Origin of the sequence: Lachnoanaerobaculum sp. ICM7, assembly GCF_000287675.1 — a bacterium.
Taxonomy (GTDB): Bacteria; Bacillota; Clostridia; order Lachnospirales; family Lachnospiraceae; genus Lachnoanaerobaculum.
On sequence record NZ_ALJL01000024.1, the window covers coordinates 57672 to 115342 of the forward strand.

The 57671-nt window shown below is 35.7% G+C and carries 58 protein-coding genes, 6 tRNA genes and 1 riboswitch (2 of these 65 cut by a window edge); of the genes, 8 read left to right on the forward strand and 56 right to left on the reverse strand.

Annotation, left to right across the window (positions count from 1 at the left end; translation table 11 throughout):
- The 10 genes from HMPREF1140_RS08575 to ung form a co-directional block, all read right to left on the reverse strand.
- A protein-coding gene (locus tag HMPREF1140_RS08575) for an SseB family protein (protein ID WP_009663446.1) crosses the window boundary here: on the reverse strand, window positions 1-208 show its beginning. Its footprint begins 587 nt before the window's first position; 208 of the gene's 795 nt are visible here — the first part of the coding sequence; the start codon lies at window positions 206-208; its stop codon lies beyond the left edge, outside the window.
- Window positions 209-294: 86 nt separating this feature from the next.
- Complete coding sequence (locus tag HMPREF1140_RS08580) at window positions 295-1362, reverse strand: FAD:protein FMN transferase (protein WP_009663466.1); 1068 nt, start codon at window positions 1360-1362, stop codon at window positions 295-297.
- Between the two features lie 12 nt (window positions 1363-1374).
- Window positions 1375-2973, reverse strand: coding sequence for an MBL fold metallo-hydrolase RNA specificity domain-containing protein (locus tag HMPREF1140_RS08585; protein ID WP_009663535.1), 1599 nt, complete (start codon window positions 2971-2973; stop codon window positions 1375-1377).
- Between the two features lie 39 nt (window positions 2974-3012).
- Complete coding sequence (locus HMPREF1140_RS08590) at window positions 3013-4074, reverse strand: ribonuclease E/G (RefSeq protein ID WP_009663474.1); 1062 nt, start codon at window positions 4072-4074, stop codon at window positions 3013-3015.
- Window positions 4049-4783, reverse strand: a complete 735-nt coding sequence (locus HMPREF1140_RS08595) for a TIGR03936 family radical SAM-associated protein (RefSeq protein ID WP_035620217.1) — start codon at window positions 4781-4783, stop codon at window positions 4049-4051. The genes HMPREF1140_RS08590 and HMPREF1140_RS08595 overlap by 26 nt, the downstream gene beginning before the upstream one ends.
- Window positions 4758-6623 (reverse strand): TIGR03960 family B12-binding radical SAM protein, encoded by a 1866-nt coding sequence (locus HMPREF1140_RS08600; RefSeq protein WP_009663443.1) that lies wholly within the window; start codon window positions 6621-6623, stop codon window positions 4758-4760. The genes HMPREF1140_RS08595 and HMPREF1140_RS08600 overlap by 26 nt, the downstream gene beginning before the upstream one ends.
- An 18-nt stretch (window positions 6624-6641) precedes the next feature.
- Entirely contained in the window at window positions 6642-8372 is a 1731-nt protein-coding gene (locus tag HMPREF1140_RS08605) for an ABC transporter ATP-binding protein (protein ID WP_009663515.1), read from the reverse strand.
- Window position 8373: 1 nt separating this feature from the next.
- Window positions 8374-10098, reverse strand: coding sequence for an ABC transporter ATP-binding protein (locus tag HMPREF1140_RS08610; protein WP_009663440.1), 1725 nt, complete (start codon window positions 10096-10098; stop codon window positions 8374-8376).
- A 115-nt stretch (window positions 10099-10213) separates the two neighbouring features.
- A complete protein-coding gene (locus tag HMPREF1140_RS08615; protein ID WP_009663523.1) occupies window positions 10214-11047 on the reverse strand; it encodes an undecaprenyl-diphosphate phosphatase in 834 nt (277 codons plus the stop codon).
- Window positions 11048-11071: 24 nt separating this feature from the next.
- Window positions 11072-11749, reverse strand: coding sequence for a uracil-DNA glycosylase (gene ung / locus HMPREF1140_RS08620; RefSeq protein WP_009663492.1), 678 nt, complete (start codon window positions 11747-11749; stop codon window positions 11072-11074).
- 245 nt (window positions 11750-11994) lie between these two features.
- Here ung and HMPREF1140_RS08625 point away from each other — a divergent pair, with 245 nt between their 5' ends.
- Window positions 11995-12840, forward strand: a complete 846-nt coding sequence (locus tag HMPREF1140_RS08625) for a Rossmann-like domain-containing protein (RefSeq protein ID WP_009663497.1) — start codon at window positions 11995-11997, stop codon at window positions 12838-12840.
- A gap of 52 nt (window positions 12841-12892) precedes the next feature.
- Here the strand turns inward: HMPREF1140_RS08625 and HMPREF1140_RS08630 are convergent, their stop codons facing one another.
- Genes HMPREF1140_RS08630 through HMPREF1140_RS08645 form a run of 4 tightly spaced genes read right to left on the reverse strand, consistent with a single transcriptional unit; the run spans window position 12893 to window position 15682 of the window.
- Window positions 12893-13654 (reverse strand): ABC transporter ATP-binding protein, encoded by a 762-nt coding sequence (locus tag HMPREF1140_RS08630; RefSeq protein ID WP_009663499.1) that lies wholly within the window; start codon window positions 13652-13654, stop codon window positions 12893-12895.
- A complete protein-coding gene (locus tag HMPREF1140_RS08635; protein ID WP_009663473.1) occupies window positions 13635-14639 on the reverse strand; it encodes an ABC transporter substrate-binding protein in 1005 nt (334 codons plus the stop codon). The genes HMPREF1140_RS08630 and HMPREF1140_RS08635 overlap by 20 nt, the downstream gene beginning before the upstream one ends.
- Window positions 14623-15387 carry an ABC transporter permease gene (locus tag HMPREF1140_RS08640; protein WP_035620194.1) on the reverse strand — a complete coding sequence of 255 codons (765 nt, stop codon included), beginning with the start codon at window positions 15385-15387 and terminating at the stop codon, window positions 14623-14625. The genes HMPREF1140_RS08635 and HMPREF1140_RS08640 overlap by 17 nt, the downstream gene beginning before the upstream one ends.
- Window positions 15377-15682 carry a thiamine-binding protein gene (locus HMPREF1140_RS08645; RefSeq protein WP_009663519.1) on the reverse strand — a complete coding sequence of 102 codons (306 nt, stop codon included), beginning with the start codon at window positions 15680-15682 and terminating at the stop codon, window positions 15377-15379. Before HMPREF1140_RS08645 ends, HMPREF1140_RS08640 begins: the two co-directional genes overlap by 11 nt.
- A gap of 26 nt (window positions 15683-15708) precedes the next feature.
- Window positions 15709-15808: riboswitch (TPP riboswitch) on the reverse strand.
- Between the two features lie 114 nt (window positions 15809-15922).
- On the opposite strand from HMPREF1140_RS08645, the gene HMPREF1140_RS08650 reads away from it, so the two are divergent.
- The 5 genes from HMPREF1140_RS08650 to HMPREF1140_RS08670 all read left to right on the forward strand — a co-directional run bounded on the left by HMPREF1140_RS08650 (window position 15923) and on the right by HMPREF1140_RS08670 (window position 16367).
- Window positions 15923-15993: transfer RNA gene (locus HMPREF1140_RS08650), tRNA-Trp, on the forward strand.
- Window positions 15994-16003: 10 nt separating this feature from the next.
- Window positions 16004-16077 (forward strand) — tRNA-Pro (locus tag HMPREF1140_RS08655).
- 9 nt (window positions 16078-16086) lie between these two features.
- Window positions 16087-16158, forward strand: a tRNA-Glu gene (locus HMPREF1140_RS08660).
- Window positions 16159-16183: 25 nt separating this feature from the next.
- A tRNA-Glu gene (locus tag HMPREF1140_RS08665) sits at window positions 16184-16255 on the forward strand.
- A gap of 39 nt (window positions 16256-16294) precedes the next feature.
- A tRNA-Thr gene (locus HMPREF1140_RS08670) sits at window positions 16295-16367 on the forward strand.
- Window positions 16368-16394: 27 nt separating this feature from the next.
- Here the strand turns inward: HMPREF1140_RS08670 and rsfS are convergent.
- From rsfS to HMPREF1140_RS08715, 9 genes are all read right to left on the reverse strand, one after another.
- Window positions 16395-16733 (reverse strand): ribosome silencing factor, encoded by a 339-nt coding sequence (gene rsfS / locus HMPREF1140_RS08675; protein WP_007592288.1) that lies wholly within the window; start codon window positions 16731-16733, stop codon window positions 16395-16397.
- Window positions 16734-17327 carry a bis(5'-nucleosyl)-tetraphosphatase (symmetrical) YqeK gene (gene yqeK / locus HMPREF1140_RS08680; RefSeq protein ID WP_009663437.1) on the reverse strand — a complete coding sequence of 198 codons (594 nt, stop codon included), beginning with the start codon at window positions 17325-17327 and terminating at the stop codon, window positions 16734-16736. It lies immediately after the preceding gene.
- Window positions 17320-17928: a nicotinate-nucleotide adenylyltransferase gene (gene nadD, locus HMPREF1140_RS08685; protein ID WP_009663477.1), complete on the reverse strand. Its 609-nt coding sequence runs from the start codon at window positions 17926-17928 to the stop codon at window positions 17320-17322. The genes yqeK and nadD overlap by 8 nt, the downstream gene beginning before the upstream one ends.
- Window position 17929: 1 nt before the next feature.
- Window positions 17930-18226, reverse strand: a complete 297-nt coding sequence (gene yhbY / locus HMPREF1140_RS08690; RefSeq protein WP_009663480.1) for a ribosome assembly RNA-binding protein YhbY — start codon at window positions 18224-18226, stop codon at window positions 17930-17932.
- Window positions 18227-18237: 11 nt separating this feature from the next.
- Entirely contained in the window at window positions 18238-19515 is a 1278-nt protein-coding gene (obgE, locus tag HMPREF1140_RS08695; protein WP_009663503.1) for a GTPase ObgE, read from the reverse strand.
- A 61-nt stretch (window positions 19516-19576) separates the two neighbouring features.
- Window positions 19577-19867: a 50S ribosomal protein L27 gene (rpmA, locus tag HMPREF1140_RS08700; RefSeq protein ID WP_007592297.1), complete on the reverse strand. Its 291-nt coding sequence runs from the start codon at window positions 19865-19867 to the stop codon at window positions 19577-19579.
- Window positions 19868-20185: a ribosomal-processing cysteine protease Prp gene (locus tag HMPREF1140_RS08705; protein ID WP_009663463.1), complete on the reverse strand. Its 318-nt coding sequence runs from the start codon at window positions 20183-20185 to the stop codon at window positions 19868-19870.
- Window positions 20186-20190: 5 nt separating this feature from the next.
- A complete protein-coding gene (rplU, locus tag HMPREF1140_RS08710) occupies window positions 20191-20499 on the reverse strand; it encodes a 50S ribosomal protein L21 (RefSeq protein ID WP_007592302.1) in 309 nt (102 codons plus the stop codon).
- Between the two features lie 108 nt (window positions 20500-20607).
- The gene (locus HMPREF1140_RS08715) at window positions 20608-21015 is read right to left on the reverse strand and encodes a GerW family sporulation protein (protein ID WP_035620219.1); all 408 of its coding nucleotides are present in this window, start codon (window positions 21013-21015) and stop codon (window positions 20608-20610) included.
- Between the two features lie 246 nt (window positions 21016-21261).
- Here HMPREF1140_RS08715 and HMPREF1140_RS08720 point away from each other — a divergent pair, with 246 nt between their 5' ends.
- Complete coding sequence (locus tag HMPREF1140_RS08720) at window positions 21262-21729, forward strand: RrF2 family transcriptional regulator (RefSeq protein WP_009663486.1); 468 nt, start codon at window positions 21262-21264, stop codon at window positions 21727-21729.
- A 111-nt stretch (window positions 21730-21840) separates the two neighbouring features.
- Here HMPREF1140_RS08720 and HMPREF1140_RS08725 read toward each other — a convergent pair whose 3' ends face one another.
- Window positions 21841-22107 (reverse strand): hypothetical protein, encoded by a 267-nt coding sequence (locus HMPREF1140_RS08725; protein WP_009663520.1) that lies wholly within the window; start codon window positions 22105-22107, stop codon window positions 21841-21843.
- A 717-nt stretch (window positions 22108-22824) separates the two neighbouring features.
- Here HMPREF1140_RS08725 and ymfI point away from each other — a divergent pair.
- Window positions 22825-23544: an elongation factor P 5-aminopentanone reductase gene (ymfI, locus tag HMPREF1140_RS08730; RefSeq protein ID WP_009663524.1), complete on the forward strand. Its 720-nt coding sequence runs from the start codon at window positions 22825-22827 to the stop codon at window positions 23542-23544.
- Between the two features lie 440 nt (window positions 23545-23984).
- Here ymfI and HMPREF1140_RS08735 read toward each other — a convergent pair whose 3' ends face one another.
- The 32 genes from HMPREF1140_RS08735 to HMPREF1140_RS08890 form a co-directional block, all read right to left on the reverse strand.
- A complete protein-coding gene (locus tag HMPREF1140_RS08735; RefSeq protein ID WP_035620198.1) occupies window positions 23985-25166 on the reverse strand; it encodes an electron transfer flavoprotein subunit alpha in 1182 nt (393 codons plus the stop codon).
- Between the two features lie 10 nt (window positions 25167-25176).
- The gene (gene etfB / locus HMPREF1140_RS08740) at window positions 25177-25965 is read right to left on the reverse strand and encodes an electron transfer flavoprotein subunit beta (RefSeq protein WP_009663490.1); all 789 of its coding nucleotides are present in this window, start codon (window positions 25963-25965) and stop codon (window positions 25177-25179) included.
- A gap of 12 nt (window positions 25966-25977) precedes the next feature.
- Window positions 25978-27126 carry an acyl-CoA dehydrogenase family protein gene (locus HMPREF1140_RS08745; RefSeq protein WP_009663489.1) on the reverse strand — a complete coding sequence of 383 codons (1149 nt, stop codon included), beginning with the start codon at window positions 27124-27126 and terminating at the stop codon, window positions 25978-25980.
- Window positions 27090-28637, reverse strand: a complete 1548-nt coding sequence (locus HMPREF1140_RS08750; RefSeq protein ID WP_009663427.1) for a class I adenylate-forming enzyme family protein — start codon at window positions 28635-28637, stop codon at window positions 27090-27092. The genes HMPREF1140_RS08745 and HMPREF1140_RS08750 overlap by 37 nt, the downstream gene beginning before the upstream one ends.
- A gap of 83 nt (window positions 28638-28720) precedes the next feature.
- The gene (locus tag HMPREF1140_RS08755; protein WP_009663439.1) at window positions 28721-29953 is read right to left on the reverse strand and encodes a CaiB/BaiF CoA transferase family protein; all 1233 of its coding nucleotides are present in this window, start codon (window positions 29951-29953) and stop codon (window positions 28721-28723) included.
- Window positions 29954-29973: 20 nt separating this feature from the next.
- Window positions 29974-31128: a YkvI family membrane protein gene (locus HMPREF1140_RS08760; RefSeq protein ID WP_009663472.1), complete on the reverse strand. Its 1155-nt coding sequence runs from the start codon at window positions 31126-31128 to the stop codon at window positions 29974-29976.
- Between the two features lie 10 nt (window positions 31129-31138).
- Entirely contained in the window at window positions 31139-32245 is a 1107-nt protein-coding gene (locus tag HMPREF1140_RS08765) for a 2-hydroxyacyl-CoA dehydratase subunit D (protein ID WP_009663502.1), read from the reverse strand.
- Between the two features lie 10 nt (window positions 32246-32255).
- Window positions 32256-33485 carry a 2-hydroxyacyl-CoA dehydratase subunit D gene (locus HMPREF1140_RS08770; RefSeq protein WP_009663420.1) on the reverse strand — a complete coding sequence of 410 codons (1230 nt, stop codon included), beginning with the start codon at window positions 33483-33485 and terminating at the stop codon, window positions 32256-32258.
- A 30-nt stretch (window positions 33486-33515) separates the two neighbouring features.
- Window positions 33516-34286, reverse strand: a complete 771-nt coding sequence (locus tag HMPREF1140_RS08775) for an acyl-CoA dehydratase activase (RefSeq protein WP_009663496.1) — start codon at window positions 34284-34286, stop codon at window positions 33516-33518.
- Window positions 34287-34604: 318 nt separating this feature from the next.
- Complete coding sequence (locus HMPREF1140_RS08780) at window positions 34605-35291, reverse strand: GntR family transcriptional regulator (RefSeq protein WP_009663453.1); 687 nt, start codon at window positions 35289-35291, stop codon at window positions 34605-34607.
- A 136-nt stretch (window positions 35292-35427) separates the two neighbouring features.
- The gene (locus HMPREF1140_RS08785) at window positions 35428-36570 is read right to left on the reverse strand and encodes a YkvI family membrane protein (RefSeq protein WP_009663442.1); all 1143 of its coding nucleotides are present in this window, start codon (window positions 36568-36570) and stop codon (window positions 35428-35430) included.
- 11 nt (window positions 36571-36581) lie between these two features.
- Window positions 36582-37619, reverse strand: coding sequence for an electron transfer flavoprotein subunit alpha/FixB family protein (locus HMPREF1140_RS08790; RefSeq protein ID WP_009663525.1), 1038 nt, complete (start codon window positions 37617-37619; stop codon window positions 36582-36584).
- A 12-nt stretch (window positions 37620-37631) separates the two neighbouring features.
- Complete coding sequence (gene etfB, locus HMPREF1140_RS08795; RefSeq protein WP_009663447.1) at window positions 37632-38420, reverse strand: electron transfer flavoprotein subunit beta; 789 nt, start codon at window positions 38418-38420, stop codon at window positions 37632-37634.
- Between the two features lie 48 nt (window positions 38421-38468).
- Window positions 38469-39605: a putative isocaproyl-CoA dehydrogenase AcdB gene (gene acdB / locus HMPREF1140_RS08800; protein ID WP_009445643.1), complete on the reverse strand. Its 1137-nt coding sequence runs from the start codon at window positions 39603-39605 to the stop codon at window positions 38469-38471.
- Between the two features lie 15 nt (window positions 39606-39620).
- Window positions 39621-40751, reverse strand: coding sequence for a 2-hydroxyacyl-CoA dehydratase subunit D (locus tag HMPREF1140_RS08805; RefSeq protein ID WP_009663428.1), 1131 nt, complete (start codon window positions 40749-40751; stop codon window positions 39621-39623).
- Entirely contained in the window at window positions 40738-41979 is a 1242-nt protein-coding gene (locus tag HMPREF1140_RS08810; RefSeq protein ID WP_009663532.1) for a 2-hydroxyacyl-CoA dehydratase subunit D, read from the reverse strand. The genes HMPREF1140_RS08805 and HMPREF1140_RS08810 overlap by 14 nt, the downstream gene beginning before the upstream one ends.
- 20 nt (window positions 41980-41999) lie before the next feature.
- Window positions 42000-42776, reverse strand: coding sequence for an acyl-CoA dehydratase activase (locus HMPREF1140_RS08815; protein ID WP_009663507.1), 777 nt, complete (start codon window positions 42774-42776; stop codon window positions 42000-42002).
- Window positions 42777-42798: 22 nt separating this feature from the next.
- Window positions 42799-44007 carry a CaiB/BaiF CoA transferase family protein gene (locus HMPREF1140_RS08820; protein WP_009445639.1) on the reverse strand — a complete coding sequence of 403 codons (1209 nt, stop codon included), beginning with the start codon at window positions 44005-44007 and terminating at the stop codon, window positions 42799-42801.
- Between the two features lie 351 nt (window positions 44008-44358).
- Window positions 44359-44811 (reverse strand): DUF5684 domain-containing protein, encoded by a 453-nt coding sequence (locus HMPREF1140_RS08825; protein ID WP_009663534.1) that lies wholly within the window; start codon window positions 44809-44811, stop codon window positions 44359-44361.
- A gap of 179 nt (window positions 44812-44990) precedes the next feature.
- Window positions 44991-45920, reverse strand: a complete 930-nt coding sequence (locus HMPREF1140_RS08830) for a tRNA dihydrouridine synthase (protein WP_009663436.1) — start codon at window positions 45918-45920, stop codon at window positions 44991-44993.
- An 83-nt stretch (window positions 45921-46003) separates the two neighbouring features.
- The gene (locus HMPREF1140_RS08835) at window positions 46004-47560 is read right to left on the reverse strand and encodes a carbohydrate-binding domain-containing protein (protein WP_009663417.1); all 1557 of its coding nucleotides are present in this window, start codon (window positions 47558-47560) and stop codon (window positions 46004-46006) included.
- Window positions 47561-47757: 197 nt separating this feature from the next.
- A complete protein-coding gene (locus tag HMPREF1140_RS08840; RefSeq protein WP_007592344.1) occupies window positions 47758-48336 on the reverse strand; it encodes a cell wall-binding protein in 579 nt (192 codons plus the stop codon).
- A gap of 243 nt (window positions 48337-48579) precedes the next feature.
- Window positions 48580-49647, reverse strand: a complete 1068-nt coding sequence (gene uxuA, locus HMPREF1140_RS08845) for a mannonate dehydratase (protein WP_009663461.1) — start codon at window positions 49645-49647, stop codon at window positions 48580-48582.
- 53 nt (window positions 49648-49700) lie between these two features.
- On the reverse strand, window positions 49701-51311 hold the full coding sequence (locus tag HMPREF1140_RS08850; protein WP_009663501.1) for a mannitol dehydrogenase family protein: 1611 nt from the start codon (window positions 51309-51311) through the stop codon (window positions 49701-49703).
- Between the two features lie 199 nt (window positions 51312-51510).
- Window positions 51511-53121, reverse strand: coding sequence for an FAD-dependent oxidoreductase (locus tag HMPREF1140_RS08855; protein WP_009663438.1), 1611 nt, complete (start codon window positions 53119-53121; stop codon window positions 51511-51513).
- A 14-nt stretch (window positions 53122-53135) separates the two neighbouring features.
- Window positions 53136-53699 carry an alkyl hydroperoxide reductase subunit C gene (gene ahpC / locus HMPREF1140_RS08860; RefSeq protein WP_009663512.1) on the reverse strand — a complete coding sequence of 188 codons (564 nt, stop codon included), beginning with the start codon at window positions 53697-53699 and terminating at the stop codon, window positions 53136-53138.
- Between the two features lie 412 nt (window positions 53700-54111).
- Window positions 54112-54849, reverse strand: a complete 738-nt coding sequence (gene truA / locus HMPREF1140_RS08865; RefSeq protein ID WP_009663488.1) for a tRNA pseudouridine(38-40) synthase TruA — start codon at window positions 54847-54849, stop codon at window positions 54112-54114.
- 4 nt (window positions 54850-54853) lie between these two features.
- Complete coding sequence (locus HMPREF1140_RS08870) at window positions 54854-55660, reverse strand: energy-coupling factor transporter transmembrane component T family protein (RefSeq protein ID WP_009663464.1); 807 nt, start codon at window positions 55658-55660, stop codon at window positions 54854-54856.
- Entirely contained in the window at window positions 55653-56528 is an 876-nt protein-coding gene (locus tag HMPREF1140_RS08875; protein WP_009663445.1) for an energy-coupling factor transporter ATPase, read from the reverse strand. The genes HMPREF1140_RS08870 and HMPREF1140_RS08875 overlap by 8 nt, the downstream gene beginning before the upstream one ends.
- 18 nt (window positions 56529-56546) lie before the next feature.
- A complete protein-coding gene (locus HMPREF1140_RS08880; protein ID WP_009663469.1) occupies window positions 56547-57401 on the reverse strand; it encodes an energy-coupling factor transporter ATPase in 855 nt (284 codons plus the stop codon).
- 63 nt (window positions 57402-57464) lie between these two features.
- Window positions 57465-57538, reverse strand: a tRNA-Arg gene (locus tag HMPREF1140_RS08885).
- Window positions 57539-57586: 48 nt separating this feature from the next.
- Window positions 57587-57671 carry the 3' end of a TraX family protein gene (locus HMPREF1140_RS08890; protein ID WP_009663516.1) on the reverse strand. The gene runs 620 nt beyond the window's last position, so the window shows 85 of its 705 coding nt (coding positions 621-705); its start codon lies beyond the right edge, outside the window; it ends in the stop codon at window positions 57587-57589.

Below are 57671 nucleotides of genomic sequence, written 5' to 3' on the forward strand. Positions count from 1 at the left end.
GATTAAGTTCCAATACAGTATTCTTCTGCTTATTGGCTGCCAACTCTGCCGATTTTTTCAAAGCATTTTCTTTTTCATCAAATAAAAACGCCACATCATCAAAACTCTCATCATCACAATAAACAAATGGCAGTCTGGTAAAGTCCGACTGAATTAAATATAGATTTACTGCCTTTGGAATACTTGCAAGTACTTCTCTTCTCTCCATTTTTATCTCCAAAAATTTTATTTGTTTTGAAACTACTATATACTCTTTGACTATCAAAGTCAAATTAATAATATCTTTACAAAAATTTATGGTTGAACAAGCTGCTCTTTTGCACCCTCTGAATAAACTATAGAGTAATCTGAAAGTATAAAATAACCATAGGTATCAGATATACTGTTAAGAAGCTTTACACCATCTTCGACTCCCAGTGAAAAGCATGTAGTTGAAAGTGCATCCGCTTCTGTTGATGATTTTGTAAGTATGCTTACTTCCACAAGCCCGTTATCATACGGATAACCTGTTTTCGGGTCCAGAATATGATGATAGTTTTTACCGTCTATAACAAAATGTCTCTCATAAACACCTGATGAAACAACCGATTCATCATCTACTGTAAGTAAAGCGACCGTTTCATTTCTGTCTGCATAAGGTTTTTGAAGACCTATTGTAAAGTTGTCACCATTTGGCTTTTTACCCACACATAAAACATTTCCACCCAGATTTATAATAGCACTGTCAACTCCTTTACTCAAAAGATATTCCTTTGTCTTATCAGCTATATATCCCTTTGCAATCGAACCGAGATCTATTCTTGTATCATCTGAAGTAAACTTTACTGTATTTCCATCCACACTTACTCTTGTATAGTCCACTTTAGGAAGTGCCTCTTTAATACTTTCCTCACTTGGAAGCTCAGGCTCCTCTGCATTAAAATCCCATAATTCCTTCAAAGGTTCTGTGGTAATATCAAATGCACCATTTGATATTTTACTGTAATACAATGCCTTATCTATAAGATAAGCAAGTTCATCACTTACCTCCACACTCATTGTACCCTTTTCCCTGTGGTTTAATTTATACAACTCTGCATATTCGCTTGTTGCGGAAAATATGCTCTCATAGTTTCTTATAAACTGCATTGACTCTTTTAATACATTCTCATCTCCTCCATTATATATGGATACAGTGATAAATGTATCAAGTGCAAATGTAGTATCTGTCAAAGGCTCGTCACCTTTGTTCTTATCTATTGAAAAGTCAAAATTATTGGCTATAGACTTAGAATTTGTACGTTTCCCTAAAATTGCAATTATCAGTAGCACAAAAACAACTACAGCAATAGCTATTATATTTTTTTTATTAAATTGTTTCAAAATATACTCCTACTAAATTTCCCATTTTTTTGCCAAATCATTTATCTGATCTGCAAACTTAGCCAGATCCTTGTTGGCTCCATGTTTATTTTCTTTTATGATTTTTAAGAGTCTCTCTCCTGCACCGAGGAGTCTTAAATAAACGCTGCTTTCCGGCTCCTTTACTTCCTTAACCGCAACAGCAACTCCCTTAGTCTGCTTTATCCACTCTCCTCTTATAAGATCAAAAACAGATCCCGAAAAAGGTGCGAATGAATTTATTCCGTATTTACTTTTCAGTTCATTTGAAAAGTTTTCGCATACTTTATCATCACCATGCACTATAAATACTACCTTCGGCTTTTCTTCAAAAGCTGTTACCCATTTTATAAGTCCGTTTTTATCGGCATGTGAACTTATACTCTTTAAAGTTTCAATATGTGCGTTTACGGAAATATTTTCTCCAAACAATCTCACCTCTGAAACATTATCCTGAAGAGTTCTTCCCAAAGTTCCAAAAGCCTGATATCCGGCAAATACCACGCTGCATTCACTTCTCCATAAATTATGCTTTAGATGATGTCTGATTCTTCCTGCATCACACATACCTGAAGCTGATATTATAACCTTTGGTGATTTATCAATATTTATGGCCATTGACTCATCACTGCTTACAGTCATTTTCAGATTTGGGAAAGCTATCGGGTTTATACCGTTTTCAACAAGCACCTTAGTTTCCTCATCATAACATTCAAGTAAGTTGTCTTTAAATACATTGGTTGCCTCTATTGCAAGAGGACTGTCTACATATACAGGGAAGTTTGGAAAATTCTTCACAAGATTGTTCTGCTTTATCTGTCTCATAAAATAAAGCAACTCCTGTGTTCTTCCGACTGCAAATGCAGGTATTACCACATTTCCGCCTCTTTCAAATGTTTCCTCCAGAATTCTTGCCAGATCCGACACATGATCCGCGCCTTCCTCATGATATCTGTCACCATAGGTTGATTCCATCAAAACGTAGTCGGCATCCTTTATATACTCCGGATCTCTGATTAAAGGCTTATTGAAATTACCGATATCACCTGAAAATACTATTTTTCTGCTTTCATTTCCTTCTTTAAGCCAAACTTCTATTGATGCAGAACCCAGAATATGTCCTGCATCTATAAATCTGATACTTATATTTTCATCGATGTCTATTTTTTTATTATATTCAACGCCTCTAAAGAGTTTAATACTTGCTTCAACATCGGAAAGTTCATATAATGCTGCTTCCTTTTGTCTGCCTGCTCTTTCAGCTTTCCTGTTTTTCCACTTTAACTCTTCAGCCTGTATATGCGCACAGTCTCGAAGCATTATGGTACAAAGTTCCATTGTGGCATTTGATGAGTATATCTCTCCCTTAAATCCTCTTGCTACAAGCTGTGGAATCATGCCTGTATGATCGATATGAGCATGTGTCACAAAAAGATAGTCAATTTCTGCAGGCGAAACAGGCAACGGTGCATTTTCATACACATTTATTCCCTGCTCCATACCATAATCTACTAAAAACTTTTTCTCCCCGACTTCAACATAATGACAGCTTCCTGTAACCTCGTGATCTGCACCTATAAATTCCAGTTTCATATTTTTCCCCTTTAATTAAACAACTGAGCATGTGAGTTATCAGAGCCTAACTCTATTATAACTATACAAAATATTTTTCGTCAACTTAAAATTATTATATATAACCTCTTCAAGACTTGGCTTTCTTTTTCTTCTGGTTATCTCAAACAGACATAATTTTGTGATATCTATTGCTACCGTATTTAATCTGTCCTCTTTAAGATGTTCTTTCATCGTATGATATATCAAATCTATTTCGGATTTATCCGTGGTATTTATTAAATCTATAATTATAATACCCGAAATATTTCTAAGTCTTAGCTGCCTTGCAGTCTCTTTTATTGCTTCAAGGTTTGTATTTAATTTGATTATTTCGGCTTCTTTTTTTCGTACATTTTTTCCGGTATTTACATCAACCACTGTAAGAGCTTCCGTGGATTCTATATAAAGATAGCCTCCATCCTTTAACCATACCTTTTTGCTTAATGAATCACTAAAAAGAGTATCTATGGAATAAAGCTTATTTAAACTTATCATATTATCTTCATAGAATCTGACTCTGCCAAGCATATCTTCGCGCTCTTCTTTAAAAAATTCAACTATTCCTTCGTATATATCCTTGATATCCGTTACTATATCAAACTCAGCATATTTTAATCTGTCTTTAACAATATCTATATAGTCTTTAGAGCCTGCATAAAGCATTGCAGGTGCCTTTATATAGTTTTTCTTTGCAAGAATTTGATCAAGCACTTCACAATCAGAAATATTTGCAATCGCACCCGGCAGTTTATTTTTAATAGGAAGCTTTGAAATCTTTATTACAATATCATCACCCTCGTGTAGAACCGTATGCTCTTTTTCATCGGCAAATATAAGATGCTTAAGTTCAGCCATATCCAAATATACAATTTGACGTTTTGAATTATACTCAATCTCTACAAAGGCGGCATTTATATTTTGAGCGATTTTTTTCACCTTACCTATATGAATGCTGCCAAGTAAAGAAGTATCCTCGATATACTCTATCTCGTTTGCCCTATTCTCATCATATGATATTGCAAAATTTTTATTCTTATAGCTTGTGATAAGAAGCTTAGATAATTTCACAGCCGTATTCATCAAGGGCCTTCCCTTCATCCGTATACATATCTAATCTATATAAATAATATTCATTCTTTTTAGCTGCCGATAATCCTTCTTCATATAAAAATTCCATAACTGCGGCAGGCTTTATATTATTTGTACTTCCCTGTGATAGATGCATGTATACACCGTTTTTTATAGCTTCAAGCTTATATATAAAAGGCTTTATATCTACAACTGAAGTTGTTTCCACCTCTACAAACTTTCCAAACTGATTTTTCTTTTTCTTTTTTGATACCTTGGTCAGTAATATAGACTCTTTTGACATAAGCTTTTCTATAGCGGCATTAATGTCTGTTTCTTTTACTTCGGTTTTAAATTCCGCCTTGAAATCGGCTGTATCCATCAAAGCCATAGCCGGTTTGGAATTATCGGGAATCTGTAAAAACTTGGTAACCTTCATTCCGGTGCACATCATCTCATTGAGCCTTCTTATTGCTTCTTGAGATGAAATATGACTATCTTCCTTTAACTCTATATCCATATATTCACCAAGTCCCGATACACCCATACTAAGGGGAGCACCAAATGACATTATCTGATGAGGTGAAAATCCTTCACTGTATTTTATAGGAATGTCCGCCCTTCTCATAGCTTTTTGAAAATATCTCATTATATCCAAATGGCCTATAAAACGCATTTGCTCGGTTTTTTCAAACTTAATTCTTACCTTCAAAGCAAACACCTCCATTATATTTTCTTGCACCGCAACCTAAACACTGCTGTCTGCAGTTTGGTGAGATCTTATCTTCATGTGCTGTTTTCCACTCTCTGATAAGGAATTCCTTTGTAACTCCTGAATCTATAAAATCCCAAGGGAACAGCTCATCAAGATCTCTTTCTCTTAATGTATAAAAGCTTGGATCTATACCGCTTTGCTCGTATGCTTTAAGCCAATATTCCATATTAAACTGATCCGACCATGAATCATACATTGCACCGTTTTTATAAGCATTAACTATGACATCCGCAATTTTTCTGTCACCTCTTGCCATAAGTCCCTCAAGAAGTGTTACCTCGGCATCATGGTACTGATACTTCATACTCTTTTGGTTTAACTGCTCTCTGAAAGTATCCTTTACAAGATGTGCTCTTCTAAGGTACTCCTCCTCAGTTTCCATCTTCGCCCACTGGAAAGGTGTAAAAGGCTTCGGCACAAAGAAAGATGAACTTGCGGTAATAGATACCTTACCTATTCTTTGATCCTTTGGAATAGAGTAATAATTTTCAGCTATTTTTTCACAAAGCAAAGGTATTCCTTTAATATCCTCATCAGTTTCTGTAGGAAGTCCAAGCATAAAATAAAGCTTTACTTTATTCCATCCTCCTTTAAATGCCTCCATAGAACCGCTTAATATATCTTCCTCTGTAATTCCCTTATTTATAACATCTCTCAGTCTTTGTGTTCCGGCCTCAGGCGCAAATGTCAAAGAACTCTTTTTTACATCCTGAACCTTACTCATTACATCCAGTGAAAATGCATCAATTCGCAAAGAAGGCAAAGATATATTGATTCCTCTATCCTTTGTATATTCCAAAAGGAAATCAAGAAGTTTATCAAGCTGACTGTAATCACTTGAGCTGAGTGAACTGAGTGAAATTTCTTCCGCTCCTGTAATATCAAGCATTGTTTTTGCATAATTTATAAGGTAATCAAGGGAATGTTCTCTTTGCGGTCTGTATACATTTCCCGCCTGACAGAATCTGCATCCTCTGATACATCCTCTCATTATCTCAAGTACCACTCTGTCTTGTGTGACCTTAATAAAAGGAACTACAGGCTTTGAAAGATATGATACTGTATCCATATTTTGGACAACAACTCGATGTACAACACTTGGAACATCCTCATATTTAGGTGTAAATGAAGCTATAGTACCGTCTTCTTTATAACTCACATCATAGAACTCAGGTACATACATACCTTCAAGTTTTGCCGCTTTTCTTAAAAACTCATGCTTTGAAAGATTTTCACTTTTGCACTCCTTATAAAGGTCAAGCAACTTGTCATAAACCACTTCACCCTCACCTATATAGAATATATCAAAGAAAGGTGCCAAAGACTCCGGATTATAAGAGCATGGTCCGCCACCTATCACTATAGGATATTCCTCTCCTCTATCTTTTGAATACATCGGAATCTGTGAAAGCTCTAAAATCTGTAAAATATTTGTATAGCACATCTCATACTGTAAGGTAATACCTAAAATATCGGCATCCTTTACATTTTCCTGACTCTCCAGAGAAAACAGCGGGATATTCTTTTCTCTGAGTATCTTATCAAGGTCTACCCATGGTGAAAATAATCTCTCACAGAATGTGTCTTCTCTTTTATTTAACATGTCATATAAAATCTGCATTCCTATATGACTCATTCCTATCTCATAGACATCAGGAAAACACATAATAAATCTGATATCTACATCCTCTAATCTTTTATCTCTTGAATTTAACTCACCGCCGATATATCTTGCCGGCTTGTCTACGCTAAGCAGTATATCATCGCTTAGTGCCAATTTTCTCATATATTCCTCTTTCTAATTTTAAACTGCATTATTTAATTCATAATAGAAGCCCTTCATCTCCATAAGCTCATTATGATTTCCCTGTTCTATTATATGACCGTCTTTAAGTACCAAAATCACATCTGCATTTTTTATGGTTGAAAGTCTGTGAGCAACTACAAAACTTGTTCTACCTGTCATCATCTTATCAAATGCCTTACTTATTCTTGCTTCAGTCATTGTATCTATACTTGAGGTAGCCTCATCAAGTATAAGCATAGGTGGAAGTACAAGCATAATTCTTGCAATACATAGAAGCTGCCTTTGTCCGGCCGAAAGGTTTTCACCACCTTCGGTTACTATTGTATCATATCCGTCAGGTAATCTTTTTATAAAGCTGTCTGCATACGCTTCCTTGGCTGCCGCCTCTATCTCTTCAAATGTAGCATCAGGTTTTCCGAATGCAATATTATCCCTTATTGAAGCATTCTTTAACCATGTCTCCTGCAAAACCATACCGAAGTTTTCTCTGATCGATTTTCTTGTAATATCATTGATATTCTTGCCCTCTATCTTAACAGAGCCGCTGTCTATATCATAAAAACGCATCAAAAGATTTATAATAGTGGATTTTCCGCTTCCTGTAGGTCCCACTATTGCAATTCTCTGTCCGGCTTTTACATCAAGGTTAAGATCCTCGATAAGTTTCTTTGATTTATCATACGAAAAGTAAACATGTGATATTTCCACATTTCCGTCTACATTTTCAATCTTATTATTTACATCCTTATCAGGAAGTATCTCTTCTTCATCTATAAGTGCAAATACCCTTGCGGCACAGGCAAATGAATTTTGAAGTTCAGTAACAACTCCAGATATTTCATTAAAAGGCTTTGTATATTGAGTAGCATAACTGAGTACCGAAGTAAGCTGTCCAACACTCATTTTTCCTGTAATTGCAAGCAATGCTCCTGAAATTGCAACACCTGCATACACTAAAGAGTTTACAAATCTTGTAGCAGGAAATGCTATAGCCGAAATAAATATAGCATTTTGACTTGCAACCCTGAGCGCCTCATCGGATTCTCTAAACTCGTTTTCTATCTTCTTCTCCATGTTGAAGTTTTTCACAGTTCCAAGTCCTGCAATCATTTCATCCACTATACCGGTCATCCTTGCTCTTCTTTCCGATTGTGACTTGAAATGCTTGTAAGTATTCTTTGCAATAAGCCCTGCAACCAACATTGCAAGCGGTGTAACAAGAAGAACTACCAATGTAACATATACATTTATTTTAAACAATATGATAATAGTCAGTATAATAGTCAGTATTCCTGTAAAAAACTGAGCAAATCCCATCAGAAGTCCTTCGGAAAACTGATCCACATCATTTATAACTCTGTTTATTATCTCTCCATGACTTGTAGAATCCACATATGATATAGGCAGTTTCATTATCTTGGCAAATGCCTGATTTCTGATATCTCTTACCATATGATATGCAACTCCGTTATTTATAGCGGTCATACACCACTGAGCTACAGCTGTAATACACATTATAATTATCATTGTAAAAATAATTTTTATAAGCTTTTCAAAGTCTACATTTCCCTTTGAAACAATTGTATCCACAGCTCTACCTGTAAGTATCGGAAGATATAGAGTTGTAAGCACGATGACCACAGCAAGTATCAGACTGACAAACATCCTGAATCTGTACGGATGCAGCAGGTTTAAAATTCTTTTTAAAGTATTTTTATTTTTCTTCATTTTAATCCTCCTCCGTCATTATCTGTGAACTGTATATTTCCTTGTAGATAGGATTATTCTCCAAAAGTTCTTCATGAGTACCGATACCCACAATTTTTCCGTCATCCAGTACTATTATTCTGTCGGCACTTTTTATTGAAACTATTCTTTGGCTGACTATAAAAGTTGTAATATTTTTTATCTCCTTAATTGCCCTTCTGAGTCTTGAATCAGTGGCATAGTCAAGTGCTGAAGATGAATCGTCAAGTATAAGTATTCCCGCTCTTTTCACAAGACTTCTTGCAATGGAAAGCCTCTGTTTTTGACCTCCGGAAAAATTATTTCCATACATTGCAACTTCAGAATCAAGCTTGCCTTCTTTGGAATTGATTACATCCGTAGCCTGAGCGATATCTGCGGCTTTATACAATTCTTCATCAGTTGCACTCTCATCTCCCCAAAGCAGATTGTTTCTTATATTTCCTCTAAAAAGTCTTGACTTTTGCTCAACCAAAGCCACATTTTTTCTTAGAGAATCTAAAGTGTATTCCTTTATATCTTTACCCGCAATTTTTATACTGCCTCTGCTTATATCATAAAATCTTGGAATTAAATTTATAAGAGAGCTCTTTCCTGAACCCGTACCTCCGATTATTCCTATGGTTTCTCCCTTTCTTACAGAGAATGTTATATCTGAAATCGCCTCCTCCTTTGATTTAGGATATGCAAATCCCACGTTTTCAAAAGTTATTATATCTCCGTCAAAACCATTTAAGACAAGCTCTCTGTTACCGCCATTTATCGAAGATTTAATATCAAATATTTCATTTATTCTCTTTGCGCATGCACTTGCCTTTGCTAAAAGTATTATGAGATTTGCAAACTTCACAAGCTCAACAAGAATTTGTGACATGTAATTTATAAGAGCAACTACCTGACCGGTAGTGAGATTACCTATATTTACCTGTATACCTCCTGCCTGAAGTATGGCTACTATACCTAAGTTAACTACAACATAAGTAAGAGGATTTAAAAGTGCGGATATATTTCCCACCCTTACCTGATCTTTGTAGAGATCCTCTGTCGCAATATCATATTCACCGACTTCACTTCTTTCTTTTGAAAAGGCGCGAATCACTCTGATACCTGTAAGATTTTCTCCTGTTTTTCCAAGTACCTTATCAAGCTTTATTTGTACATTTCTATAGAGTCCTATACTCTTGGACATTATGAGTGAAACTATTATTGATAATATTAATATTACAATAAATGCAATCAGTGACATTTTAGCATCTATATTAAAAGACATTATAAATGCACCTGCAACTATAAATGGCGACCTCAAAACCAATCTGAAAAATCTGTTTACACCGTTTTGTACCTGGTCACTGTCATTTGTTATTCTGGTTACCAAAGTTTCTCTTCCAAGTATATCAGTTTCCGCATGTGAAAACTGTAAAATATGGGCAAACAAATCATCTCTAAGTTTTGTTCCAAAACCGGTTGCAGCCTTTGCACTGAAATACTGTGCAACTATAGCTGATGTAAGCCCTATTACAGCTAATGTTACAAGCAGGATTCCCATCTTTATAATATAATTTGAATCTTTATTTCCTATTCCGATATCAATAATCTTTGCTATAACAAGCGGTACCAAAAGTTCAAATGCCGCCTCCAAAAATTTAAATAATGGTGCAAGAACAGACTCAACTTTATAATCTTTTAAATATCTAACCAGTCTAAGCATAATCCTCCTATCTGTTTGCATACAATTTCTTTATGATAATGCTTTTTTAATAGATTGTCAAAGTAAAAGGCATATATTTATAATGTGTTTTTCATTATAAATATATGCCTGAAATTTATCCCATCAAAGATGATACAAAATACCATACAAGCACTATAAGTCCAAGACCGATTCTGTAGTAACCGAAGAATTTAAAATCATTTTTCTTTATCCAGTTCAATAAGAAACTTATAGAGAAAACAGATACCACAAATGCAACTATCATTCCAAGTAAAAGATATACAACTTCCGCTGCAGTATAGTGAAAACCGAATTTAACCAGTTTCAAAAGGCTTGCACCGAACATTATCGGTATACTTAAGAAAAAAGAAAACTCAGCCGATACGGCTCTTGAAGCTCCTAAAATCATGCCGCCTATAATAGTCGCCCCTGACCTTGATGTTCCCGGTATAAGTGCAAGCACCTGAAAGAATCCTATAAATAAAGCGGTCTGATAATCTATTGCATGAACGCTTCTGATACTGTCAATCCTCTTTTTATTGGAATTTTCTATCATAATAAATAAAATACCATATATAATCAGTGCCATAGATACCACAAATCCGTTATAGAGATGTGCATCCAGCCAGTCATCAATTAAAAACCCAAGCATAGCAGCCGGCAAACATGCAATAATAATCTTCTTCCACAATTCAATGGTAAGTCTTCTCATCTTTGAACTTTTACCCCTGCTGAACGGATTCAGCTTTTTAAAATATAAAACCACAACAGCCAAAATGGCACCAAGCTGTATAACCACCATAAACATTGATTTAAATTCTGTGCTTGCATTAAGTCTGATAAGCTCATCAATCAAAATCATATGACCTGTGGAACTTATAGGCAACCATTCTGTTATACCCTCTACAATACCGATAATTATGACCTTGAGTATCTCCAGTATATTCATACTAATCCTTTCCATATTTATCTTCTAAATATTCTCTATCTGCCAATCAATCGGCGATATATTATTCTTTATCAAAAATTCATTTGCTTTTGAAAAATGTTTACATCCGAAAAAACCTCTATATGCGGAAAGCGGACTTGGATGCACAGTCTTTAATACCAAATGCTTAGGGTTATTCAGCATCTTAGCTTTTGATATTGCGGCACTTCCCCATAACATAAACACAATAGGTCTGTCCGTATCATTTATAATATTTATTATCGCATCTGTAAAATTCTCCCAGCCCTTTCCCTGATGTGAAAAGGCTTTATGAGCTCTTACTGTCAGTATGGTATTAAGTAAAAGCACGCCCTGATTAGTCCATTTTAACAAATTTCCGTTATTAGGTATATATGTACCTACATCATCATGAAGTTCTTTATATATATTTACAAGAGATGGCGGAATTTTCTTTTGAGACTTAGGTACTGAAAAAGATAAACCATGTGCCTGATTTTCTCCATGATAAGGGTCCTGTCCCAAAATCACTACTTTAATATTTGATAAAGGTGTAAGGTGTAATGCCTCAAATATCTTATCTGCCGGTGGAAATACAGTATGTGTACTGTACTCCTCTTTTACAAATTCATACAAACTTCTGTAGTATGGTTTTTTAAACTCTCCGCTAAGTACTTCCTTCCACTCTCCGGTCAATTCACTCATATAGAATACCCCGATTACTTCGTTTTTTAAAGTATATAGTTTATTCTATCATAGCTAATTGTCCTATACAAGGTTTTAAATAATGTCAATTATGCTAATTTAATGTTAAACAAATAAAATTTATTAACTTCTATGAAGTTAGTCTTACCTATTTACAAGCAATATACTTTGCTTTATAATTATTTTGCAGCAGTAAATTGTATGCATTTTAATATTAATGTATTTACTTTCAATAAAGGAGAATTATGAAGGATATTAAAAGAATACTGGAGCTTAATCTTGCTCTGTATAAAAAATATGATATTCCCATAGCCAATTTGGAAGAATTTGTTTTTGGATTCAAATGGGCAATGGCTATTGATAATAATAAAAAAATAAGTTTTGCACTTAGGATAGGAAAAGAAAAGCCTATAGCTGAATATGAGTCTATCATAAGAGAGCTTATAGGCAAGCCTTTAGATCAATGTATTGTTGAACTTTTACTTAAGGAAGATGAGACACTTCGTACTATACTTGTAGTGCTAAGCAATTTGATGAGCAAACCTTTAAACACCGTCGAGCTTCTAAAAGACAGAGGTATTGAACGTAGCGAAGGTCTTAATTTTAAATATGATGTAAAGGATATGAAGGTAGGGCTTATAGGATATGGTGTTTATATCAGATTTTTCCTTAACAAATGTAAGGAATTTCACGCCTTTGATCTACTGCCTGAAAAGCAGATTTTAAGCTATCATATATCAAAGGACAGTACGGAAGTCTATCCGAAAAATATTTATTTCCATCTTGGTGAAGATGCTCTAAAGCACACAGATGTACTTAAAGATCTGGATGTAATTATTATGTCAGGTTCTACACTTGTAAATAACTCCTATCTTGATATATTAAATGCCTGCACCAAAGCAAAAATAAAAGGAATATACGGTCCAAGCAGTGAACTGTCACCGGACTATCTGTTTGAATCAGGTTTCAATTATATTTTCAGTATGAACGCGAAAGACTCTAAGACATATCTTGACTGTTCATTTGCCGCCATTCCAAACTTTGAGACATTTGAAGTTATGGATCTTTATGAATTAAAAAAGGTAAATTAAACCCGAAAACACCCCGGATAACTTAATATTCGGGGTGTTTTTATATCCGGTTTTATGTATTACCGCTTTCAAGACAGCCTATTACAGACTTTTTATAGTCCAAAAACTCTTTTGTAAGCTTAAAAGAATTATCTCTTACTGAGGTTTCTATTTTTATCTCCGTTTTTATACCTCCGTCTCCAAGAATATAAATTCTGTCCGACAGAAGTATCGCTTCATCCACATCATGAGTTATAAATATAGTGGAAGTATTATATTTTCTTCTCATATTCATATACCAGTCATGCATCTCATCCTTTGTAATGGCATCCAGTGCAGAAAAAGGCTCATCGAGTAAAGAAACATCTTTTGAAAAAAGGTGTGTCCTTATAAGTGCAATCCTTTGCCTCATACCTCCTGAGAGTTCTTTAGGATATTTCTTTGCATAGGCATCCAGCTTAAACTCTTTTAACATTTCATTTGCCTTTACCAATGCATTCGATTTCTTTTGTTTTTTTATAAAAAGAGGAAGTGCCACATTCTCTTCTATCGTCATATAAGGCAGCAAAAGGTCTTTTTGAAATGAATAGCTTATAATACCTGATTTACCTGTGATATCCTCTCCTCTATATATTACCTTTCCTACATCCGGCTTTAATAGGCCTGCTATTATATTAAATAAAGTGCTCTTTCCGCTTCCGCTTACTCCAAGAAGCGAAACCAGTTCATTATCCCTCAGCTCAAGATTTATATTTGAAATAATTTCCCTTTCATCATATCCGAAGCTTACATTTCTTACTTCTAAAATAACCTCACTATTTTGTGATGAATTCATTATCAAGTCCCGCTCCCTCATCTATAGGGTTTTCTAAAAGATTGTTCTCATTAAGCCATTTGTAAAATTCTCCCCATCTGTCTGCATCAATATATCCCCATGGTGTACCTTCGTCGATGTATTGAGCCGACAAATACTCCTGAGATGCCATTGCAAGATTTTTATCTATCTCCGGTGCATACTTTAAGAGTATTTCCACAGACTCCTTCGGATTTCCTGCAGCAAACTCGTATCCTTTTTTTGTAGCCTCAAGAAAGCTCTTAACTGTATCCTTATCATTTTTTATCATATCATCATTTGTGAAAATTACAGGTGTATAATAGTCAAATGTAGGATTTATATCTTTGAAAGCAAAATAATCAAATTCAAAGCCCTTGACATTGGCTGCGATACCTGCCCATCCATAATATACCCAGATAGCATCTACCTGTTTACTGCTTAGTGCAGATACCTCATCAGTAACTGTTGAGGGTATGAGATTTACCTTACTGAAATCTCCCCCGTCCTTTTCAACTACATTTTTTAACATAGCTTTTTCTATCGGCATATCCCATGTCGCATAATTTTTACCTTCAAGTCCCTTAGGTGATGTAATACCGTCATTCTTTCTTGACATTATTCCTGAAGTATTATGCTGTGTTATAGCTGCAACCGCCTTTATAGGAAGAGCATTATCTCCGGAAAGCGCTCCTGCCATAGTATCTTGAAATGATACTCCAAAGTTTGCCTTTCCGCTTGCAACAAGTACTTCCGCACCGTCCTCAGGTGGCTGAACTATTTCAAGCTCAATTCCTGCATCCTTATAGTATCCCTTTTCCATTGCAACATAAAATCCTGTATGATTGGTATTCGGCGTCCAATCAAGTACCAAAGTCAGCTTTTTACTGTCTGTTTCCGTAGATTTTTTACTACCACAGGCAGTACTTCCCAAAGCCAAAGCACCTACGCTTAATGCAACAAACAAATTCTTAATTACTTTTTTCATGTTTCTCCTCCCATGGCATGGAGATTTTCTGTAATAAATCCACTGCCTTTAATAATAATAAACTAAGTATAGATATAATAATTATCACTGCAAACATCTTGTCAAAGGCATATGCCTTTCTTACCCTTGTCATATATACGCCAAGGCCTCTAAATCCACCAAGCCATTCCGATATCACGCCTCCTACTACCGAGTATGATGCCGAAATTCTCAAGGCCGCAAAAAACTTTCCCATAGATGAAGGCAGCTTTATAAATTTATAAATATCAAATTCACTTGCACCCATGGACTTTAATAGGTTTATCTCATCTTTGTCAGTACTTTTAAAGCCTTCAAGTACACCTATCGTAATAGGAAAAAAGGTTACAAGTACTATCAGTATAATTTTAGGCAAAAGATCATATCCGAACCATAATACCAAAAGCGGTGCTATGGCTATTGTAGGAATTGTTTGACTGATTATAATAATCGGATAAAATGTTTTATAAAGTTTTGAAAATCTGTCCATCAACAATGCAAATAATAACCCCAGCATCACTCCTACTGTCAGTCCAAGCATACTTTCAAGCAATGTATATAAAAGATGATACATAAGCAATGAAAAATCTCCTGTCAATGCCCTTACTATCTGCATCGGTGAAGGCATAAGATATGACGGTATTACTTGTAGGCTGCAAAGCATCTGCCAGATTAACAAGAATAAAATACCAAATCCGATCGGGTATATACTGTCTCTTTTATTTTTCATCTGTATGGTGTTTTGTCACCTTTCTGTCTATTGTAAGCAAGTCTCCGTCAGGTTTAAAGCTTACTTTAATATAAGACATTACCCCGGGTGCACCTGCCCTTATCGCCACATGTTGACATTCCTTTACTATATCCATAAGTTTGTCATAATCACCCTCAATGGTAGTTTCAAAAGGACCGACATAATATTTTAAACCTGTGCTCTTTATATATGCTATTACCTCATCAACAATTCTCACTATTTCTTCATTGTCATATACTTCAGGTAATGTCTGTATAGCTACACTCGCATTCATATTTACCTCCAAAAAAAAGACTGCTCTACGGCAGTCTTTTTCTTTCCTACGCCGGCATTACCCGGATCAGGTTATGGGTTAAGGTAAAAACCTCTCTCAGCCGTATTAGCACCCCTTCAAATATTTACTTTGATTATAATACGAATCCAAAAAAATTCAATCAAATTTTTTTTATAAAAAATAAAAACTTTTAGTTGACAGATTAGAGCTTAACTGATATAGTATCAAAGTACCTTACAGAGGGGAATAGTTCAATGGTAGAGCAACGGTCTCCAAAACCGTAAATGGGGGTTCGAGCCCCTCTTCCCCTGCTTTAAATCTCGAGGTGTGGCTCAGTTTGGTGGAGTGCAGCGTTCGGGACGCTGAGGTCGCAAGTTCGAATCTTGTCACCTCGATTTTTATAAGGCCAATTGGTCAAGCGGCTAAGACGGCGCCCTCTCACGGCGCAAACCCGGGTTCGATTCCCGGATTGGTCATCAAAAAGTAAATATCCCGTTATAGGGCCAATTGGTCAAGCGGCTAAGACGGCGCCCTCTCACGGCGCAAACCCGGGTTCGATTCCCGGATTGGTCATTAAAGGAAGAGTAAAGCTCTTCCTTTATTCATATACAAGCTTGTGTAGCACAGTTGGTAGTGCAACTCATTCGTAATGAGTAGGTCGTCGGTTCGAGTCCGATCGCGAGCTTAAAAAAGCTGCCAAAAGGCAGCTTTTTTACATTTCCACTTCTATTCCGTCTCTCCAGATTCTGTCAAGATCATAGAAAGCTCTGTCTTCTCTAAGGAAAATATGAACAACAATATCCCTATAATCAAGCAACATCCATGTTGCATTCTTATTTCCTTCTATAGCATGCGGAACAATTCCTTCTCTACCCAAAATAAAATCAATCTCGTCAGATATAGCCTGAACCTGATTTACATTATTTGCACTGGCTATTATAAAATAATCCGCTACAGAACTTACTTTTGTTATATCAATAACCTTGATATCTTCACCTTTTTTATCGTCAATTATATTATAAATCTTTTTTACAATTTCTTTTATTTCCATCTACACCTCTTCATCTCTCAATTCATATGTAAATTTATCTATATACATATCCTGACCGCTCAAATACTCAATGGTCGAATTTGCAATTCTTCCTATCGCTTTTGTTATATCCTCAAATGCAAGTTTTCTTATCTCATCAAGACCCGGTAATTGTTTTCTGTTAGGCTCTATATAATCTGCAACAAATACAATTTTTTCCAACATACTCATATCTTTTTTACCTGTTGTATGCCATCTTACAGCTGACAAGATATCTTTATCTTCTATATTATAGTTTTTCATTACCAAAAAAGGTGCATATATTGCATGTAGGATTTGCGGCGCTTTATCTGACACCAAAGCAACATAAGATTTATCGGTATAAGGATCAATAAATCCGTCCATATCCTCTTTAAGCTTTGAAACCTTCTCTCCTTTGGCTACATCATGCAAAACACCTGCAAGTTCCGCCTTCACAATATCCTCTCCATAGCGCATAGCCAAAGCAGCCGATGTATAAGCCACTCCAAGAGTATGCTCATATCTTTTTTTCGACAATTTTTCTTTCAAATCAGCCTTTATAAGGTCTATATTTTCTCGACTAAAATCAAACATATATTTTATTCTCTTTTATATATCTGCAAACATCCTCAGGAACATACTTTGTAATACTTTCTCCGGCTCCGGACAATTCCCTTATATGAGTTGAAGAAATATCAATATCCATAGTATCCAAAAAGTAAATACCTTTAATCTCATATTTACTTTTCAGATGCTCAAAATGCTTTTTCAAGGTAAGATTTTCATTGCTGTAATCCCTTGATGCCACTATCAATTTTACTATCTTTAATATAATATCCGGATTTTTCCAGGTTTCTATCTCATAAAACGAATCCGCACCCATAATAAAGTAAAATTCATCATCAATATACTTACTTTGAAGCTTTTCCAGAGTATTGAAAGTGTAGGAATTACCTTCTAAAGTATTTTCAAAATCCGAACAATAAAGTCCGTCTTGTCCCTGTATTGCCAATTCAATCATAGATTTTCTAAGTGAAAATTCACTTATCTTTTTACCGAGCTTATGTGGCGGTGTCTTTGCAGGCATAAACCACACTTCATCAAGATTACATAACTCTTTTGCTCCCTCTGCCAGTATCAAATGCCCGAAATGTATCGGATCGAATGTACCTCCAAGAATACCAATCTTCTTCATATTATTTCGGAAGATTTATCTTTCTGTTCTTAGGCTCATCAGCCTGTTTATAAAGTACTATCTTCTTTCCTATGACCTGCACAACCTCACTTCTTGTAAGCTTTGCAATTTCAGCCGCAATTATTTTAGGATCGTCGGCACAATTTTTCAAAACAGATATCTTTATTAACTCTCTGGGCTCCATAGCCTCTGCAATAGCTGCCGCATTCTCCTCTGTAAGAGAAGCTTTACCTATTTGCATTATAGGGTCAAGGTTCATAGCCAGTCCCTTTAAATATGCTCTTTGTCTACTATTCATTTTTCTCCTATTTACTTATAATAGTCAAACTCATGGCCATACATACGAACAGTATTTCCATCAACTATTCCTGCCTCTTCCAGTTTTTCTAAAACACCTGATGTCTTTAAGAATTTCTGGAAGAAATCAAATCCCTTTTCAGAATCCAGATTTGTATATCCAAGCATCTTTTCAATTCTTGGACCTTCTACCACAAATACTCCGTCTTCGTCAATCTCAACTGTAAACGGAAGATTCTTATCGCTTGAATAATCTACTTCAAACTCTTTCTCAAAAACTTTAACAGTTCTGTCGATTGTACTTAAAACATTTACCAGTTCATAGAGAAGCTCCTGTATACCTTTTCCACTTACACCCGATATAGGGAAGACCTTAATGTCAGGGAAAGCCTCCTTTATTCTCTCTATTTGACTGTTTTCTTCGTCATAGATTGCATCTATTTTATTTGCGGCAATAAGCTGCGGTCTTTCAAGAAGACTCTCATCATAACTCTTAAGCTCATTCATGATGGTTTTTATATCCTCTACCGGATCTCTGCCCTCAGTAGAAGCCGCATCTACTACATGCACAAGCACCTTGGTTCTCTCAATGTGCCTAAGAAAGTCATGTCCGAGACCTACACCTTCACTGGCACCCTCTATAAGTCCGGGGATATCCGCCATAACAAAGCCGCCTGCTCCCTTTACATCTACCACTCCCAGATGTGGGTCGAGAGTAGTGAAGTGATAGTTTGCTATCTTCGGCTTTGCATTACTTACTCTTGAAAGAAGTGTAGACTTACCTACATTAGGGAATCCTACAAGACCGACATCTGCTATAACTTTCAGCTCCAAGAGAACAAACATCTCTTTTCCGGGCTGACCGGGCTTTGCAAACTTAGGTACCTGCATGGTAGCTGTGGCAAAATTCATATTACCAAAACCACCCTTACCTCCTCTAAGAATAACCTCTCTCTTATTTTCACCTGACATATCGGCAATTACCTTGCCGGTTTCAAAGTCCTTTATTACCGTACCCTCAGGTACCTTAAGCGTCAGACTCTTGGCATCAGCACCATGGCATTTTCTCTTACCACCCGGCTCACCGTCTCCCGCCACATATTTTCTCTTCATTCTAAAATCGGTGAGTGTATTCAGACCTTCATCCACTTCAAAAATGATATCTCCGCCTTTTCCACCGTCACCACCGTCCGGACCGCCGGCAGCCACAAACAGCTCTCTTCTAAAGCTTACATGTCCATCTCCGCCCTTGCCCGACTTTATAAAAATTTTTGCACTATCAGCAAACATAAATACCTCTTTGTATTAAAGAAGGCCTCATACATCTGTATGAAGCCTCCTGTCTCAACTCTTATTCAGCAATAGCTCTTGGGTAAACAGAAACCTGCTTTTTGTCTCTGCCCTTTCTTTCAAAACGAACTACACCATCAACTGTAGCGAACAAAGTATCATCACCACCACGACCTACATTAAGTCCCGGATGAATCTTTGTACCTCTCTGTCTGTATAGTATATTTCCAGCTAAAACAAACTGTCCGTCTGCTCTCTTAGCACCAAGTCTTTTTGACTCAGAGTCACGACCGTTCTTTGTAGATCCAACTCCCTTTTTATGAGCGAAAAGCTGAAGGTTCATTTTTAACATTTACTTGACCTCCTGTAAATTAATCTTGATAAAATCTCTGTACTCTTCTCCTATATCCATAAGACCAAGAATACATGAATCCAGTAATAGTCCCGATTTTTCACTTCTATCATGCAAAACCAAAGAAAAGAAGCCGTCATCAGAATCGACCGTAAAGTCGTCATCACAAAAATGTTCAATAGAATTCGCCAAGTTCAGTGTAAGCACTGAAACCGCCGCACATACTATATCCCTACCTTCTTCATCAAAGTTTGCATGTCCCAAAACTTTCAAACCGGTGTATTTGCCATTTTTAGCAAATGCAATAACGTCAATCATAAAGATTATGCATTAATCTTTTCAATCTTAACTTCTGTAAACTGCTGTCTGTGACCGTTCTTCTTGTGGTGACCTTTTTTAGGCTTGTACTTGTATACAATAACCTTCTTAGCCTTGCCCTCTTTAAGAACAGATGCACTAACACTTGCTCCTGTTACAGTAGGTGTTCCAACTTTAAGTTCTCCATCGTTTAGTGCAAGAACCTGATCAAATGTAACAGCCTCACCGTCTGCTTTTCCAAGTTTCTCTACTCTAATGATATCTCCTTCAGAAACCTTATACTGCTTACCACCTGTAGCAATAATTGCGTACATAAGGATACCTCCTATTATCATTACTCGCCAAAATTGGTGCCTGAAACAGGCTTGAAACCAACATTGAGCGGCATACCTACTAAGTATACACTAAAAATATAGTGATTGTCAATCAATATATTTACTTTCACTTTCATTTAATATTGTCTCTGCCTGCTTTGTTGCATCCTTATCTACATCAGATTTATTTGTAACCTTATTTATAAGTTCAGGAATCATATCAATGATTTTAGTGAATGCATCCTGATTTTTTATATTCACAACCTTTGTTCTTCCGTCTTGAATAATAAGCATTGCACTTGGTGTTATCTTGGCACTCATTCCGCCGCCGCCCTTTGACTTTGAAGTTTCTTCAAATGTACCTGTCGCCATTCCACAACTTACATCAACCAAAGGTATTATTGTAGTATCACCTACAACAATAGGCTCTCCCACTACAGTCTTTGTTGTAAGAAAAGTGTTCATACCGTTAAATATAGCTTCGGCATTATCAAAAAATCGACTGTTCTTCTCCATCTTTACCCTTTCTATCATAAAACATAATATATGTAAATTTATAAACTCTCTTAAAGTCTTCATTATACCACATATTTATAATAATATCACCATACTTAGTTTACATTTATTTCCGGATTTGATATGATAGTATCAATTCCTAGTTATACACTAGGTATTAAATTAAGTAAAACTGATGATTTTGCTCAAACTCCAAAGGCTTTCAACTTAAATAAATCATCAGATTATATAGAAAAGAGGAATCAAATGAAAATTTCTACTAGAGGTAGATACGCTTTAAAAATGATGGTTGAGTTTGCAATAAACTCCGATACACCTACAAAAATAAATCAGGTATCCAAATCATATGGAATTTCAGAAAAATATTTGGAACAGATCGTCTCCATACTTTCCAAAGCAAAACTTGTGAAAAGTATCCGAGGAGCTCAAGGAGGATATTTGCTTATCAAGCCTGTCGAGGAATATACTGTAGGTGAAATACTGAGACTTACAGAGGGCTCACTCTCTCCGGTTGACTGTCTTGACGGTAACGGTTCCTGTGTGCATTCAGACTTTTGTGTAACACAGAATCTTTTTAAAAAAGTTGAAGATGCTATTAACAATGTAGTTGACAACATATCGCTGCAAGACCTTGTTGATGATGAACTTGATATAAGAAAAAGAGAAAAAGAACTTGAGTTGATTGATAAAAACGGTTGTCATAAAATCACATAAAAGTGATCTATGGCAACCGTTTCAATTTTTAAAAACAACACTGCCGGACATATTATCCATATAGAATCAAATATAAAATGTAATTTCCTTCTCATATAACACCTCAATATTTTATTTGATTAAAAACATATAAAACGAAATCACTGAAAATATCCCCGACAGTATTATTGTAACAATCCTCGCCGCCCTAAATTTTATCCTTCCGGTTAAAATATTTGAAAATACCATTGTCCCGAATATTCCAAACACCATCATGAAAATAATGAATTCAAAAGCTTTATCACTTAATTTAACAATATCGGTAGAGCTGTTTAATGCAAGCAATATAATACAAATGCACCAAACCGCTACAAATATACAAGACAATATCCTCTTCATATCTTCTCCTTAATCGTATTCGGCTCTATTATTATATCATTTATAAATCATATATTCCACCTTTGTTACTACAGGGTATTTGTAATAAAATAAAAGGCATGGCGCCTTGCATCACCATGCCTTTTATTTTACTCTAACATTTTTTATCACTCTAAAAATTCTAACCCTTGCGTAAGTATATCACTCTAACTATATTATATCACTCCAACTATATAACACACTCTACAATCACTCTTAAAACACTCCTGAATATCACTCAGCCTTTACTATATCACTGTAACAATCACTCTAAAACAAAACATTGATATTATGAAAAGTTTGACTTCTCAAACATTTCTTGGCTTTGACAATTATGATTATAGCAGTAAATATAGGTTTTTTATAAAAAAAGTATAAACTGCGGTTTTTGAGGTATAAACTGCAGTTTATTTATCTGTTTTTATTTTTAACGTAAAAAAGCTATCTAAACGATAGCTTTTTTACTGTGATTTGTGATCTCCTATATACTCCAAACAAATTCACTCCAGATTGGATGGAACCCCTGTATCACTCTTTAACATCTGATTTCTCTAACAATTGCCATTATACACGAATTTCTATATAATCTATATAAAAGGTATAAAATACGGTTTTTAAGGTATGAACTGCATTATTCATTTTAATTATATCTTTTTCTTTACCTTAATGTAAAATAAAATACACAAAAAGAGGAACATTATGAATGTACTTATAACAGGTGCCTCCGGCGGTATCGGTAGAGCCGTTGCAATAGAGTTTGCAAAACATAAATATAATATAATCGGATGCGCAAAAACAAATGCCAAAGGACTTGCAGAAACAAAGAAAACAATTGAAGATACAGGTGTAAAATGTTATACAAGTATTTGCGATATCACAAACGAAAATGCCGTAATAGATTTTATATCATCCTCAACAAAAGAAATAGGGTCTGTAGATATACTGGTAAATAACGCAGGTATATCCTTTATCGGTTTGATACAGGATATGTCAATAGATGAATGGAACAATGTAATTAATACTAATCTCACATCAGTGTTTTTAATGTCAAAGCATATAATTCCTTATATGATAAAGAAACAAAAAGGGCATATTATAAACATTTCATCCGTTTGGGGTAATGTAGGTGCATCTATGGAAGCAGCATATTCAGCATCTAAGGGCGGTCTAAACAGTTTTACAAAAGCACTGGCAAAAGAGCTTGCACCAAGCAATATTTTAGTAAATGCAGTTTCTCCCGGATTTATCAATACTGAAATGAATAAATGTTTTGATAAGGAAGAATTAAACGCTATACTTGACGAAATACCGCTTGGAAGAGGTGGCGAAGTAGATGAAGTCGCCGAGTTCGTCTACAAAATTGCAACATCCAAATATCTTACAGGACAAATAATCACAATAGACGGCGGATGGACATAAAATGAAGGCTATCATACACTGCAGGATTAATTATAAGTCATTCAAATCAAGTCTTTCCTGTAGCATTTATGATAGCCCTTTATATATAAAGATATAATATCTTTATATCAATATTTGAATATATCAAATATTACCGATATATTCATAGTTACTTCAACAATCTTTTAATGATTTAATTATAAATAGCAACTAATTTTATGTCAATATCCCCTTTATAACTTTGTGAATATTGTCCTTATAATATCTTTTCTTGTATGAATCTTGTACAAATATATATGCGCTTTTTTATTGATAATATACCAATAAAACACGAATTTGAAAGTTACTTTTTGATAAGCTTCGGCGAACTTTATCTTGCTAATCCATTAAACAATCCACTATTTATTTTATTAAAAAGGATTATCACCATATTATTATGTGATAATCCTCTTTAATATTTATTACATACCCATCTCTTCTAATATATCAGGAATAATTTTATATAAATCCCCTGTCATTCCTATATCTGCAATATCAAAAATAGGAGCATTCTCATTAGTATTTATTGCTATAATCAGATCCGAGTTTTGCATACCTGCTACATGCTGTATAGCACCTGAAATTCCACATGCAAAATATATACTTGGCTTTACTGTAGTCCCTGTCTGACCAACCTGATAAGCATGATCAATCCAACCTGCATCTACTGCAGCCCTTGAAGCAGCAACAGTACCACCGAAAGCTTTTGCCAGTCTTTCCAATAACTTGAATCCTTCAGCATTTCCAAGGCCCATTCCACCCGAAACAATTACCTTTGCATCTGTAAGTGAAACTTTTTCCTGTACAGTTTTTATTACTTCCAATACCTTTGTTCTAATATCTTCGTTTTTTAATTTTGTCTGTACCTTTATAAGTTCTCCCTTGGCACCATCTACTCTTTCAGCCTTTTCCATTACGCCCGGTCTTACTGTAGACATTTGCGGTCTATGATTAGGGCAAACTATTGTTGCCATCAAGTTACCGCCAAATGCGGGTCTTGTCTGCATAATTCCTTTAGTTTCTTCATTTATTTCAAGCTTTGTACAGTCTGCTGTAAGACCTGTATTACAGTTCACAGCCAGACATGGACCCAAGTCTCTACCGATATGAGTTGCACCGAGTAAAACTATTTCCGGCTTATATTGTTCTATAGCATCACCTATTGCTATTGAATATCCGTCTGTAGTATATTGGTTCAGTCTTTCATCCTCAATATAATATACTTTTTGAGCACCATGTGCAAAAAGCTCATCAACAATATTTGTAAGATTGGATCCGCAAACAACAGCACATAACTGACAACCTCTTGCATCTGCCAGCTTTTTTCCTTCTCCCAAAAGTTCTAAAGCTACATCCTGTAATTGTCCCTGTCTTTGTTCAGCAAATACCCAAATATCATGATATAATGATAAATCATGCTCTTCTTTTTCAACTTCATCTTTTACTATAGCATCAAATGGGCATACTTCTATACATGTTCCACAGCTTGTACACGCGATTCCGATAACTGCCTTTTTATTTTCCATAGTAATAGCATCAAACGGACAAGATTTAACGCATTTAGTACATCCTCGACAATCTTTTTCGATAACTACAACTGACATATTCTCCCCCTTAAATCAAATGTTTTTCCTTAAGTTTAACAACGAGCTGCTTTGCCATATCTTTATTACTTCCTTGAAGCATTTCACCTTTTCCCTTAACAGGGGGTGTAAAAGATCTAAATACCTGTGTTGGAGAAGCATTCAGTCCACAATCCTTCGGATCAAGTTTTACATCTTCATGATTATATATTTTAATATCTTTTTTATAAGCATCAACAATCGCACCGACACTCATATATCTTGGCTCATTTAATTCTTTTACGCAAGTAAGGAAGCAAGGTAATTTCACTTCTATGACTTCATAACCGTCTTCCAACTGTCTTTGTACTTTTATTTTATCTCCTGTATATTCTACAATTTTCTGTACATATGTAACTACAGGAATTCCAAGTCTCATAGCAACCTGTGGTCCAACTTGAGCAGTATCTCCGTCAATAGCCTGTCTACCTCCAAATATAATATCCACATCACCAAGCATCTTAATACCTGCTGCAATTGTTGTAGATGTAGCACAGGTATCGGCACCACCAAATGCCCTGTCACTCAAAAGAACTGCTTCATCTGCACCCATAGCAAGACATTCTCTAAGCATATATGTTGCTTGTGGAGGTCCCATGCTTATAACTGATATTGTAGTATCTTTATATTCATCTTTTAGCTGAAGTGCGGCTTCTAAAGCATTTGCATCATCAGGATTCAATATTGAAGGCACTCCTTCTCTTATCAATGTTCCCTTAACAGGATCAATTCTTACTTCATTTGTATCAGGAACCTGTTTAGCACATACACATATTTTCATTTGTATCCTCCGTTATTTCCTTAGTAGTTTTGAGCTGATAACAATCTGTTGAACCTGACTTGTTCCCTCATATATAGTAAATACTCTACAATCACGATACATTCTTTCAACCTTATAATCTTTGATATATCCGTATCCACCATGTATCTGTACAGCCTTTGCAGCTATTTCATTACAAATTTCTGTTGCATAGAGTTTTGCCATACTGGCAGCCATACCCGAATCCTGCTTTGTATCCATCATATATGCAGCTCTATATGTCAATTGCTTTGCCGCTTCAAGTTTTGTTGCCATATCCGCTATTGTAAATCCTATAGCCTGGAATGCGCCTATGTTCTTTCCGAACTGTTTTCTTTCTTTTGCGTATTTACACGCCTCTTCCAAACATGCTTCAGCAACACCTATTGCCTGTGATGCAACACCAAGTCTACCTGTATCAAGTGTAGCCATAGCAAGATTAAATCCTTTGCCCTCTTCTCCAAGCATGTCTGATTTATGCACTCTGACATTTTCCATAACGATATCAGATGTTGCACATCCTATAAGTCCCATCTTGTCTTCGTGTTTTCCGCAACTGACACCTTCCTGTTTCATATCAATTACAAATGCACTTACACCTCTTGTTCCCTTTGTCATATCTGTTTTTGCAAAAACAACTGCATAATCTGATAAAGGAGCCATTGTTATAAAGCATTTTCTTCCGTTTAAGATATAATAATCTCCGTCTTTTACCGCTGTTGTAGTCATACCTGCAGCATCAGATCCTGCACCCGGCTCAGTTAAAGCAAACGCAAGTTTCTTTTCACCTTTAACAACCGGAGTTAGATACTTTTTCTTTTGCTCATCATTTCCTGCTATCAACAACGGCCCACCTGAGAGCGAATTAGGGCTTGATACATATATACTGGCAACACCTGATGCCTTTGCTATTTCTGACATTACAAGGACATAGCTTCTTGCATCCGCTCCTTGTCCACCAAGTTCTTTTGGAATCTTTATTCCAAAGAATCCGGCCTTAGCCATCTTCTGCAATACTTCCTCCGGAAATACCCCTGTCTCTTCCACTTCATCGAGTAATTCCTTCGTAAGTTCTTTCTCAGCAAAATCTTTTGCAAGCTTTCTAATCAATTCATGTTGTTCTGTAAAATAGCATTCTGACATTGATTTTCTCCTTTGTCTAATATTCTATTAATCTTATTTTTTAATGCGGCAATATCTATCTTTCCATTTGAGGTAGAAGGGAAACTATCAAATCTAAAAATTTTTTTTGGTAATTTATATTCCGATAAATATTGTTTCAAATAATCAATAATATATTCATCTGAAATCTCCCTGTCTGTAACAATACAAAGAGCTACCTCTTCCTGCACTATTTTTTCAGGAATACCACATACCTTTGCATGTTTTATGCCGTCTATCTTGTATACAACTTCTTCTATTTCCATTGGTGATATTTTTTCACCAAGTTTTATAATAACATCCTTTTTTCTGGCCTTTATGTATAGATTACCGTCACTGTCTAAATATCCCAAATCTCCGGTCCTTAGCCATCCGTCATTCGTAAATATCTTTTCGTTTTCAATAGGATTATTATAATATCCCTGCATAACATTGACACCTTTGACCAATACCTCGCCACAGAGTATATTTTCTCCCTCTTTAAGAACGAAATCACTGTCAATTTTTACGCTTACACCCTCTATCGCTTTTCCGCAATGAATAGGCATATTTTCTATATCAGTGTCCCAATCAGATACTGTTACACATGGTGATGTCTCGGACTGACCGTATGAAGTTAACAGTTTCATCTTTGGAAACATAGCAAGAATTTTTCTGTAATCATTCAATAGTATAGGTGATCCGGCAATAATCCCGCTCTTCAAACCGAAAAATTTTCTGTCTCCGTATTTTTCATAGAAAATTAGAAACATACTTGGAACACCACTGAGAATATTACACTTTTTAGTTGTTATTGCTTCAAATACCTTTTTATTTCTAAAATCACCAATTATATATACACCGGCCTTACTTACTATTCCTGAGATTAATCCTGCTGTAAGCCCAAAGCAGTGAAACATAGGTACACATATACACATCTTATCTTCACTGTTCCAATGCAATGCCTTAACAATAGAGCTTGAGTTGCTCAATATATTCTCATGACTTAACATAACCGCCTTTGGCATGGAAGTAGAACCTGATGTGAAAATTATACATGCAGTATCTTTTGCATTAATATCAGCATTACAAGCCTTAATATCACTTGAAAATATTATATTATCCTTAACTTCACTGAAACAAATACACTTAACCTTGTCACTACATAATTTATTCATAGTAGTGATATTATTATCATATATAATACATTCAATATCACAGTGTTCTACAATTTTTTTAAGTTCACATGTTTTCCATTGAGTATTTAATAATACAGGTATACCGCCAAACTTTAAAATCCCCAGAAAAATCTCAGCCCATTCAATACTGTTCTTACCGGATACTCCAATGTGACAGCCTTTTTCATATCCCATTTTTAGAAAAATTTGTGCAATGCTATCTGAACTTTTATCCAATTCTTTCCAGGATAAACTCTTATTCTCATCCTCGAGCGCTATATTATCAGCATATTTAATCGCATTATTTTTTAATACTTCAATAATATTTACAAACATTTTCCTACCTTTAAAATCAATGAGATACTTGTATACAAGTTAAATTGAGCTAAAAAAGGACTATAAAGTCCTTTTTTGCTTTTTTACTTTTTTTCCCAGATGTACAGAGCATTAGTATCTATGAGCTTATCTACATCAGAATCGCTATAGCCTATTTCTTTCAGTACCTCTCTTCCGTTCTCACCGATAAGTGGACCTCTCTTATAATCAGGCGCTCCCATCTCTGTAAACTTTACAGGAAGTCTAACCAATCGTCTTGTATTTCCATTTTCATATGTCATATCATAGAAACAATTGTTCGCCTCAGCCTGCTTATCATTTCTGATTTCCATCCAGTTTTGTGCTAAAGCAAACGGAATATCAGCCTCTGTAAATACTGTTCTCCAATACTCCATGTCCTTCTTATTGATAGCTTCCATTACAATATCATATACTTCTGTTCCAAGTTTATTAGCCTGTAAGCTTTGAACCGGGAAATACTTATCACTTTCTACCAAATCTTCTCTGCCGATAGCTGCCATAAATTTCTTATAATAAGTATTGTAGTCAGGCATACATGTTTGGATAAATCTTTCATCCTTTGTTCTCCAGGCTGCATTGAAAGGATTGGCACTTTCTCTTACATCTATAGGATAGTTTTGTGCTATTCCTTCATAGTTCGATGCTTGAATCATCATTCCGAAATTAAATATAGCACTTTCAAATAATGATGTTTCAACCTTTTCACCAACTCCCTTAACTTTTGCCTGATAAAGTGCTGCAAGAATTCCTGCAACCAGGTTCATTCCGACATTATGGTCTCCAAGTCCCGGTACTACATTCATAGGAACGCTTCCCTTTTGTCTTAGGGAATCAAGGTATCCACCTCTTGCAAAGAATGCTGTAAAGTCAAATCCCGGAAGGTCCTTATCAGGTCCGAACTCTCCATATCCTGTACAAATAGCATAAACAAGCTTAGGATATCTCTTCTTAAGTGTTTCATAGTCTAAACCTGCTCTCTCAAGTGCCTGTACTCTCCAGTTTGTTATAAGTACATCTGCAGTGTCCAGAAGTTTAAAGAATGCTTCCTTTGCCTCAGGGTTTCTCATATCCAAAGAAATACATCTTTTATTTCCGTTTTCAAGATCCCATGTTGTATTCTCATACATATCAAGAGGTCTGCCCTCACTTGGTGCTGTATATCTTAGCGGATCTCCTTTTGCTGATTCAATTTTTATAACATCGGCGCCCAAATCAGCCATAAATCTTCCTGATGTTGAAGCTGCAATAAATGTTGCCAACTCAACTACTTTCACGCCCTCTAAAGGTTTACTCATCTTTCTTCTCCCTTTTTAATTTACTCTTCATCAAACTTTGTAACAGCCATATGAATAAGATAAGGTATCATAATTACAGGTATTGTAAGATAACCTAAATACTTATATCCAACTGCAACTATCTTGTTTAAACCTAACTGTGCAATAAAGAATGCAAGTAATGTACATACTAATGTAACAACAATAACATTTACACCCGGTTTATTATTAGGATCAAAATTCTTATCAATAGATGAACAAATTCTGTTGCTCATTCCGGCAATCATATTTACTGCGGTTGATACAGAACCTAAAACAATAAGTATTGAAATCATAGGTCTTAAGATATCAGGTGCAAATCCTTTATTTACAAGGATAATAAGAGGAATAGATTCCTTAGCAAAATCAGGTTCATTTATAATAGCTGTAAGCCCAAGAACTGCAAGTAAGCATATAAAACCGTTTACAAAAAATCCGTATACCATTGATGTCCTTGCCAAATGATGAGAATCAAAAGGTTTAGCATGCTGTACAAGCAAACCTATTGCACCCAACTGGAATGCAGCATATACAATACCCTTTATCAAAGCAGGTCCGACAGGTGCAGGATTTGCAATCTCTGCTGAAAGATTTGACATTATGTCTCCCCACTGCATAACAATATTAGGTATATAAACAAGAAATAATCCTGCAACTATTAAAACTGAAAGTGTTGATGCCACTTTTCTAACAACATTTGTACCGTAAACAGCAACAATAAAGATAAATAAGCCTGTAAATATTGTTCCGATCCAATGATGAATTCCAAAGGACTTTTCCATTGTAGCTACACCGGTTGCAAAAGCTGCTGCAGGTGCTACACAAATGGTTACTATATAAACCAATTCATATAATGTACTGAAAACTACAGCCAAAACATCTCCGGCCCTTTTTCCGAACTTATCATTAAATCTATAGAAGCTCTTATTGAAACTTGCATAGTTATATAATTCATGTTTCTTAGCATATTTAAGTGCATACCACTGATAGAATGCACCGATTGCTTGAGTAAGAATACAGGTTACAAATGCCCATATTCCGAAGTTCAAAAAGAATGCTCTCAACTGGTTTCCTGATGCAAAACCGCCACCAAACTGAGTTGTAAACCATACGAATGCTACGCCTATCACCACAGGCATTTTGTCCTTATTAATCATGATGTTCCTCCTAAATCAACATATCTGCAAATGTTTGTAACATAGTATTTGCTTGCTGATAATTTTTCATTTGTCTGTCCACTTCTATATTTATATGTGGAATACCTGCCTCATCTGCCGCTCTCTTTATTGGCACATAATCAAATTCTTCAGGATCGCAGAATTTAGTCATAAGAACTACTATACCATCTGCTTTTTTCTTCTTAGCTTCTTCAATTATGAAGCTTACTCTTTTTTTATCTCTGTCATACAGCAGTGAACAATTATCCATTTCTGAAAATTTCTTTGCTAAAGCATATAAATCATTTCCATTTGTAATGTCTGTTCTATATTGTCTTGATTCATATGCTATATCATCACCTACTATCTGCAGATTATTACTGTCAAATATATTAAGTAAATCCGGTGCATCAGCCAATATACCTGTTGTGTAAACTCTCAGCTTCTTAGAAATCTTTCCTTCTTTTTTAATAAGCTCGATAAATTCCTTAACAAGTTCTGTATGCTCTTCTTTAAGCATAAACCATGCACTCTTAAACACTGCACTTCTGTCTGCTGCAGATACTTCATAATCTTCTGAAATCTTTGAGAATTCTCTCATTACCCTATTATGTTCATTATAGATTTCATATGTTTTTTTGAGTTTACTCTCATCAAACTTTTCACCTGTGATATTCTCCAAGTCATTTATTACTCTCTTATACATTTCAACAGTAAAATCAACCGCATAATCGGGTTTTCTGTTTTGTGGGTAAGTCATCGGTATAAACGGAATATCTTTCACTGCATATTTCCAGTTTTGTCCTAAAGTTTTAAGCGAATCGCAAAGTGACGGAACTACTATTGCACTTACTCCGGAATATTTTCCTTTTATTCCAAGTTCCAATACAGTCTGCATTATTGAGCAAATAAATGCAGGATAATATTTCTTTGACTCGTTTATTTCAATATCCGCTCCCCATACTCCCATCGGTACAAATCCAAAAGCATGAATTATCTCCTCAGGTGTATATACAGGTGCAACAGCTATAACTTTCTTTCCTTCTGAAAGGTATTTGTCGAGCTGTTCCTTTGGAGACACACTAACCTTTTTTAAAGTTTCTAAACAATGCCACATAGTCTCCCCCTTAAATTTCCTTATTTACTTCCATAATTTCTGTCAAACCTTGAACTCTTGTATCATATTGAGCCTCGGAGAAGTTTCTTGGATCAGCCTGATCTCCGTCAAAACTTACAACAGGAATTCCACACTCCTCACCGATTTGTCTGCTCATCTCAGACATAAATCCCGACCAAAGTTTACAAGATCTGTTTGTATGTACAAGAAGTCCTTCAACACTGTTATCTTTACAAAGCTTTGTTCTCTTATCTCTTGCATGTTCTATATTCATACAGTTAGGAACATTTGCATATGCCCTGCACATTCCATCAAAGTCATCATAAATAAATCCGAAAGCATCAGCATATATAGTTGTAACCATATTTATTCCACGACTCTTAAGTCCGGTAGCTGTAGCACGAAGCCATGGCCAACATGCTATACCTTCAAACATAATTCTGTATTTTTCTTCACCCTTAAATGTAGACTCACCTTTTTCATGATTTTCTTTATACTCTTTAAGCAAAGTCTCCATTGCCTCCGCCGCTTCAAGCTTTCCTCTGGCTGTAACCATAACAGCCATATGATTTAATAAATCAAATCCGTTAAACGGTGAAGGTGAGTATTTAGCTGTAGCAGTTGCCTCAAGCCATGCTCTGGAGCTTCTTCCTGATATTTTTCTTACTTCTTCGTATCTTTCATTGCTCCACTTTTTACCTGTAATCTCCTCTAATTGATGTATTGCATCCCAGAATTGATTTCTGATATAAGCTGTCATTGCCTCTGAAACTTCATAATCAGGGTTAAAAGGAATATCTATCATAATCATAGGAATATTCAATTCTTTAGCAATGTTCTCATACCATTTAATCATACAGTTACATATATTATTACAACATAGAACGAAATCCGGTTGTGGCATATCTTGTTCCGGTGCTTCCTTAAGCTTCATATATGCAAGAGATATTCTGGCATATGCACATATATCATTAGAATATCCGTCGCCTTCACTCTCACTACACATTCGTTCTCCACCACCTCTGGCTGCAATTCCGGCTGCCTGATTTTCAGGATAACATACATATAATCCTAATGTTTCAGGAATCTCTACCGGAAAGTTACTTGCGCACCATCCTACCAATTCGCCTCGCTTTTTAGCCTCTACGCAGTCACTGTATGCCTTTGCTGCTATCTTACCCAATCTGGCTTTTGCACTGTTTGGATCTATAGTAGGCTTTTGTTTTTTAGCTTCTTCCACTGGTTTCCTCCTACTTTTTAAAATAAAAATTTATGACTTTTTAAAGCCGTATATTGCGGCTCCAAGTGCTCCCATAAGTTGAGCGTTCTTACTAAACACTATATCTACACCAAGTTCTTTACTCATAGCATTTCTAACACCTGAGTTTTTAGCTACACCACCACTCATACATACTTCTTCAACTATTCCGACTCTCTTAGCTAAAGCTGCAACTCTTATCGCAACAGATTTACATATTCCGGCTACCAAGTCCGGTATATTCCTTCCTGTAGCAAGCTGAGATATAACCTCCGACTCCGCAAAAACTGTACATGTACTTGATATATTTGCAGGATTATCAGATTTTAACGCCTCAATCTCCAACTCGTCTATTTGGAGATTAAGAATATTAGCCATCACATCAAGAAATCTTCCTGTTCCTGCAGCGCATTTATCATTCATAACAAAATTTGTCATTTTACCGTTAGCTGCAAGTGATATTACTTTCGCATCCTGTCCACCGATATCTATTACCGTTCTGACATTAGGAAACTCTTTATGTACTCCAAGTGCGTGGCACGTCAACTCACTGACTTTGTAATCAGCCAAATCGTAGTTCATTCTTCCATAACCTGTAGCAACTACCGACTTAATATCTTTTAATTCCAACTTTGAAGAGTTTAGTACATTTTTTACAGCTTCTTCTACACCGGCTGTTCCCACAGTTGCTACAACTATTGAAGAAGCTACTATGTTTTCTCCATCCTCCAATATTACAGCCTTTGAAGTAGTTGATCCGATATCAACACCTAATGTGTACATAAATTTCTCCTTTATATCTTGTCTACTAGTATACAAGTAATCCCAAAAATAAATGTGTTAATAATATAACTAACATCTATGTTATAATATTATCAATTCTTAATATTTTTGTAAATATGCATTTTTACCATATTTACATGTATTTTTTTATTTATTTTTTTATCTATTTATTATTTTATATCATTTTTTGTATATTTAGTATATTATTATAATTTCTCGCCATAATATTGCACTATAATATTAATGCACTTCAGATCCATGTAGTAAACTTTACCATATTGATAAAGATTGCAAAACTTAAGCTTTATTTTGCGTTTTTTATGATATAAAATATTTGGGATATTGCTTTATTGCACTTTCATATATATCTGTAATTGTTTCTAAGTGTGCAGCCATGCACTCTTGTGCTTTATAAAGGTCATTACTCTTTATCCCTTTTACTATATTCTTATGTTCCTCTACAAGCTCATGTATACGATTTGCAAACTTAACATCAAAGTTTCTCCACCTGGAAATGTGAAGCATAATATCACTCAGAATTACAACTAACGCGTATCTGTTCACACTGTCTATCATAGTTTTATGAAATTCGCTATCAAGTATTCCAAATCTACGCGAATATGTCTTCTCATCTATATACTTCTCTTCTTCTTCAATATTCTTCTCAAGCTTTTTTACCAATTCCAGTCTCGCAGACTCATCCAACTTGGTAAACATCTCATATATAACTTCTTTTTCTACCGCTGTTCTAAGCATTAACAGATCTGATATATAATTTAAATCAATTTGTGTTACATAGGTACCTCTCTGAGGTCTTACTTCTACAAATTTCAGCTGTGCCAATTTTGTAAATGCATTTCTTATTATAGATCGTGATACACCATAATCTATGCACATTTGATTTTCACTTATAAGTTGTCCCGGTTCAAGCTCAAGCCTTATAATCCTTTTTAAAATACTCTTGTAAACTTCTTCGGCAGTATACACCTTTTTCTCTTCTGTCATTTTATTTATCCTTTAAAACCATTTATTAAACTGATTTATTATGTTTCTTAGTAAATTATACTACAAAAGTTGATTTTTTTCTCAAAAAAGATCAGGTATGTTTCCATACCCGATCTACATCTGATTCACCTTATTTTTATTCTACTTCAGGGTGTTCCTTTTTAAACTTCGCGTTCTTTATAGGAGCCACAACTGCCAAAGGTATTACAAGCAAGAATACACAAACTCTACCAATCCAACCATAACCTACAGCTATAAGCTTTGTAAGTCCTGCAAATGACAACAATGTAGCTATCACAATTGAAATGAGTGATATAATTATTCTTCTTTGCTCGATATTTAATGATTTAAATCCAACTTTCTCAAATCTTGTTACAAGTCCAAATACTACTCCTACACCTGTTGATACAAATGCACAGAACAATATAACTGAATATGCATATAACAAAATTGGTGCATTTAAAAATTTAGCTATATTGAAAATCGGAAGACTCATACCATCTTCAAGTTGTGTGAGCGCATTCATATTTCCCAGTATCATTATGGCACAAAGTGCTGTCATAAGACCGTTTATAACAGTTCCAATTATAGCAAATCCCATACATTTTTTTGTTGTATCAAGAAGTTGAGATGTACTGATAATAGATGCAACTACCAAACTCTGAAATCCGGCGTACAACAATCCGTTCCATATTGCAGTTCCTAAAGATCCTTCTACATGCTTTGTTGCAGCAACTTCACTTATGCCTGCCTGTCCAAGTGACAATCCCGGAATCAATAGTGCAATAAGGCAAACCAAAATCATAATTGTTATAATTGTAGATGCCTTTCTAACAAGTCCTGCTCCGAATATAGTCAGAACAAAGAATATCGCTCCTGTTATTATACAACCGATGTAAAAGTTCAATCCCCAAAGGCTTGCAAACAACTTTCCTCCACCTGCAATTGCAATACCGGCACCTACTACAACCAATACGAAGAAAGCAATATCAAAAAACAATTTACCTGCAGATGAAAATGGAGCATATAAATGATGTGCCAATTCATCATAACGGAAAGCTTTGTGATTCTTAGCCATTACTGCACCATTATAATAGCACCATCCCAAAAGTATTATTACCAATGCAGGCATAAACAGGGCGGTAAATCTATACTTTACAAAATACTGTACAGTTTGATTACCTGTTGCAAATCCACCACCTACATGTGTGCCAAACCAAACCGCTGCAACTGAAAACATTGCCCCTAAAGCTGATTTTTGAGAAGTATTCTTATCCATATACTTCCTCCTTAACCTTTATTAAATAATTCTTCTAAACGAGCACCATCTTTTAAAAGCTCTATTAGTTGTGGGACTACTTCATATATATCTCCTACAATACCATAATCAGCTACATCAAATATAGGTGCGTTGGGATTTGTATTAATAGCAACAATAATTCCCGAATCCTGCATACCGGCCAAATGCTGTATAGCACCTGAAATACCACATGCAATATACACTTTTGGACGTACAGTTGTTCCTGTTTGCCCAACTTGTCTTGATCTGTCAATCCATCCTGCGTCAACTGTAGCTCTTGAAGCACCTATAGTGCCTCCCAAGATATCTGCAAGCTCCTTTAATAGTTTAAAACCGTCCGCATTCTTGATTCCCATTCCACCTGATACTATAATATCCGCATCAGTTAAAGGAATCATATCCTTTTTAATTTTTATTATATCTAATACTTCTGTTCTTATATCGTCCTCGGATAAATCAACCTTTACGTCAATGATATCTCCTGTTTTTGATGTATCTTTTATAGCCTTATCCATAACTCCCGGACGAACTGTACACATTTGAGGTCTTGTTTCAGGGCAGATAATAGTTGCCATCAAATTACCGCCAAATGCAGGTCTTGTCTGCAAAAGCTTTCCATCTTCCTCATCTATTTTAAGCTTTGTACAATCTGCAGTAAGTCCTGTGTTAAGTTTTGAAGCAATTCTTGGTGCCAAATCTCTACCTATATGGGTGGCTCCAATAAGAATTATCTCAGGCTTATACTCTTCTACTGCCTTTTCCAACACCTTTGCATAACCGTCTGTAGTATAATTGTGTAATAACTTATTATTTACATAATATACCTTATCAGCACCGTGTTGTATAAGCTCAGGTATCAAATCATCAACATTATCTCCTGCAAGAAATGCACATAGCTCAACGCCAATCTTACTTGCGAGTTTCTTTCCTTCTCCCAAAAGTTCAATAACTACAGGTGTAAGTACTCCCTGACGTTGTTCGGCAAATACCCACACTCCTTTAAATGATTTTATATCTCTGTTATCCATGCTTTCCTCCTATCAGATAATGTGATTATGTTTAAACTTGATAGCCAATTGTTCAACCATATCTTTTACGCTTCCTTCAAGCATAACAGAATTTCCCTTAGCCGGTGGAGTAAAGGATTTATATACTCTTGTAGGAGATGCCTTAAGACCTACATCTGTTGGTGATACGTCCAAATCATCAATATTCCAACGTGTTATATCCATCTTCATAGCTTCGAATATTCTATCAACGCTCATGTATCTTGGACTGTTTAATTCTTTAACAGCAGTCAACATAGCCGGTGACTTTACCTTTATTACTTCATATCCATCTTCCAGCTGTCTTTGTACTGTCACAGTGTTATCATCATTTAATACAATATCCTGCACATATGTTATCTGTGGAATTCCAAGTTTTTCTGCTGTTTGTGGTCCTACTTGAGCTGTATCTCCATCTATTGCCTGTCTTCCACCAAATATAAAATCATAATCTTTCAATTTGCGACATGCTGATGCCAATGCATTTGATGTAGCCCATGTATCTGATCCGCCGAACGCTCTGTCTGAAATCAAATATGCTTCATCCGCACCCATAGCCAAGCACTCTCTAAGCATGTTTTCAGCCTGTGGCGGTCCCATAGAAATGACACTTACTATTGTATCAGGTAACTTATCTTTTATTGTTAACGCTGCCTCCAAGGCATTTGCATCATCCGGGTTTAAAATACTAGGTACACCATCTCTTATAAGCGTATTTGTTTTAGGATCTATACGCACTTCTGTAGTATCAGGTACCTGTTTTGCACATACTATAATTCTCAAAATAAATCCTCCATGTTAATTAAAATAAACTATAAGCTTGTTATTTTATCACTTTTTTATCACATGGCCTGCAATAACCATTTGTTGTACCTGTGATGTTCCTTCGTAAATTGACAAAATCCTTGCATCTCTATATATTCTCTCAATAGGATAATCCTTGATATATCCGTATCCTCCATGGAGTTGTAGTGCTTTATATGCAACTTCGTTTGCTGTTTCTGCTGCATAATATTTTGCCATAGCTGACTCAAGTCCAGGTACTCCGCCACTATCTTTTTTCATAGCTGCATCATACACAAGCAATCTTGCAGCCTGAACCTTTGTAGCCATATCTGCAATGGTAAACTGCGTATTTTGGAATTTTGCTAAAGGTCTATTAAACTGAATTCTTTCTTGAGTGTACTTTATCGCTTCATCTAATGCTCCTTGTGCAACTCCAAGAGCCTGTGCTGCTACTCCAATTCGTCCGTAATCCAATGTGTTCAGCATTATCTTAAAGCCACGGCCTTCTCCTCCAAGTAAATTAGACTTAGGAACCTTTACTTTATCCAATATAATATCTGAAGTCTCTGTACCACGAATTCCCATCTTATCTTCATGTGCACCGACTGAAAAACCATCCCATTTAGATTCAACTATAAAAGTACTTATCCCCTTAGTTCCCTTACTTTTATCCGTCATTGCGGAAATTATTGCAAAATCACAAATAGGAGCGTTAGTTATAAAACATTTTCTTCCGCTTAATTCGTAATATTCACCCTTATCAATAGCAATTGTCTGTCCTGCTCCTGCATCTGATCCTGCTCCGGGTTCTGTTAATCCAAAGCTTCCAATGTATTTTCCTTCTGCAAGTGGCCTTAAATACTTTTCTTTTTGTTCAGGTGTTCCAAAGTTTACCAAAGGAAGTGCAACAAGAGATGACCCTGCTGTAATATATGTTCCTGTAGATGCACATCTCCTACTGATTTCTTCCATAATTATGGCATAAGAAACATAATCTGCTCCTGCACCACCGTATTCCTTTGGAATTATTGATGAAATAAACTTATACTTTACCAGTTTATCAATAACTTCCTCCGGGATTTTCCCGGTTTTATCAACCTCATCGGGATAAGTAGACATCTCTCTTTCTACGAAATCTCTGATAGTTTTTCTTAACAATTCGTGTTCTTTTTTTAAAATCATATTACCCCCGCTTTTTTAAAGCATTTCAGCAAATGTTTGTAATCTTGTCCTTATTTGTTCAATGCTACCTGACTCCTGGTCAATTTCAATTGTAACAGCCTTTAATCCTGCATCATGAATATCGTCCAACAAAATAGGAGCATCATACTCTTCTGTATCACAGAATTTTAAAAGTGCAAATACAACACCTTCCGCATCTCTATCTTTTGCAAGCTTAGCAACCATCTTTCCTCTAATTCTAAAAGGATCATATGCGAAAGAGCATCCTTCTATTTCTGACCACTGTGTTGCAATGCTTAAGAGCGCATTTTCTTTTCTTGGCACATCGGTTCTAAACTGTCTTGTTTCATGAGCAATATCATCACCAACAATCCTTAACGCGTTAGACTCCATAATTTCAAGAATTTCTTTGGAATCCAGAATGAATCCTGTTGTTATTATCTTGTGACCGTCATACTTTTCTTCAGGTAATTTTTTTAACTCATCATTGATGAGCTTTACCTTTTGTGTATGTTCTTCCTTTAACATAAAGTAAGCTGACTTTATTATATGGCTTCTTTGTACATTATTTATAGAATTAGGATGTTTTGCTGCCAACTCAACAAACTCTCTCATAGTCTTTCTATGCTCATTGTAAATATCTATGCTGTTAAAAATTGCTTCCTCAGATATTTCTTTTCCACAAACCTTCTCTAATTCTTTTTTTACGTTCTCAAGTTCAGAAACAAGATACTTTACACCTGCAGATAATTTTCTATTCTGTGGGTATACAAGTGTAATAAATGGAATATCCTTAATAGCAGCTTTCCAGTTTTGTCCCAAACAAATCAATGTATCATCCATACCCGGAATAATAGCTGCGGACAATTGATTATATGTGCCTTTTAATGCTAATTCCATACACGTAAACACTACAGAATTACAGAATGCAGGAAAATATTGTTTGGCCAGATCTAATGTAACATTTTGTCCACCCCAAATGCCTACCGGCAACATACCTGCTGCATGAACCAGCTCTTCAGGTGTGTATACAGGTGCAACTCCAACTGCTTTGCTTCCTGTTTTACTCAAATAATCAGCAACCGCTTCTCTTGGATTTTCAGCAACATGTTCCAATTCACTTATTAGATTATCAATTGTTGTCATCTGCCTTACCTCCATTTTCTTTTTGATGTTCCATGACTTCTACTAAACCTTGAAGTCTTGTCTCAAATTGTGCGTCTGAAAAAGCTCTCGGATCGGCTTGATCTCCATCAAATGAAGCATATGGTAAACCTGTTTTTTCATGTACTTCTCTAGCCATTTGATATTGTATAAAGCTCATAAGCTTACAGCTACGATTCATGTGGTAGAATACACCCTCACAGTTTCCGTCTTTAAGAGCATTTACTCTGTAATCTGTCATCTTATTCAAATCAACATTGTTGAACATACTACAGTATGCTCTTGCTAATCCGTCAAGATCATTCTTCTCATATACTAAAGCCCATGCATGAGGATAAACGCTTCCTGTCATGTTTACACCATATTTTCCAAAAGACTTCATCTTGTATCCGATATATGGCCAACACGGTATTCCTTCCATCATTATTCTATACTTTTCTTCACATCTGTTAGAAGTTGTACCGTTCTTTATATGTTCTTTAAGTTCAGAAATAAGTAGCTTAAAGGCCTCTGTAGTTTCTTTCTTCCCTCTATAACAAACTATAACTGCCATATATGAAAATAAGTCAAATCCATTCATTGGAGCAGGATATACATCTTTTGATAATGACATTGACTCTTTCCACAACTTGCCGTTTTCGGATGAAATAGCCATAACTTCTTCTAATTTTTTAGGATCGAACTTCTTTCCTGAAATTTTTTCCAATTGATTTGCAGCTTCTTTAAATTGCTCTACAAAATAGTCAATACGACTCTGGCTCACTTCTCCTGAATTATTATATGCCGCATCAATCATTATTAGAGGTATATTAAGCTCTCTTGCAAGACTCTCATACCATTTTATAACTTCATTACAAATATTATTACAACAACACACAAAATCCGGCTTCGGCATATTAAGATTTTCAGATCCGCCGTTTTCAAGTAATCCAAAATTTGTTCTTGCATATGCACATAAATCAATAGAATATCCTCTTGATTCAGCCTTTTCCTGTAATGACAATGACTCCTTTTTAGCTGCTACACCGGCCGCCTGGTTTTCCGGATATAACAAAGGTAATCCAAAACACTCTACAATTTCCTGTGGAAATACAGATGTAGACCAACCTACCGGAATTCCTTTTTCTTTAGCCTCCCACGCCTCTTTGTAAGACTTGGCTAAAAGACCGTTAATCATCTTCATCGCAGTGATTTTATTTTCTTCTGCCATTTTTCCTCCTTTACTTATTATCACTTATTCAATGCTTCGAATGCGAAAAGAGCTGCACCTAAAGCTCCTGTCAACTGAGCGAGTTTAGGAACTTCTATATTCTTTCCAAGCGCATCTTCCATAGCCTTCACGACACCTATGTTTTTTGCCACTCCACCAACCATGACAACTTTATCCTTTATACCAACTCTTTTTGCAAGTGCTGCCACTCTACCTGCTACAGAAATATGGATTCCGGCTATTATATCTTCTTTATTAACACCTGCAGACAAATGTGAAATAACTTCCGACTCTGCAAATACTGTACATGTACTGCTTATATTAACAGGTGATTTTGACATCATTGAAATTTCACCCAACATTGAAACCTCTGTTTCCAATACCCCTGCCATAACATCTAAGAACCTGCCTGTACCTGCTGCACATTTATCATTCATGACAAAATTAGATAAATTTCCATTCTTGTCTAATAAAAGCGCCTTTATATCCTGTCCACCAATATCAATAACTGTTCCTACATCCGGAACAAGAAAGTGTACTCCTTTAGCATGACAACTCAACTCACTAATCTGCTTTTTTGCTCCCTGATATGTCATTCTTCCATAACCGGTTACAACAACAGCCTCCATATCACTTTCTAAAAGATTACTTTCCGTTAACAATTTTTCCTTTACACGTTCCGGTCCACTGGTGCCTGTGCCTGAGGTAATAATTGCCGTACAAACGATTTCTTTACCATCCTTTAGCACGACTCCCTTTGACGCAGTAGAGCCGAAATCCAATCCCATTGTATACACTTTTCTACCTCATTAATTATGATTAATTTATAACTTTGTTTTCTCTGAGTTTGTTAAGCTCATCATCACTGTATCCTGCCTCTTTTAATACTTCTACTGTATGTTCTCCAAGTAAAGGTGAAAGCTTGTACTCTTCCTTTTCTCTCTTTGGGAATTGTACAGGATTTGTGAACATAGTTCTTTCATTTCCATTTCTGTATTTTATTTTAATCAAGAAGTCATTATCCCAACACTGCATATCATTTGCAATATCAACTGGAGTCTGTAACTTTTCAAATGGAATACCTGCTTTTTGTAATCTCTCACACCATTCATTTATAGGACGTTTTGCAAATTCAACTTCCATCATATCTACAAATTCTTCAATATAATTTACAACACTTTTCATTGTGCTATATTTAGAATCCTTCAAATCCGGACGTTCTATTACTATATCGCAAAATCCCGGGAACCACTTGTCGTATTGGAAAAACGCTAATTGCAACCAATTTCCATCAGAACACTTATATGTAGTATTAAGTGGATTTGGAGGATTCTTACGTGTTATCGGCATATTGTATCCATACTGTGCCGCATTAACATATAAGCCTAATCCAAATACAGCTGTATGGAATAAAGACACTGTTACTTTTTCGCCTTCTCCTGTCTGACCTTTATTATACAGAGCAGCCAGTATACCTGCTGTAAGGTTCATTCCAGCATAATGATCACCTAATGCCGCCGCTGAATTACATGGAGATGTATCCTTCTCCATAAGACTTGCTGCTACTCCACCTCTTGCAAAATATGCTGTATAATCAAATGCCGGATTATCCTTTGCAGGCCCTTTTTCACCATATCCCAACAAATGAGCATATATAACATGTGGAAGCCTCTTGTGAACACTTTCATAGTCTAAACCGCTTTTAACCAAAGCTTTTTCTCGAGTATTAGTCAAGAAAATATCAGCAGATTCGAGTAATTTAAATATTATCTCGACTCCCTCAGGTGTTCCTGTGTCAACTACAATACCCTTCTTTCCGGAGTTTTCCATCTCAAATAGTGGACATTCATCTTCTCCGGTAGGAAAATTCCATTGCATTCCTACGGCTCTAGTCATATCTCCAAATGCAGGTTCAATTTTTATTACTTCTGCACCCCAATCTGCTAAAACTCTACCGCTTATAGGTGCTGCAACAAAATTCGCATATTCGATGACTCGTATGCCTTCTAACAACTTTCTTTTACCCATATTTCAAATCCTCCTTATATAAATATGTGAAAATTGTACTTAAATTTATTATATATGCAAAAATAATTATCGTCAAGTAATATATACATTGATATAATATAATCTATATTTTACTATTTTTGTAAAATATTGTTCATTCTTATAATAAATTATATATATTTTTGCAAAAAGTGTTTTTCTTTTTTTGCATTGTTTATTATGAATTCGCATATATTATTTTTTGATTATTAGTCTATATATTTAAGTATTTTGATGCCTTATTCAAAGCTTTTATATATTTTTATATCGAAAATATATAAATAAAAAAAAGAGGGATAAAACCCTCTTTTATATAGTAGTAAATATTTAACTTTAATACTGTGATCCGCTCTCTGCGAACACATTTCCCTGATACTGTGCATCACCGAAACCGAGAATAATCTCAAACACGAACGGTAAAAAGAATAAGCCTACTGCAAATCCTACATCATATCCGAAAGCTTTTGCTTTCCAATAGCAGAATCTTGCTCTTGCAACAATGAAGAGTACCAAGAACGCAAAGCTTACCAGACCGAATAGGAAACCGATAAATCCACCGATTTCTGCTATCAATGCTACTATTCTTGAAAGAATGAATGCACACCAAAAGTAAATAATATACTTCTGATCCCATGTCTTTCCTGCGTAAAGATAATCATTATAAAATGGAATAATTGATTTCCATCCTTCAATATTCATCTTCTCAAAGGCCTTGAACATTCCTACAACTGCAAGTGCGTAGAAAATAAACCAAAAACAATTAACAAAGAACTGCAATACACCCATAATTTTGCCTCCTAAAACAGTTTCTTGTAGTGATAAAACGCATTAAATTTTTATCAATACTTTTTAAAGTATATAGTAATTTTTATTATTCCGCAACAAATTTATATTCTAAATTTTCTTACTTTTTTATAACATTATTCTTATTCATAAATAATTTCATCTTGAATTCCGGCTTTACTTTAATACAATTCATTTATAGCCATTTTATATTCTTTCAGTCCACCGGATTTTCTTATCTTTTTCAGTATTTTTACATATCTGTCATCATCACCCATTATCATTCCCCAGATTTCTTTGAGTTTAAATAAAGTATTTCTTTCTCCGAAACCCAAAGACATATACTCTTCAACTATATCATCCAAAAATTCTATCGTCCTTCTAATACAGATAGTTTCTATGTTTTCCTTTATGGACTCGGCCAGTAGAGGATTTCTTACCAAACCCCTTCCAATCATAATTCCTGTAACTTTCTCATCAAATATTTTTGTTTTCAAATCATTGACATCGTCTAATGTCTTTATATCACCGTTATATATAATATTCTGTTTAAAAGTGTTGCAGGCTTCTGTAAATGAAGGCAAGTGTATATTATTTTTATAAAAATCACTTCGTAGTCTCGGATGAATTATTATTTCATTAAAATCATATTTTTTATATACTTTTAGTAAATCATCCCATTCTCCATAATCCGAAAAACCTATTCTTGTTTTTACAGAAATTGTTATATTATTTTTCTTCTCAAATATTTCATAAAAGAATCTGTCTAAAGCTTCAGGGTCCTGTAAAAAACCTGAGCCACGACCCTTTGATGTTACTGTTCCTGAAGGACAACCAAGGTTTATATTGAATTCACTATAACCCATCTCCTCAATTTCATCTGCAAGCTTTAAAAAATCTTCTGCACTGTTTGTAAGTATTTGCGGTATCAGATATTGTCCCTTATTGTATTCTGAATTCAGTTCCATCAATTCGGATTTTGAAAATCCTTTTTTCATATGTGGTGTAATGAAAGGTGTAAAGAATTTGTCCACTCCGCTAAAATGCTTTATATATACCTTCCTGAAAACATAGTTTGTTACACCTTCCATAGGTGCCATGTATATCTTCATAAATCTCCTCAAATCAAAAAATAGAGGGCAAACAACCCTCTATCTAAGTTTATCATTTTATATGCATTTATCAAATATAATTTTTAATTTTTTTCTGTCTGTGATGAATCACTGCTTGGCGGCTCCGGCATTTCAAGTTCATTGCCGTTTGCATCGGTAGGCTTTTGTGGCGGCTCTCCTGTAGGAGGATTTCCTCCCGGACCTCCGTTTCCATCCGGTCCACCTTGACCTCCCATGCCTCCACCGGTACTTTCACCGATAGTATTTCCACCTGCTGTTATAGTTACCTCATCACTGTTATCTCCTGCAGTTACCGTATATGTTTCTCCTGTGGTTAACTTATCTGAAGATATAACCGCAAAACTGAATGACTTGGCTGCCGTATAACTTACAACGACATTACCGCTCTTATCGGTTACCTTTATCTCCGTTCCTGCCTCAAGAGTACTTGAATAGTAAGCAGTTATAAAGTTCTGTGTTGAATTGCTTGAAAATGTCTGTGACATCTCCTGAACACCTGTACTTACAAATGTACCGCTTGAAATAGTTGCTTCACCGTTGTAATCAAGTGCAACGTCCGGACCTGAAGTAGCTCCTGATATATATACAGTTCCTCCTTCAATATATACCTGACCGTTTGAATCAATACCGTCTGCTCCTGCATCTACATTCACCACTCCGCCTGTGATCTTTAAGTACGTATCAGCCTGGTTTTCCTCTCCATATGCTTCCTTCTCGGCGTCTGAGGCACTGTCATCGATAAGTCCCCTTGCATTAAGACCGTCATCTGTTGCAACAATATCAATATTTCCACCGTTAATATCAATAGTAACAGCCTCAAGACCTTCTCCGGCCTTCTTTATATTAATATTTCCGCTGTTTATTACCAGCGCTCCGTCTGTTGTGATTCCGTCATCTTCCGCATTTATAGTTATATTTGCATTTTCAATAGTAACAGAATCTTTACCCTTTATAGCCTTATCTACAGAATCAATAGTGATATTTCCTCCAAGTATAATAAGGTTGTCTTTGGATTTTATTGCCGCTGCATAATTAGAATCAATGTTTAGGCTTCCGTTTCCGTTAATAGTTAAATTGTTTTTAACAAAAAGTGTTGCATCAGGCTCATCTTCACCGTCTGCATACTCATAGCTTGTTCCGTCACTGAGTGTATTTGTTGTTCCGTCTACAAGTGTGATTACAACTTTCTTTCCTGTAGCTGCATTAATAGCTGACGATGTGGTATTTGTAATATTTACACCGTTGAATACCAGGTGTACCACATCCTCATCACCGACTTCAGTTATTATCTGTCCGTCAAAGTCTCCGCTGAGAACATATGTACCCGCCTTTGTTATTTTAATATTTCCGTCTTCAAATGTAGCACCGTCACCTGTTATATCGGCACTACCTGCACTGAGTTCAATCTTCGTATCTGAGTCTGAATATGAAGTATCCAGATCTTCATCCGAGTACTCACCAACTGTAGTTATACTTGAAGTATCGGTTGCAGTAGTTTCGCTCTGCTGCATTGTAGTTTCTGTTGTAGTTATTGTCTTGTTATTTGAACAACCTACTATTGCTAATCCAAGTGCCATAGTTATAAGCCAAGCACACATTTTCTTTTTATTCTTTTGCATATTGTACCTCGTTTCTAAAATGGGGTTTGTTGTTTATGCTCTGCATTATCTACAAAAGATATGTTCAAAATGTGTGCTTCAAGTGTAAAGTTTGTGTTTTTCTTACTTTTCCATAACGGAATACGTAAAGTTTTCTGCGAGCATTATACTAAAAAAGCAGACAGGCAATATCCCTGTCCGCTTGAATTATTCTTGAATTATTTTGCTACATAAACTCCGTCATTATTTACATAGTAACCGTCAGGAGTTGTTGCATTGTACCACATAGCACCGTTAGCATCGAAATAGTACCAAAGATGTGTATTCTCTGTGAGTAACCAACCGATGTTCATATGTCCGTCATCATGTAAGTAGTACCAGTTATTATTGATATGTAACCATGAAGTATACATATAACCGTCTGCATTGAAATAATACCATTTAGAATCCTTGAATACCCAAGTATTCTTTGCATAATTTCCTGCACCATAGTTTAACCACCAGCCGTTGGCATCCTTCACCCATGTACCTGCTGAAGAGCTTAAAGTTGATACTGAACTGCTTCTTCTGTTGCTTGAACCTGAACCGCCTGATGATGAAGAACCTCCTCTTCCTCTTCCTGAACTTGAAGGTGTTGCAACAGATGGTGTTGAAGGTGTTGCTGTTGATGATGTTGCCACTACTGCAGCAGTACTTCTTGACGGTATAATAATTGTTGATGGAGCCGCATTAGCTGCAAAAACTGCTCCAAATGTTAAACCTAATCCTAATGTAAGTGTCGCTATTAAACGTTTCATATATCCCTCCATATATCAAATTAATTTAATATTTCTTAACGAAACATTTAGGATAATAACATCATTCAACAAATAATGCAATGTAAATTACCTTTCTAAAAAATTACAACTTTCTTACATAATTAATTGTAATCTATGAAACACATATATTAACAGATACAAGCAATTAACATATGTTAATTATTTTAATTAAAAAAGTTTTCACATAACATAAAAGGAAAGGCATAACCTCCCCTTAAAACCTTATTTCTTATCAAATTTTTCAAGTGCGTCCCATACACCAAGAATATACATTACACCAAGTGCTCTGTCATACAGACCGTATCCAGGTCTACACTTTTCATCCCAGATATGTCTTCCATGGTCAGGACGAATATATCCTGTATATCCACAGTCGTGATAAGCCTTTATAATATCAAGGATTCCTACATCTCCGTCACAATCTCTATGTGAAACTTCCGAGAAATCTCCTCCTTCATAGTGCTTTACATTTCTTATATGTGCAAAGTAGATTCTGTCACAGTGCTTCCTTACTATATTTGCAACTCTGTTTTTCTCATTTGCTCCCAATGAACCTGAACAAAGTGTAAGTCCTGAATAAGGATTGTCTACAAGCTTTAAAAACTTATCGATTGCAGCTTCATCAACCAAAAGTCTTGGAAGTCCGAAAATATCCCATGGCGGATCATCCTGGTGAATAGCCATTTTGATATTACATTCCTCACAAGTAGGCATTATTGCCTCCAAGAAATACTTTAAGTTTTCCCAAAGCTTTTCTTTTGTAACAGGCTTATATGCCTCAAAAAGTTCCTTTAAATGCTCAAGTCTCTCAGGCTCCCAACCCGGCATTGTATATCCCTTTGACCCTTCTATGATATATTTTGCCATCTCAATAGGATCTTCTCTGATAACTTTCTTTTCATAAAAAAGTGCATTTGAACCGTCAGGCAACTCATGATGTAAATCAGTTCTGGTCCAGTCAAATACAGGCATAAAGTTGTAACATACAACTTTTACACCGAATTTTGCAAGATTTTTTAGAGTTGTTTTATAGTTCTCTATAAGTGCATCTCTCGTAGGTAAGCCTATCTTTATATCATCATGAACATTTACCGACTCAACAACATCCATATTAAAACCATAAGGCATTAGTTGCTTTCTTACCTCTTCGATTTCGGCCACTTCCCAAACTTCTCCTGCAGCCTTATTATGTAGTGCCCAAACAATGCCCTCTACACCCGGAATCTGCTTGATTTGCTTTAAGGTGACGGAGTCATTTCCTTCTCCGTACCAGCGCCAAGTCATTTGCATAAATTTCTCCTTCTATAATATCTATACAATAAAAGTAACCAAAGTTACCGATATTATCCCACATATTTCTTCAATGTCTCCCTTACAGCTCCCTTTCCGGCTATAAGTTCAACAAAATAATTCTCAGAAAGTTCTCCAAGACCTACTTCATAAAGATTTACTCCAAATATAGAAGCATCGCTAAAGAGCTTTTCCAGTCTTGAATGTACATCAGTATCTCCGATTTTAATATCTGCCACCATAGGAACCACCTTATCAAGTAAAGGATCCGGACTGAGCTCAAATTTATTTAAATTGTCATCGATACCCATAAGATATCTTGCCCAACCTGCAAATACAAGTGGTATAAGCTTAAGGTCTGATACCTTTAAACTTTCGCTCTTCTCATATGCCTTTATCGTCTCACCGAATCTTATTGCAAGCTTTTGTGATGTATCACAGGCAATTCTTTGCGGTGTATCAGGCATAAACGGATTTGGAAGTCTTACCTCTACTACTGTATCTATGAAATCTTTAGGATTTATAATTCCCGGATCTGTAACTACAGGAAGTCCCTCTTTGTATCCGATAGTCTGAATAAGTTTTGTGAGCTCTGTATCTTTCATCTCATCACTGATTTTTTCATATCCCAAGAGACATCCATATATTGCAAGAGTTGTATGTAATGGATTAAGGCATGTACATACCTTCATTCTCTCTACCATATCTACAACTTCACGCTTTGTAAACATTACTCCACCATCTTCAAGCTTAGGTCTGCCGTTCGGGAAATTGTCCTCAATTACAAGGTATTCAGCCTCTTCTGCATTTACAAACGGTGCCACAAATGTATTCTTGCTTGTCTTAACAAAATCAACATCCTCTATACCGTCTTTAACAAGCATATCCATTACGGAGTCAGCCGGTCTCGGTGTTATTTTATCAATCATAGACCATGGGAAACTTACCTTTTTGGAATCTTCTACATATGATAAAAATCCTTTGTCACAGACATTGTTATCAGACCAATTCTTTGCAAATGCTGTTACGGCGCCTTTAAGCTTATCACCATTATGTGAGCAGTTATCCATACTTACCATGGCAACCGGAAGTGCACCTGCCTTAAATCTCTCATAGAGCATAGCACATACCTTACCCATATAGCTGGTTGCTTTTTCAGGTCCTACTTTAAAATCAGCCTCAATACCTGCAGGAGTATTACCGTTTCCATCCACCACAGCATATCCCTTTTCAGTAATTGTAAAACTTACCATTTGAAGCGAAGGTTTTCTGAAAAGCTCCTTTAATGTTTCATAATCCGCATTTTCAGGATCTACTCTCAAAGACTCTACAACCGAGCCTACAATATTTTTCTCAACCGTTCCGTCACAGCAGAGCTTCATATATATTGTAAGATTGTCAAATGACTTGAATGCCTTATCTATTATTTCATAATCAAAACCTTCTGCAACAACAAGACCTATATCTGTTTTCTTTTCATTTAAAAGATTGTTTAAAACATTTGCCTGGAATGCTCTGAAAATATTCCCGGCACCGAAATGTATCCAGTTCGGATTTGCAAGTGTATTATTTTTCACCTGCTCTCTGTCATACTTTGGTAGAGAGTATCCAAGTTTTTCCCATGCCGCTGCATTTTCTAAAATACTTATTTGATTAAGTTTCATTATTATTCTCCTCATTTTGACCTAAAAAGCTTATAAACGATATTTATAAGCCACAACTTCGACCATAAATATATTACAATTTACGTTGTAAGACATTCAATATTTTATCATCTTTTCCAAATAAAAAGCAAGGCTGAACCGTTACAAAACTTCACTTTTATAACACGGTTCAGCCTACTGAATTCAATAGTTTTAATATTTAATTATTTATATACTCAAGAACTTCTTCTATACTCTTCTTACCGAAGAAAACTTTATCTTCATTCATTACCAAACACGGCACACTCATTACATGATACTTTTCTCTGAGATCTCCGAAATGATTTATATCATAAACCTGTGCATCAATATTCGTATTTAACGAAGCAATTCTTTGTACCGCTACAACAAGATCAGGACACATTGTACAGCTGAGTGATACTAAGATTTTAAATGATACTTTATCCTTTATATTAAGTATCTTCTCTCTTATATCATCACTTAATCCCTGTCCCGGACCTGATACATTGTATATACCAAGAATAAATGAAGTAAATTCATGTCCTCCCGGAACACCGTGGAATGCCAGACCGCTGTATTCTCCGTCTCTATGTATTTCTACAACAGGCGCCTTTGCTTCATCTTTTACCTCTTCAACAGAAATCTTGTCTGTAAGTTTACCAAGTTCTGTCATATATGAAAGGAGTTCTTTTGATACATCATCATCCTTCACATATACCTTAAGTAAAATATCATTTTCCATCTTACCGAATACAGTATTTAACTGTGCCAGCATATCAGATGAGAATAATCCTTCTTCCTTGACTTCTTCCTTAGGTAAACTTCCCTTTCCTGCACCTGATTGCCTTATCGGAACTACAGGCTTGATACCTGTCTTTTTATGCATTACAGAGATATACTTTTCAAGTTCTGTTGCTGCAATACCTGCATCTCCTACAGTTGTTACCACCTGTCTGAGAGGCTTTATACAAACATCTCCTGCCGCATACAATCCGTCAATTGCAGTTTTCTTTGAGTTGTCTGTAATTACATATCCTCTTTCATCAAGTATTCCGAAGTCCTTTACCAAAGATGTTGCCGGCTCATATCCTGCAAATACGAATACACCGAAACCTTCCTTATCTTCAAATACTTCTTCTTTACCTGTTTCATTGTTCTTATAAACAATTCTCTCAAGGACGTCTCCACCCTCTACTTTAACCACTTCAGTATGTGTAAGTACGGTTATGTTCTCGTTATCATAAGCATGCTGCGCAGTAGTCTTTGCGCAAGTAAAGTCAGGTTCTCTTATAAGAATGGTTACATGCTTTGCATACTTGGTCAAAAATACACTTTCTTCCGCTGCGGCAAATCCACCACCAACAACAAAAACCTCTTTTCCTTTAAAGAATTCTCCATCGCATGTCGCACAATATGCAACTCCATGTCCTTTGAATTCAGCTTCACCCTGAAATCCTATCATTCTCGGCGATGCACCTGTTGCAAGTATTACTCCGAAACACTCAATATCTCCCTTTGATGTATGTACCTTTTTGATATCACCGTCCATATCAATGGAGTCAACTGTAGCAAGTAAGAATTCGGCACCAAAGTTTTCCGCCTGCTTTCTCATCTGCTCGCCTAACTTTGCTCCTGAGATATGCTCTATTCCCGGATAATTTACAACTTCAGCGGTCAGACTGATCTGACCGCCAAATTTCTCTTTTTCTATAACAAGTACACGATAATATGCTCTGGCTAAGTAAATAGCCGCTGTCAGACCTGCAGGACCTCCGCCCACAATGACTGCATCGTACATATTTTTACTCATAATGTCCCCTAATATTATAACTGACCTACAAGATCAAGACTTGGCTTTAATGTCTCAGCACCCGGCTGCCACTTAGCAGGGCAAACCTGATCGCCATGCTCATGAACAAACTGGCAAGCACGAAGCTTTCTTAAAAGCTCTTCTGCATTTCTTCCTACTCCACCTGCATTTACTTCATAAGAAACGATCTTTCCGTCAGGATTGATGATGAAAGAACCTCTCTCTGCCAAACCGTTCTCCTCGATATATACTTCAAAATCTCTTGAAAGCACATGTGTAGGATCTGCAAGCATCGGATACTCGATCTTTGAAATACGCTCTGAATGATCATGCCATGCCTTATGTGTGAAATGTGTATCTGTTGAAACTGAATAAATCTCACATCCTGCCTCAGCAAACTCCTTGTAGTTCTTCTGTAAATCCTCCAACTCTGTAGGACATACAAATGTGAAATCTGCAGGATAGAAGAAGAATACACTCCACTTTCCTAAGATATCCTTCTTAGATACCTCAACAAAATCTCCCTTATGAAATCCCTGTACGCTAAACTCTCCAACTTCCTTGTTAATTAATGACATAATTGCCTCCTTATATAAATAAAATATTTTTAGTTCTAAATCAGTATAGGAAATATCTTTACTCGAAAAGTAAATGATAGGTTTTCCTAACCTGTTGTTATTATATTTAACATAAAATTATTGTATACACAATAGCATTTTTGTAATTTCAGCATTTTAACTAATAATAATTCCTATTATTACCAATTATATACACTAATTTTTTATATGGAGTTATGAGATTCTATACTCTGCTTAAGTTCTGATTCTGAATAAAATTATAGAAGTTTCATTCAAAATAAAAAAGGGGCGTTGCTCCGGATACCAATGAACTCAATATAGCTTAAATTCTATATATTTATATTATATTCCGAGCAGCAGCCCTCTTATTATTCATTATCTAAAAAAAGGATGCGATTATCTCGCATCCTGCTTAAATATATTCAATTTCAACTAAAGTAAGTCCCTTTGCAGGCATTGTCTGTCCTGCAAGTTTTCTGTTTTTTGCTTTCATTATCTCTGTGATATGACTTGGCGGATAAACTCCCATACCTACCTTTATCAGAGTACCTGCTATGATTCGAATCATATTGTAGAGGAAACCGTCACCTCTTATCACAATAGTAATCATATCTTCATCCTGTAATACTTCCAGAGAAAATATAGTTCTTACCGGTGATGACGCCTGAGATTTTTGTGAGCAAAAGCTTGTAAAATCATGTGTTCCGATAAAGTACCCGCTTGCCTCTCTCATCTTGTCAACATCCAGATTAAAATAGCAAAAATGAGCATAAAGTCGTTCTGTAGGTATATCAATCTTTCGATTTAAAATCCTATATGTATAAGTCTTTATACAGTCGTTCTTTCTCGGATGCCAACCTGCTTCCACCTCATCGGAATATTGTATTCTGATATCGTCAGGTAATCTTTGATTTATAGCAAATGCAAACTTATCTGCCGCCATTCTTGCATTAGTATCAAATACCGCTACATTTCCATAGGCATGGACTCCGGAGTCTGTTCTGGAGGCACCTATTATCTCTGTTTCTTCACCTGTCAATTTTGAAATAGCATTATTTAATACTTCTTCTATAGTTATTCCGTTGGGCTGCTTTTGCCAGCCACAGTAATTCGTACCGTCATAGGATACTATAAGTCTTATTCTTCTCATTACCCTACTTCCTAAACACAAAAACCAATGCAATACATATAAGCATATATATCAAATAATATAAATATGCAATTATATCAATCTTCTTATATTTTAAAGGTTTAAGCTTGGTTCTGCCCTCACCGCCGTGATAACATCTGGCTTCCATCGCCATTGCCAAATCCGTAGCTCTTCTCATTGCTGAAATAAAAAGCGGTACAAGAAGCGGTACCATTGCCTTTGCTTTTTGTATTATATTTCCGGACTCAAAATCGGCACCTCTTGCCATCTGAGCCTTCATTATTTTATCTGTTTCCTCTATCAATATAGGAATAAATCTAAGTGCAATTGACATCATCATTGATATCTCATGTACAGGTATCTTTATAACCTTCAAAAACCCAAGACTTTTTTCAAGGCCGTCTGTCAGTGCATTCGGAGTTGTTGTCAATGTCATTATAGATGATCCTACTATTAGGAAAATCAATCTCAGTCCCATGAATATTGAAATTCTGATACCTTCTTTAGTTATTTTAATTATCCATAGTTTAAATACCACTTCTCCGTCAGTCAAAAACAGATTAAAACTGACACTGATAATCAAAAGTATAAGGACCGCTTTCAGCCCCTTTACCATAAATTTCACCGGTACCTTTGAAAGCGAAATAGCAACCACCAAAAAGAGTGTTGCCAAAGCGTATCCCGGCCATGAGTTTGCTATAAACAGAGAAATAATAAAAATCATGGTTCCAAAAAGCTTTGTTCTCGGATCAAGTCTATGTATTACAGAATCTATTGGGTAATACTGTCCCAATGTAATATCTCTAAGCATTTTTATCCTTCCTCTTAATATACTCTAATATTGTATCCCTGGCTTCTTCTATTGTAGTAATATCGTCCCCAAGGTCTATACCTTCTTTTTTAAGCCTCTCCACTATATAAGTTATTCCCGGCGCACTAAGTCCTATGCTCTCAAGATATTTATATTTCTTAAAAACCTCCTTAGGTGTTCCGTCTAAAACAAGCTCACCGGCATTCATAACAAGTAATCTGTCAACATACTTTGCTACATCTTCCATACTGTGAGAAACTAAAATGACTGTCATATCCCTTGATTTTTTCAATTCTATAATTTCGTCAAAGAGCTCATCCCTTCCCTTCGGATCAAGTCCGGCTGTAGGCTCATCTAAAATGAGCACTTCCGGATTCATAGCTAAAACTCCGGCTATTGCAACTCTTCTTTTTTGTCCTCCTGAAAGTTCAAAAGGTGATTTTTTATAATAGCTTTCATCAAGGCCTACCAGAGCAAGACTTTCCTTTGCCCTTGCTTCCACCACTTCTTCAGAAAGTTTTTGATTTCTTGGTCCGAATTCCACATCTGAGAGTACATCCACCTCAAAGAGCTGATGCTCAGGATATTGGAAAACCAAACCTACCTTTTGTCTAAGAAGTTTCATATCATACTTTGCCGTATATATATTTTCTCCGTTAAAGAAAAGCTCGCCTGAAGTAGCCTTTATCAGTCCGTTCAAGTGCTGTATCAAAGTAGATTTTCCCGAGCCGGTATGTCCGATAACACCCACAAACTCACCCTTTTTGATGGTAAATGATACATCCTTTATGGCATACTGCTCAAATGCGGTACCCTCTCCATATATAAAATTTAATTTCTTTGCTTCTATTTGCACGCTATCTTGCATTATTATCTCCAAATGTGTTTATTTTAATATCGGTAAAAGATTATCTACAAGCTCATCCAATGTAAGTATGCCATCCGGTAAATCAAGTCCTGATTGTTTAAGCTCAAATGCCAGCTCGGTAGTACTTGGTACATCCAGTCTGAGTTTCTTTAATTCCTCCACATGTGAGAAAACCTCTTTCGGTGTTCCGTCCATTACTATCTTACCCTCATCCATAACTATAACTCTGTCGGCTTCTATAACCTCTTCCATATAATGAGTAATCAGTATTACCGTAATATTTTCTTTTTTATTTAATTCAAGAACTGTCTTTATAACTTCTTTTCTGCCATTTGGATCAAGCATCGCTGTAGGCTCATCAAGTACAATGCATTTCGGCTTCATTGCCATAATACCGGCTATAGCCACTCTTTGCTTTTGCCCACCTGAAAGTTTATTTGGAGATTTATATCTGTAAGCAGTCATACCTACCGCTTCAAGTGCGGCATCTACTCTCTTCCACATATCATCTGTAGGAATACCGATATTTTCCGGTCCGAATGCTACATCCTCCTCTACTACATTTCCTATAATCTGATTGTCCGGGTTTTGGAATACCATTCCCACCATCTTTCTCAAATCAAGAAGTGTTTCATCATTTGCCGTATCCAAATCAGAGATAAATACAGTACCCTCTGTAGGTAACAATATACCGTTTAAATGTTTTGCAAATGTGGATTTACCGGAGCCGTTATGACCTAAAACTGCTACAAAATCACCTTGAGTTATATCAATATTTAAATTATTGATAGCTCTTCTTACTTCTTCTACATTATCTTCTTCATCTCTGGTTATATAATCAAATATAAGCTTTGTTGCTTTTACTATTCCCATATTTTCCTTTTACTTACTCTTTATAAAACAAAAACCTCAGCAAGGTTGCTGAGGTTCTAATAACGTGCGTGAGAAGATTCGAACTCCCGACACCTTGGTCCGTAGCCAAGTGCTCTATCCAGCTGAGCTACACACACATTGCAAGTACATATTTTACATTAGTGTTTTGTGTTTGTCAATAGGATTTAAATATTTAAGTAAAAACGCAAAATGCCCAGTATAAATATATGCACAGGATAAAAAAGATAATTAATCCACTTATATTGTTTA

What these genes read in the sequence shown, in the direction of transcription:
- rsfS (WP_007592288.1), bottom strand. Translation starts at nt 16,733, where the DNA reads ATGGAAATAAAAGAAATTGTAAAAAAGATTTATAATATAATTGACGAT.
- HMPREF1140_RS08605 (WP_009663515.1), bottom strand. Translation starts at nt 8,372, where the DNA reads ATGAAGAAAAATAAAAATACTTTAAAAAGAATTTTAAACCTGCTGCAT.
- rplU (WP_007592302.1), bottom strand. Translation starts at nt 20,499, where the DNA reads ATGTACGCAATTATTGCTACAGGTGGTAAGCAGTATAAGGTTTCTGAA.
- HMPREF1140_RS08640 (WP_035620194.1), bottom strand. Translation starts at nt 15,387, where the DNA reads ATGAAAAATAAAAGAGACAGTATATACCCGATCGGATTTGGTATTTTA.
- truA (WP_009663488.1), bottom strand. Translation starts at nt 54,849, where the DNA reads ATGAGAAGAATAAGACTTATAGTATCCTATGACGGTACGAATTACTGT.
- yhbY (WP_009663480.1), bottom strand. Translation starts at nt 18,226, where the DNA reads ATGAATAGTAGACAAAGAGCATATTTAAAGGGACTGGCTATGAACCTT.
- HMPREF1140_RS08765 (WP_009663502.1), bottom strand. Translation starts at nt 32,245, where the DNA reads ATGTGGCATTGTTTAGAAACTTTAAAAAAGGTTAGTGTGTCTCCAAAG.
- HMPREF1140_RS08840 (WP_007592344.1), bottom strand. Translation starts at nt 48,336, where the DNA reads ATGAAACGTTTAATAGCGACACTTACATTAGGATTAGGTTTAACATTT.
- HMPREF1140_RS08850 (WP_009663501.1), bottom strand. Translation starts at nt 51,311, where the DNA reads ATGAAACTTAATCAAATAAGTATTTTAGAAAATGCAGCGGCATGGGAA.
- HMPREF1140_RS08745 (WP_009663489.1), bottom strand. Translation starts at nt 27,126, where the DNA reads ATGTCAGAATGCTATTTTACAGAACAACATGAATTGATTAGAAAGCTT.
- HMPREF1140_RS08715 (WP_035620219.1), bottom strand. Translation starts at nt 21,015, where the DNA reads ATGGAGAAGAACAGTCGATTTTTTGATAATGCCGAAGCTATATTTAAC.
- HMPREF1140_RS08790 (WP_009663525.1), bottom strand. Translation starts at nt 37,619, where the DNA reads ATGGATAACAGAGATATAAAATCATTTAAAGGAGTGTGGGTATTTGCC.
- HMPREF1140_RS08600 (WP_009663443.1), bottom strand. Translation starts at nt 6,623, where the DNA reads ATGAGAAAATTGGCACTAAGCGATGATATACTGCTTAGCGTAGACAAG.
- HMPREF1140_RS08830 (WP_009663436.1), bottom strand. Translation starts at nt 45,920, where the DNA reads ATGAAGATATACATGGCACCTATGGAAGGTGTAACAAACTATGTTTTC.
- obgE (WP_009663503.1), bottom strand. Translation starts at nt 19,515, where the DNA reads ATGTTTGCTGATAGTGCAAAAATTTTTATAAAGTCGGGCAAGGGCGGA.
- HMPREF1140_RS08720 (WP_009663486.1), top strand. Translation starts at nt 21,262, where the DNA reads ATGAAAATTTCTACTAGAGGTAGATACGCTTTAAAAATGATGGTTGAG.
- HMPREF1140_RS08880 (WP_009663469.1), bottom strand. Translation starts at nt 57,401, where the DNA reads ATGGGAATAGTAAAAGCAACAAAGCTTATATTTGATTATATAACCAGA.
- HMPREF1140_RS08635 (WP_009663473.1), bottom strand. Translation starts at nt 14,639, where the DNA reads ATGAAAAAAGTAATTAAGAATTTGTTTGTTGCATTAAGCGTAGGTGCT.
- HMPREF1140_RS08805 (WP_009663428.1), bottom strand. Translation starts at nt 40,751, where the DNA reads ATGACAACAATTGATAATCTAATAAGTGAATTGGAACATGTTGCTGAA.
- HMPREF1140_RS08625 (WP_009663497.1), top strand. Translation starts at nt 11,995, where the DNA reads ATGAAGGATATTAAAAGAATACTGGAGCTTAATCTTGCTCTGTATAAA.
- HMPREF1140_RS08755 (WP_009663439.1), bottom strand. Translation starts at nt 29,953, where the DNA reads ATGAGTAAACCTTTAGAGGGCGTGAAAGTAGTTGAGTTGGCAACATTT.
- HMPREF1140_RS08875 (WP_009663445.1), bottom strand. Translation starts at nt 56,528, where the DNA reads ATGCAAGATAGCGTGCAAATAGAAGCAAAGAAATTAAATTTTATATAT.
- acdB (WP_009445643.1), bottom strand. Translation starts at nt 39,605, where the DNA reads ATGATTTTAAAAAAAGAACACGAATTGTTAAGAAAAACTATCAGAGAT.
- HMPREF1140_RS08870 (WP_009663464.1), bottom strand. Translation starts at nt 55,660, where the DNA reads ATGCTTAGAGATATTACATTGGGACAGTATTACCCAATAGATTCTGTA.
- ymfI (WP_009663524.1), top strand. Translation starts at nt 22,825, where the DNA reads ATGAATGTACTTATAACAGGTGCCTCCGGCGGTATCGGTAGAGCCGTT.
- uxuA (WP_009663461.1), bottom strand. Translation starts at nt 49,647, where the DNA reads ATGCAAATGACTTGGCGCTGGTACGGAGAAGGAAATGACTCCGTCACC.
- HMPREF1140_RS08820 (WP_009445639.1), bottom strand. Translation starts at nt 44,007, where the DNA reads ATGGGTAAAAGAAAGTTGTTAGAAGGCATACGAGTCATCGAATATGCG.
- HMPREF1140_RS08775 (WP_009663496.1), bottom strand. Translation starts at nt 34,286, where the DNA reads ATGTACACATTAGGTGTTGATATCGGATCAACTACTTCAAAGGCTGTA.
- etfB (WP_009663490.1), bottom strand. Translation starts at nt 25,965, where the DNA reads ATGAAAATATGTGTATGTGCTAAACAGGTTCCTGATACAAATGAAGTA.
- HMPREF1140_RS08590 (WP_009663474.1), bottom strand. Translation starts at nt 4,074, where the DNA reads ATGAATACGGCTGTGAAATTATCTAAGCTTCTTATCACAAGCTATAAG.
- HMPREF1140_RS08725 (WP_009663520.1), bottom strand. Translation starts at nt 22,107, where the DNA reads ATGAAGAGGATATTGTCTTGTATATTTGTAGCGGTTTGGTGCATTTGT.
- HMPREF1140_RS08705 (WP_009663463.1), bottom strand. Translation starts at nt 20,185, where the DNA reads ATGATTGACGTTATTGCATTTGCTAAAAATGGCAAATACACCGGTTTG.
- HMPREF1140_RS08735 (WP_035620198.1), bottom strand. Translation starts at nt 25,166, where the DNA reads ATGTCAGTTGTAGTTATCGAAAAAGATTGTCGAGGATGTACTAAATGC.
- HMPREF1140_RS08610 (WP_009663440.1), bottom strand. Translation starts at nt 10,098, where the DNA reads ATGCTTAGACTGGTTAGATATTTAAAAGATTATAAAGTTGAGTCTGTT.
- HMPREF1140_RS08760 (WP_009663472.1), bottom strand. Translation starts at nt 31,128, where the DNA reads ATGATTAATAAGGACAAAATGCCTGTGGTGATAGGCGTAGCATTCGTA.
- rpmA (WP_007592297.1), bottom strand. Translation starts at nt 19,867, where the DNA reads ATGTTAAAAATGAACCTTCAGCTTTTCGCTCATAAAAAGGGAGTTGGA.
- ung (WP_009663492.1), bottom strand. Translation starts at nt 11,749, where the DNA reads ATGAGTGAATTGACCGGAGAGTGGAAGGAAGTACTTAGCGGAGAGTTT.
- ahpC (WP_009663512.1), bottom strand. Translation starts at nt 53,699, where the DNA reads ATGTCATTAATTAACAAGGAAGTTGGAGAGTTTAGCGTACAGGGATTT.
- HMPREF1140_RS08750 (WP_009663427.1), bottom strand. Translation starts at nt 28,637, where the DNA reads ATGTTTGTAAATATTATTGAAGTATTAAAAAATAATGCGATTAAATAT.
- HMPREF1140_RS08835 (WP_009663417.1), bottom strand. Translation starts at nt 47,560, where the DNA reads ATGCAAAAGAATAAAAAGAAAATGTGTGCTTGGCTTATAACTATGGCA.
- HMPREF1140_RS08630 (WP_009663499.1), bottom strand. Translation starts at nt 13,654, where the DNA reads ATGAATTCATCACAAAATAGTGAGGTTATTTTAGAAGTAAGAAATGTA.
- HMPREF1140_RS08825 (WP_009663534.1), bottom strand. Translation starts at nt 44,811, where the DNA reads ATGGGTGTATTGCAGTTCTTTGTTAATTGTTTTTGGTTTATTTTCTAC.
- HMPREF1140_RS08855 (WP_009663438.1), bottom strand. Translation starts at nt 53,121, where the DNA reads ATGAGTAAAAATATGTACGATGCAGTCATTGTGGGCGGAGGTCCTGCA.
- HMPREF1140_RS08780 (WP_009663453.1), bottom strand. Translation starts at nt 35,291, where the DNA reads ATGACAGAAGAGAAAAAGGTGTATACTGCCGAAGAAGTTTACAAGAGT.
- yqeK (WP_009663437.1), bottom strand. Translation starts at nt 17,327, where the DNA reads ATGTTTGATTTTAGTCGAGAAAATATAGACCTTATAAAGGCTGATTTG.
- HMPREF1140_RS08585 (WP_009663535.1), bottom strand. Translation starts at nt 2,973, where the DNA reads ATGAAACTGGAATTTATAGGTGCAGATCACGAGGTTACAGGAAGCTGT.
- HMPREF1140_RS08645 (WP_009663519.1), bottom strand. Translation starts at nt 15,682, where the DNA reads ATGAATGCGAGTGTAGCTATACAGACATTACCTGAAGTATATGACAAT.
- nadD (WP_009663477.1), bottom strand. Translation starts at nt 17,928, where the DNA reads ATGAAGAAGATTGGTATTCTTGGAGGTACATTCGATCCGATACATTTC.
- HMPREF1140_RS08615 (WP_009663523.1), bottom strand. Translation starts at nt 11,047, where the DNA reads ATGAATATACTGGAGATACTCAAGGTCATAATTATCGGTATTGTAGAG.
- HMPREF1140_RS08810 (WP_009663532.1), bottom strand. Translation starts at nt 41,979, where the DNA reads ATGGCAGAAGAAAATAAAATCACTGCGATGAAGATGATTAACGGTCTT.
- HMPREF1140_RS08785 (WP_009663442.1), bottom strand. Translation starts at nt 36,570, where the DNA reads ATGGATAAGAATACTTCTCAAAAATCAGCTTTAGGGGCAATGTTTTCA.